The organism is Bacillus cereus group sp. MYBK227-1 (genome assembly GCF_051916325.1).
GTDB classification, from domain to species: Bacteria; Bacillota; Bacilli; order Bacillales; family Bacillaceae_G; genus Bacillus_A; species Bacillus_A cereus.
Genome location: NZ_JBQAGK010000007.1, coordinates 57,672 through 115,342 on the forward strand (window position 1 = coordinate 57,672; position 57,671 = coordinate 115,342).

A 57,671-nucleotide genomic window follows, 5' to 3' on the forward strand; every position below is an offset into this window, starting at 1 on the left:
ACAATAGAATAAATCCAGCTATAGCATACGCATGTAGAATATCTCCATACCATAGAAAGGTGAAGTGGAGTAAACCGAAGACTAGTAAAATACATAGTCTCCGGGTAAATAGCTTGTACATATGATATCCTTTTGCTTCTGTATTTTTCATAAAGATATAAAATCCTACTCCAAATAAGAATGCGAAAATAGTGTAGAACTTAGCTTGTATAAACAAATCTACTAAAAAACGAATCGTTTTATCTGTACCGGTGTAACCTGCCTGATTAAAGGGATCTAGTCCTGTCATAGTGGGTAGATTCGCAAATAGGATACATAGTATGGCGATACCTCTTATTATGTCTAACGAATGAATCCGGACGTTTTGTTGCATGTTAATTCTCCTTTCTTACAAAGAAAAACGAGCACTATACTAGCTAGCGCTCGAATTACGTCTTGCAAAGAATCCATCATAGGTAGCAGATGAAACAGCTCCTTCTAAACGTTCAACTTCTTCACCTCTGTTATAAGCTACAACAACTGGAGTACCTGGAATGTCGAACTCTTGAAAGGCACTTTGATTTTCTGGTGTAGAGATATCAATACGATAAATGGTTCTATCATGCTTTTTTGACATACGATTGATATCTGGTGCAGCTTTTTTACAAAAATGACAGGTTGGTTGATAGTAATACGCAATGAACTCTTCATGGGATTGTATTTTTTCCTTTAATTCTTCTTTTGAAATATCTTTTATATTCTCAGGTGATCCTTTTACATCTGCAGCAGATACAATTGTTTTTTCTGGTGTTATAGTTTCTGTTTTGACTGATTCATTCTTAGTTAAAGTAAAGATCGCGATACATGCAACGCATAAAGTTGTGATAACTGCTCCAATTTTGTAGACTTTTTTCATAGTAAATTCCTCCTTAAAATAAAAAAAAGGACAAACCTCGCCCGAGTTAACAGGGCGTAAGGTTTGTCCTTCACGCTACGTACAATAGAGTATAAACAATGGAAACAAATTTTCTATCTCTATAATACCATAAGATTTATATAGAATGCTATAAGAATTTTAAAAGAAAAATATAGTAACAACTTAATTGTAAAATTTCATGTACCAGATTAAATATTAAAAACAATAAACAGTACAACAAGGGGATTCTCTGTGATGTATCCAACTGAAAGGGACACTGTCCTCCTCCAATAAGCATAAAATCATTTAACAAACACATCTCAAAAAGTGTGTGTACTTATGAAGTGTGTCTTAATTACATTTTGATACCTTTTGAAGTAAAGAATTTACTATATCTAAAGGTGTACCTTTTGGAACTGAAAGAAAGTCTATATTATGGGGTACTATATTTTTTTTGGGAATTATTTCTCAACTCAGAGTTGTATTAATAATTTACATTTTCTGTTATTATCAAATGGCATTATTGATTTTAAACAATTCAATTAAAGAGGAGTGGGTAAATCAATGACATTCAAAGTTGGTACGAAGTATATGTTTAAAAATAAAAACAGTAGAAAATATCTAGACATAGAGGGAAACCAAACAGGTAATAATGCTAACGTTCAACAATATGAATATCTCGCAGATGCACCTTCTGAAAGATTTTTTCTTCATCCATTAGATAACAATTATTATGCAATGATTAATCTAAACAGCGGTAAAGTTATAGATATAGCAGGAAATCAAACAGGTAATAATGCTAATATTCAACAATTTGAGTGGCTTGGCGATGCACCTTCTGAATACTGGTACTTTCATCGTGAAGCGGATGGACATTATGTTATTGAATCAAAGCATAGTGGAAAGGTTTTAGACATAGCAGGAAACCAAACGGGTAATAATGCTAACGTTCAACAATATGAATACCTCACAGATGCACCTTCTGAAAGATTTGCTGCTGAAGAAGATGGGAGCGTCTCTCTCCCATCAATAAATACACAACCATTACCACTTGTACCAGAATATGAAACGATTAATGATCAACTTCCAAAAGAAACCGAACGTGTAGTAACAGCCTTTACAATAGTTCCGTCTATCTCAGTAAAAGATCCACATTATGGCGAAGATACAGCTAGACAAATAAAAGAAAATCCATATTACATGGTTGTGAAAAAACAATGGTGGAAAAAACAAGAATCATATGTTTTAGCTCCTAGTGAAAGATATGATTTTGTATCAACAACTGGTATAAGAGTAACTGATCAAGAAACAGCAACAAAGACAGTAAGTTGGAGTATTGGTGCTGACATGGGCTTTAGTTTTAAAGGATTCTCAATGGGAATGTCTTCTCAATATTCACAGGAGTTACAGACCTCAATAAGTCATACAACAGAACAATTAAAAGAAGAAACACATGAGCACCACGTAACAAATCCATTTTCAGAGTGAATGGCATATTCTAGATATATATTAACGACAGAATATTGTGTCCAAAGAAAAAATGGTACAATCGTAAATTCTCCTTGGACAATGACTGACAAGACAAATGCGCATGCTGTAACTTTCCCAAAATCTACAGGGAATTTATTGAATGAAAGTACAAAGCAAATATCAAAAACTAAAAGTTTAAACTAAATAGGTATTTTGAAAAACACCTGATTCTATACATTGAATCAGGTGTTTTTTCGGATGCAATACCTTTTAATTACATATTTGCAGTGAAATAGTAGGGACATGAGGAATTAAAAGTCATATGAAATTCTTGTGCATGGGGAAGCGCCCAATATCTATAGAACATGATTTGTTTTCAAACTTTTCTAGAATGTATTTCTATCATTTTTAACTTGCTGTTCCATAGTCCAAGGTATAGGGACGTTCTAGTGCAGGCTAAACATGATAAGTGTGAATTTTACGGGTATGAACTGCTTATTATATTTAGACATTCAAATAATGTTCAAAAAATATGTGGGGTGATTACAATGAGAAAGAAAAAAACTAGCAAACCAAGTAAGAATTTTAGCAGAATGAGAGAAAGGAAGGTAAAGAACAAGAGGGATGATCTAAATAAATCTAGGATTTCACTCAAGCTTGGAAACAATAGCTCACTTGAGTGGGAAAAATGGACAAGATTTAGTCTGAAGGCTTGTTTATTCAATGCTTCAGTACATATTGTCATGCAAGTAGTAATTACGTTAATGAAATATTTTCTATTAAGTTAAAAAAAGAACCCTATATAGGGTTTTTCTATATTCACTAATTTGTTGGGGATTTTATATAATAAAAGAAATTATAAATTTTAATGGGGAAGGTGAACATTTATGTTTGTAGAAGATAGAATAGTTGATTCAAATATAGAAAATGATGCTAAGTTGTGGCGTTTTATGGATTTTACTAAGTTAGTTAGTATATTAAATACCAATTCATTATATTTTCGTAGATCTGATAAATTTAAAGATGTATTTGAAGGGCGTATATTCGGTTTAGAAGAGAAACATAGACGTTTAGAGAGCATGGAAATTAGTGGAGAAAGAGATAAAATAATAAAAGCAAGTGAAAATTACTTGAAAGATACACATAAGTTTTCGGATTTTGAAAGAGAACATGTTTTTATAAATTGTTGGCACTTGAATGAATATGAATCAGCTGCAATGTGGGATTTATATTCAGAGAGTGGTCAAGGGGTAGCGATTCAAACTACTTTTGGAAGAATGAAACAGAGCTTATTGAATTGTGAGAAGGATATACATATTGGAAAAGTGAAATACATAGACCATAAATTGGAAAGGAATTTTTATGGAAATACGCTTCGTCCATTCTATACAAAGAGACTATCATTTAAACACGAAGAGGAAGTTAGGTTAGTCTATAATGCTCTTGATGATAGAGAAATGTCATTGGATATATTAAAATATCGTAATGTTTTTGGAGTAAATATGAAAGTGAATCTTTTTGATTTAATTGAACGTGTTTATGTTTCTCCTGATGCAGAACCTTGGTTTGTAGATATAGTGAAAGCAATACTTGAAAAGTTCAATGTAGATGTAGAGGTAATTCATTCAGATTTGTATGAAATAAATTAGAGTATTCATAAGGATGACTATGACATCTGTAATACTAAAAGGAGCAAACTAATTTGCTCCTTTTTACATGAATTCCACATAAAATTTTGTGTCTATAATTCCAAAAGCAACTTTGCATGGAAACGGGTTTTTTCCTGCTGAAGCAGAACTCATACATGAAAGTACCCAATATTCCAGTTCTAACGGTAAGCGGTATATTTGAAGACTACCATCATGGTTTTTTACTGTTACAATCGGTGCATTTACCCTGGTTGTAGCAAAACCATCCGTTGTTATCATTGGTACTGCATCATTAGCTTGAAAACCAGCACTTAATACCTCGTAAATTACTCCGTCTTTCTCATTAATAATCATAGGTATATTTAGAAAGGGATAGCTATTAATATTATTATGAATAATTGCTCCTGCGGCGTTCTTTCTTATCTGATTCCCTTGCATTTTTACACTCCTTTAAATGATCTAAACTTAATAACATCAATTTATGCTATTTAACATCTATTATATTAGAGAATTGCAGTTTCATCTTGTTATAAAAAGCATCGGTACATACAACAGCGCTATTTGAAGGGGCAATATCAACAACGGTCATATAACTAGAGAGCAAATAGCCATCCTCATAATATGTGATCATTATTTCTTCTTCAGATACTAAGGAACATAATAACATATTTTCAATTCGTTCTTTTTCTTCAGTTGTTAAAATCGGACGGGTAACTTTGTGTTGTTCCCTAATGATTTCACGTATCCCATCAAATTGGGGTGTTAATGCTGCGAACGGAGCCCATTTCACCATTCCGCGCCCCTTTGGCATATTAGCGTTGCTCATTTTTTGTGTCCTCCTATCAGTGTGTTTCTATATCTAGCTGTGGCGCTATGCGTGTAGGAAACTCCCCGCAATATGCTGTTCTTTCCAAACCTTGTGCGTATTTCATCCATTACTTTTGTTAATTTTACTTCTTGTTCTCGCTGCGTTATGTTATCAAAAAGAGAAATTTGTTCTTCTCCTTCTTGAAGGAGGTTTGTTAAGGATATGTTTATGCTGCGAATGGGTTCGCCAGTATATTGTTGATGTAAAAAGTATGTACAGATCTTATAAATATCCATTGTTAGGTTAGTTGGACGACTTAAAGTATGTGTTTTTCTAATACCACCGTTATAAGTCTTGCTATAACCGACTGAAAAATGAACGGTTTGAGCAAGTTTATTTTGTCTTCTAAGCCGATAACAAACTTCTTCAATATGTTCCAGTAAAATAATCGGAAATTCTTCTATTGTGTAATCGCGCATGAGTATTTGGCTTTTCCCAACAGAAGTTGTGGCAGGAACATATTTTTCTGAAATGCGACTAAAGTCAATTCCGTAGCTATGTAAGTGTAATTCTTCTCCAATCTTACCGAAGCTCTGTTTTAAATATTTAAGAGGGTAATTGGCTAAATCTCCTATAGAATGTATTCCTTTTCGATTCAACTTTTCTTCCGTTTTGTACGAGATGCCCCAAAATGTATTAAGCGGTCGTATGCTCCATAATTTTGTTGGGACATCTTCATATTTCCAATAAGCAATGCCATTTTGATTCTTCTTTGCTTCAATATCTAAAGCTACTTTGCTCATTAAAGGGTTAGGGCCAATCCCTATTGTGCATTCGATTCGTGTTTTCGCATATATTTCACGTTTAAATTTCAATGCGAATTCATAGGGATCGTTAGCAAACAAATGAATACTATCCGTAATATCCATGAAGAACTCATCGATGGAATATTGGTGAAAATCCTCAATAGGAACGTACTGCAAAGCTAATTTTGTTATGTAATTAGAGCATTTAATATATGTTCCCATAATCGGATTTACAACAAGAATGTCTTTTCTGCGAGGAATCTCGTATAATCTGGCCATCTTCTTTACACCCAATGCTTTTAATGGTGGAGTGGCAGCTAGAACGATTGAACCGTTTCTATTTACATCACCGACTACTGCCAATTTTGTATACATAGGATCTAACCCCATTTTGATGCAACTTACTGAAGCATAAAAGCTACGTAAATCAACACATAAGATGATTCTATTCGGTAAGATAGAATAGTCATACACTGTTATTCCTCCCTAAATCAAAAGAACGTTTGTTCTTATTATATACGAACTTGCGTTCTTTTATAAGAGTTTTTGTATAAAAATAATTTTTTGCATAAAGAAAAGACACTCTTATATGAGTGTCTTTCAGATATTCTGCTTGTGGGAGCAGCAATTCTAACACCAATCAGCAATAAGAGGGCATAGATATATATCCTCTTACTATTGATTAAAGGTGCGAAACATAAAAGAAGAGACACTAAACAGTGTCTTTTCTTGTTGATATTAATTTAAGGAAAATGTAGTGATTAATCAAAGAATCTTGGATGCTTCTTGGTTAATCTTAGTATAACATTAATTTCAGTGTTTATATATTAAACTTTACATATATTCAGATATAAGTTTATATTGATGCTTTTTATTTTATGAGTAAAAAGGCTATTAAAAAAAAGGGGGGATATAAATATCTAACCCTTTTCACTATTTGAAATTATTTCACTGCATCTTTTAATTCTTTTCCAGCTTTAAAAGCAGGTGCCTTTGAAGCTGCGATTTGCATTTCTTCACCTGTTTGTGGGTTACGTCCTGTACGTGCAGATCTTTCACGTATTTCAAATGTACCAAAACCAAGAATCTGTACTTTTTCTCCATTCGCTAACGCATTTGTTATTGTATCTAATACAGCTTGTGTTGCTGCAGCTGCAGCTTTTTGTGTAAGTTCTGTTTTTTCCGCTACTACTTTTGTTAATTCTGTCTTATTCATTTTTGCACCTCTTCATATGTAATTAGGTGACTATTATAACTTGTGTATACTTATGATGCAATTAATACTGTATACAAAAGTTGTCCCCTAGCAAGAGCCAGGGGGGAATTTTGTGTGGTAGTAAGAAAGAAAATTATGTTCATCGTACAATTTATATTGTAACATCTCCATTAAATGATAAAAATTGTTTATTCTAAAATGAAAAATATCCCTCTGATTCATTTCATCTTAGAAGGATATTTCCAATCTTTTTCTTTTCTATTATTTAAAGCGGGTTTAGATAAATTTGTTGGAAGTGTTTGCTTTTCTATTTTAGCTATTCTCTCATCAAGTTTTTCAATAGCTTCTTTTGTTTCTTTCAGTTCTAATTTAATTTCTGTCAGTAAGCGAAGTATTGCATCTCCTTTTGTCATTTTCAACAGTAATCGCTCCTTTACTTAATAAAACGGAAATAACGTATTCATAGATATATAATAGCATTACTATTGAATCCCTAACAATTTAATTATAAAAAGGAATATATATACAGGAAGAAAAAACGTTATACCACAGATTATAATGCGTACAAAGTGAGCTAGAAAAAATAATGACTTACGCTAAATTCTAAAGAAAGAGAAAACAAGATAAAAGACGACAAAGCAATTTAGAGATATAATTGTAGTATTGCATGCAGAGGATACCAGAAAAACATCATTGAATTCGCTTGTTCATATGTAATTATTAGTTAGAAAAAAGAAAAGGTGGTATAAACATGAAATCAACGGGTGTTACACGAAAAATAGATGAATTAGGGCGAATTGTTCTTCCGAAAGAGTTAAGAAGAACGTTAGGAATTGCAGAAAAAGATCCTATGGAAATATTTGTAGAAGAAGAAAAGATTATTTTACAGAAATACAAAACTTATGATGCTTGTGCAATAACTGGTGATATTTCAGAAAAAAATATATCATTGGCAAATGGTCAAATCGTTTTAAGTCCTAAAGGGGCTGAAATTTTAATTAAGCAAATCCAAAAACAATTAGTTAAGTAAGTTCATTCTTCCTATTGCATATAATTAAGAAAAGCCATCTATATTGATGGCTTTTCTTTGTGACATTGAATAGTACATTTTACAAACAAAGTGTATTGCATATTAAAAAAAGAGCACCTACGCATAAGAGTATGCGAGATTATATATAGTTTTTTGGCTAATTCAGTAACAAACGAGAAACCTAAAACCGCGCCATAATAGAGATGTATAAAAAATGTATAGGTCCATAGAACGAAAAAATGAAGTAGTGTAAATTATCAAGACCTAAATGCAAAAAACACTTAAAATATCAAGCTCCTAATATACTATATATGACTAATATGTTAGGAGCTTTTATTTTTGATAATGAGTTTCGAAGCTGAGTTTGAATATTATTTATCTAATGCCTATATCCTTGTGTCCATTCTGCTGAAAATGTGGCTTTTAAATAAAGTTATGATGTTTATAAAAAAGACGCGATGTTTTGAATAATGTCACGATGTTTCAAAGAAAATTTCTTTTTTATGGTTTAAATGTATTTTAATTTTATTATAAAAGAGCCTAAATCATAGCCGGTTTTTATTATAGCTATAGCTGAAATTAGGGCTAATGGATATTTAATAAATGGATTCCCTAGGCATTTCTGTATATTCCTCATGTTGTAAACCTCCATTCTCGCTTTATTCAACACCATTTATTGTAGTCTCATTTTGTAAAATCATAACTTTTAAATGTTCTGTTATAACCTTCATGTTATCAATAGCATATCTAATTAGACTCAATATGTCTTTTTCTATATTAAGTCCTTTGTGAAATGTTTCGCCTAAGTTATCAATATTTTCAATATTACTATTTTCAAAATCAAAATTAATTCTCGTAAACGTCATAACATAATCAGCCGTTTCAATATTTTCTATCATTTTTTTCATTAAAGTTTTATGAAATTTTTTTGTCTTTTGAATATCCTCAAATACTACATTTTCACCAAATCCAAATCTTAAGAATTCTTTATGTGTTGTTTCTAGAGGATGAGCAATTATATATGATCTAATCGCTTTGAAATAATCATATTTATCCCTATTTATACTTTTAACTTTAACACCATAAAACTCGTCTTTGTCGTTCTTTTTGTCATAGACTGTTAATTTTTTTAACAAATATTCTATTGATGTTAATATCTTGTCTGAAACTGATATTAATTCATATACATTAATATCATCATTTTTATTGTTTATATCTTGCAAAGCATAATTTATAACTGCTCTAGCTGACATAATTTTAGTGTTTATTTCAAAATGTTTATTTGCGTCTTTTTCAAAGTAATCATTACACACTTGATTAAATTCATCGAATGCTTCTCTATTAATTTTCACTAATAATCAAATCCTTATATTAAATTATTTTTATAATATATATTATTTACTTTTTTAACAAAAATATTTTTGTAATGTATTGCGCTTACCAAACTTCTACTGAAATTTTAAATTACGCTGTTTTCCTCTTTTAATTAAAGAATTCTAAGTGAATTTTAATAAAACATTTTTATAAAAAAGCATGTTATTTGACTAGAAAAGACTTCGTTTTGATTAATCTTTTTTCAAAACGGAGTTTTCTTATCTACCATATAATATGGGTTTGTGGAGCTTTTTTAATTAAATTTTATTTCAAATTAACAGAAAAAAACCATTTTTAATTTGTCTTTAAATTGATATTTAATAAAAAAATGCCTGTCCAATCGTTAGATCTGTGTCTGACAATTGAATAGGCAGTTCATCATTGAATGCTTTATTCCAACATGGTAATTTCGTAGTCTTTTTCGCCATTTGGTGAACCATTATCAATTCTAATTAGAGACGTTTTTTGTTGAAATAGGTTGTTAACGTAGTTATTTGTTACCGTTTCTTGATTGCCAATCTCAAGAATTACATCTCCATCATCATTAGGTATACTATTTATTTTGAATACCTTATTTTGGGATATTATGTCAGATATAAAAATATTACTTTTTGTTTTTTTTGAAGTACGTATCATATCAAATAACCCTCTAAATATCATTCCATTATTTGAATCTGTGGAGAATTGCATTGATTGTTTATCACTATTAATATGTAAACAAATATATATTACTTCGTTATCCTTTAATAGTTTAAAGATTATAGAATAGTCTGTTATAGAAACTTTTTGATTGTATTCTAGAATAATTTGATCTCTTGTGTTAATGGATATCCTCAGTGTAGGACGAATTAAATTTTTTATAGTGTCATTTTTGGTTAGTATATTGTTGAATCGAAAAAAGTTTAATAATTCATTATAGCTACATTTATTATTCTTAGTTATTATTAATGATTTATTTTTATTGAACATCTTAATAATTTTTGGTATAAACAAAAATACTGCTATGAGTATAAAAGAAGCAACCATAATTAATATTCTTTCGGTCCAAGTTTTCGCATTTAGAGCATAACCTAAAGATCCAAAAAACCAAAGTGCTACTAGAACATACAGTATAACTTCAAAAAAGATTAAAGTAATATTATAAACACGGTTATTCGATAGAACTTGTATTATTTTATTAAACTTATTGCTCAACTCACTATATGGTAAGTCTTGTTTATTATCTTTATTTTCCTGAAGAATTGATTGAATTTCTTCTACGATGTCATTAGATTTTTCTATTGAGCGTTCGTTATAATGTGTGAAAATTATTGTTGTTAATGCTATTATTCCTCCAACAATTGCAGTTATCCACCCAAGATATTCTACTGAATAACTGTCAAGGCTTTTTATTATTTCACAAACTTTACACATGTTTAAAACTCATCACCAACTTTTAGTAACTTAATTATTTTTAATGCAATACCAATAATTTTTTCAATAATAACTTGATCATTAGTCATGCTGTAAGTAATTAATCCATTCGAATAGATTTTTAACAAACTATATTTTCCATCAATATTCAAAATGACACTTATACCAAAGGTATTCTGAGATTCTATACTAACAATTTCTTTAATTTCATGCTCATCGAATTGATACTCTAATGGAATTTTAACTATCTCAGTTTTTAAATTGCTACTGAATAATTGCTCTAATATATAACCCAATACTTTATAATTTTGAACAGACGAGGTAAAAAGAATAAATGTGTTATTTTTTCTCATAAAATTTATCAAGTTCATTTTACCGTAATGAAAAGATTCAGACCAATGAATTTCACCAATTGTCTTTTCTGGATTATAAAAGTTAATTGAATAAAAAGCATAATCATCTAGCCCTTTTTTGGGTTGAGTAAAATGACTATTCCTCAAAAATTCATCAATAGGTGTCACACCATTAGCTTTTACAATAATACATGAACTCGATAAAAACATATTTTTCTCCCCTTTGTAGTATTAATCGGAGACATTATAGGTACTTTGAAAAAAGCGCTTAACCTCCTCGGATTTATCTGGAAGTAAATCCGTTAACTCATTCTTTAACGTATACATAAATAAATTAAATTGTGGTCTATTATCAAATGCTACACGTTGCATTTTTTCTTTTAATAACGTTTGACCTATCTCTATAGTATGTTCGTCATCCATTAATTCGTTGATACCATTAAAAAGATCGACGCATGCTTGAGAGACTGTAAAGGTTCTTTCATCCTGATTATCAAAAATGAACTTTATCATTCCTCTAAAATCAATAGTTAAATTCGTAAGGAGTGCAGCATTGCTACCAATCATTTTCATAATGTTTACAGTGAACTTGGTTATTTTGTCTGTACTATATATTCTTTCTACAACGTCGGGGTCTTTAAACAGGTCAGTACCGGTTAATTTAGCATTTTTAATTCTTGGTGCGTTTTCATTGTTAAATGATAATGAATCCACACTTTGTACAATATATCCCATGTCATTAAACTTCTTAAAGATTAAGTTAATTACTAGTAATGTTAATGAAGCAAAATCGCTAGTTGCAGCATTTTTAATATATTTTATGTTTTGCTGTAAATAATATGGTTTAATGTTTATCTGGGGATGATAATTATGTTTAATTAAATTAATTAATTTATTGATTATTTTGTTATATCCGACCATTGATGTTATATATAGCTTGTTTTTCAAGTCAAATATTACACGAGTCGTACCACTTTGAATCTCACGTCCTAGTTCATCTGTTTTCGGATCAACATAAAATTCTCTATATCTACATTTGAATTCGACGATTTCATTAATATTATCAATAGTTACTTCATGACAATCAGAGAAAATAAGATTTTCATATTCACATTCTTTATTTAATAAAAGTTCTTCTAATAAATTTTTGATTTGTTCTAAATTTAATCCGGTTTCTAATTCTGACACTGCGTAGGGCTGACCTACTGAATATCTTTCCATTATTATATCTGCGATATCTCCTAAGATGACATCACTATTGTCTGGTTCTTCTCTAATCATCTGTAAAATGAATGCTGAACATTTTTCAGTATCATTTTCAAATGTTATGTCAATGTCATGGCTAAAAGCTAGATATTCTTCGATTGCTAATAGTCTTTTATCTTTATTAGATCTCATTTTTTGTCCAAATAATGCTTCAAATTTTTGAATATCCATATTTAATTCCTTTCATTAATTAGTATATTCTATTAAGTATAAAAGATATCTAATGTTACATGTGTCGAAAACTGTCGAAAAAAAGGCGGAATATAATTAATTAATATACAGGTGTTGTTCAACAAACTAGCCAGATAGTTGAAGAAGAAGAACAGCGTTCCCTTATTGACTACAACTTTCTATAAACATCTGCGTAAGCTATTTTCAGTTGTTCTCTTAATTTCTTGTTTTCATCTTCTAATTTCTTATTTTTCCTTTTTAGGGATGCAATCAGGGCATCCTTGTTACTTTCATTCATTTCTCGCTTTACTTGTTTCGATGTAGGAACTTGTAATTGTTAATTTATTTTTTATTGTTTTGCTCTGTTTTTATATCAAATGTTTATAATTTATGATAAAATGTTATTAACGGATAACAAAAAGTGTTATCCTTGAATAAATTATTGTATGACTGAGAACACTAGTCTTAATATTGGATGTGGTTTTATTGGCAGCATTCAACGGAGCTACACAGGCCCAGGTTGAAGATATTTTAAAGAAGATTGTTGATTGCATTAATCGGGGAAATGACCATTTTATCCTTTTAGCACAAAGAGATAAGAATGAAGCTACTTTGTTGGAATTAGGATTTAGACCCGCAGATGTAAGACGGATTGTTGAAGAAGAACTAACTTATGAAGATTATTACAGAGGACCAAATCCAAATGGTAGCAGTAATGTTCCCCCACGATTGCGAAGTAGTGATATGTGGGAATTTGGAAAGGTTGTTACTGGAAATAAAACGATGGAAGTTTATATTAAGTTTAGTTTTATTGAAGACAATGATGGTCCTTTTACCTGTTGTGTTTCTTTTCATGAACCAGATCGTACAATCACATACCCCCTCAAGGAATCATGAGGGGGCATGAAAAACAGGAGGAAAAAGATATGACGTTACAATTAAAATTCTGTGTTCATTGTTTTGAACGAACTCCGGTTGAACATAAAATTGTTAAAGATAAAGTTGAATTGCATGGCGAAACTATCATATATGATGCTGAACGTTATGAGTGTACTAAATGTGGACAGTACACAGATAACGATGAATTAACAGATAGAAACTATAATAAGATTTATCGTAAATATCAGGAAAAGAAAGATATGCTAAAAGCAGAAGATTTTTATTATGTTCGTAAGGAACTTTATCAGGTTAGTACGCGTGTAATGGCTAAATTAATTGGATGGAGCCCGGCTACTATCTCTCGATATGAACATGGAAGTTTACAGACGAAAAAACATGATACTCATTTTAAAACATATTTAGATCCACGCGCGATGAAACGAGCATTTGATAATTATCGTGATGAACTTGAAGATAAACCTAAAAAAGCACTTGAAGAAAGGTTATCTTTTTTATTAGATACAGTAAAATCGGGTGAGTTATTAAAGGGATTAGATGATAGGCTTACTTTATTAAATATAGAAAATATAGATGATGAATGGCAAATGACTTCTATAGAATCAGTAGAGAAGTTTTTTATTATAAAAGGGCAAGAATTTAATGAGAAAGATGAAGACGATTTAAGAGTTTCTCCTTTAAAACTACAGAAATTAATGTATTTTGCTCAGGGATGGAGCCACGCTTTCACTGGACACGATTTATTTGAAGATAATTTCCAAGCATGGCAACATGGTCCGGTAATACCTGATTTATACCATCGCTATAAATCATATGGTTCGAAGAGAATTGATAAGGATTTTAATGTATCTATCCATGATTTAGGTTTAACATCTGATCAGTTGAGTATATTACATTGGATATGGGATAAATATAGTAAATTTGAAGCGAAATTTTTAGAAGACTTAACACATATGGAGTACCCTTGGCGAAAAACGCGCGCAGATTTAACTGATGATGCGAGTTGCGATTGGGTAATTGAAAAAGAAGATATTCATCATTTCTTTGATTCAATGTATAGAACATTAAAATTGCTACAGAGAAATTAATCTAAAGTTTATGTAGTCTGTGATAGATAAAAATCGATAATTATGTAAATGAGCTGTCCAAATGGATAGCTTATTTTATTTTATTTTTTGTTTAGCGTGTTTTTTCCGAAATGCTAGCGGTACACCTAATTTTAAAAAATATAATCAGGCTATTTTTTAATAGAATGATACTTAATTTAAAATAAATTTTAGTGATTGACATAATAATCTCTAGAATGCTACGGTTTTAATGGTAAAGTAATAAGAGGTTTAATGTTTAGATATTACGTATATGATACTAAAGACGCCTGAATACTATTAGAGAAAGAGACTCTATATCCGTATAGTCCATAAAGTTCAATATATAGATAATTTGATTAATTAAACCGTAAATATGGAGAGGAAGAAAGTAAGATGCTTAAAAAAGTTACATCGATTGTAGCTTCTATTATAGGAGCCAGTCTGCTACTAACAGCTTGTAGTAGTGAAGATAAAGAAGCAAAAAATAATGCAAAAGCAATTGACAAGAATGAAACAAAACAGTCCATTAGTTTACCGTATATAGCGGAGATCCCAACAATGGATGTAACGAAGGCAACGGATAGTGAATCAATGAATGTAATGCGGAATGTGTTTGAAGGTCTGTACATACTAGGAGAAGATAACAAATTAATTCCTGGTGTGGCAAAATCTTATGAAGTGAGTGAAGATAAAAAAACATACACATTCCATCTTAGAAATTCAAAATGGTCGGATGGAACACCTGTAACAGCTGCAGACTTTGTATTCTCTTGGAAACGTGCTGTGAACCCTAATACAGCCTCGGAATATGCATTTCTATTCTTTGATATAAAAAATGCAAAGCGAATTAATAGTAAAGAGCTACCTGTAGATCAGCTAGGGGTAAAAGCAATTGATGATATAACATTTGAGGTGCAATTAGAGCAGCCTGTCCCTTATTTCATTGATTTGACAACGTTTGCAACATTTTTACCTATTAACGAGAAATACTTTGAATCACAAGGAAAGCAGTATGGCTTAGAAGCAAATCAATTGGTTTATAACGGAGCGTTTACTCTGGACAATTGGAAGCATGAACAAGGTTTTCAGTTGAAAAAGAATCCGAATTATTGGGATGCTAAAGCTGTAAAATTAGACAAAATTAACTTTGATATTGTTAAAGATAAATCAACAGAGATAAATTTATATGAGTCAGGTCAAATTGACCGTGTAGGACTAACAGGTGAGTTTGTAGATAAATATAAAAATAGTTCTGATTTCAAAGAGCGACCTGAAGTAACTATGCAGTTTTTACGTATGAATCAAAAAAATGAGGTACTAAAAAATAAACATGCTCGTTTGGCAATTAGTCAAGCAATGAATAAGAAAGCTTTTGTAGATACAGTGTTAAACAATGGTTCCCTTCCTGCAGTTGGTTTTATACCAGCTAATTTTGCTAAAGGATCTGACGGAAAAGACTTCCGGAAAGAAAATGGGGATTTAGTAAAAGATGATGTAAATGCAGCGAAAGAGAGCTGGAAAAAAGCAAGACAAGAACTAAAAAAAGAACAGATAACACTAGAAATGCTAACAAGTGATAATGCAATAGCCAAGAAAAATGCGGAGTATTTCAAAGGTGAACTAGAAAAGAATTTAGAGGGATTAACGGTCCATGTTAAACCACAGCCACGCAAACAGCAAATTCAGTTGCTTTTAAATAGTGATTATGATTTAGGTGTTGATGTATGGGGACCCGATATTCCTGATCCGATTACATTTTTAGATTTGTTTACTACAGATAGTACATATAACTTTGATAAGTATTCAAATAAACAATATGATGAACTAATTCAGCAAGTGAAAACAGACTTAGCTGGTGATGAAAATGCACGTTGGGAGACATTGAAACGAGCAGAGAAAATATTATTAGAAGACGGGGCAGTAGCGCCTTTATTCCAGCAAGGAAGATCGTATTTACAGCGCTCTTCTATAAAAGGTATTGTGACAAATGATTTTGGTGGAGAATTTAACTATAAATGGGCTGAAGTTAAGAAATAGAGAAAAAAGGATTCGATTTATTCGAGTCCTTTTAGTTTGTATTGCCTTACAATTATGCACAATTGCATAATTAATTATCTTCTTATATCGACAAAAAACGACATTTTTTTCGATATGCTTATATTAGAATCGGATATAATGATATTGGGTTTTATAAATATACTGAGGGATATTGAGGAATTCTTGTTTTTTTAGAAGGGAGAATTTTATGAATGAAACACTTAAGAGAGAAGATAAAATTTCAGAACAAACATTAAACAAATTCTTGAGTAAAATTATTGATGAGATTGATTTCCAAAGGAAAAATCAAGAGGATATCGCTAAAATAATTGGAATTTCTTCAGGAACGCTTTCGAAGAATTTAACAGGGAAAAATCAATTTGGATTTTGGAATATAATTAAATTATTGAAGCTATTGTATGCGGGTGATATTAATAAACAACGAAAGATGTTACACACCTTCTGTTCTGTCACAACAAGCAAGAAGAACTTAAGAATTGCTATGGAATACGCCAATGCAAAAGGTGATTTATCACTTCTTAAGCTATTAGTAGAACAGGAAAGAAAGTCTTCACTTGCAATGAATAGGGAATGGGCTTATGTATATGAATTGGTATTACTTAGAAGTAATGGGACAATTAAAAAGCAGGAATTATTATCTAAGCTTGAAGATCATAAAGGTAGTAAGATAATTAAGACAAACGAGATGAAGGTCTTATGTGGTATATTAACTTACTACACTATGTATGATTTAGAAAACTATAATTCTCTGTTCAAATATGCTGAAATGTTACTTCCAGATGTAGATGCAATTACTGATAGTTTTATTAGGTCATCTTATCTAGGTAGGATTAAAGAAGGGTTAGCATATGCCTATTTAGTACAAGATAATCTTGAAATGTGTAGGAGTTTGTGTCAGGAGATTTTAGCAATAGATGACTCTAAAGATTGTTTCCATCTTTTAAGGGCATCCGCACTTGCATATATAGCAGAGTCATATACTTTCGATTGCTATGATAGTGCATCTTGGTATATGAAAAAGGCACTGAAGCAGTTGGGAGCATGTAATTTTGAAAGGGAAAAGCATAGAAAGCTATCAATTCTTAACACATATGCTTTCATTAAGTTAGTAAATAAGCAAGAATTAGAGAATATAGTTATATATCATTCTGCAGAAAAGTCTTTTTTAGAAATCATTAAGGGGAATTACAAAAATGCAGTTGAGATCCTGAGTGATTTAGAAAAGAAAAATGGGATGCTAACTCCGATGCAATATTGTTATTTAGGAATAGCAAAGAATGATATTTCATTAATTGAAAAGTCGATTGTGTTACTAGAGTGTGCTGGTAATAGGTTCTATTGTAGGTTCCCTAAAAAAATAGTGGTAGAATTTAATAAAAATGGTATAATGTACGAGGGTGGTGCTATATGAAGAAATTATTATTTGTAGTAACAAGTATTGTATTAGCAGCAGGAATTGTTTACACTGTTGTTGGTAGTAAAGAGCAACCAAACAATTTAGTAAAAAAAGATTCAGAACAATTATTAGCTAGAATGGGTGACCCTGGAAGTGGGATGGGTTAACCTTTAAATAATTAGAATGCGATTGTCTCATAGGAGGCAATCGCATTTGTTGTTTTTAGGGATATTTCCTAAATATCAAATTCGAAATACAAGAAAAGTTTGTGAAACATTCACAAACTGATAGCTGATACGAAATCAAAATTTTAAACTATATTGTTAGTAAAGTTGCAAAAACCCCTGTGTTATCAAATCTACTGATAACACAAGGGTTTCCAAAGATTATTCCGCGAGGGCGGGGCATTGAAAATGTGTAGCCCCTTTTTACAGGCTAATATTAAACAAGTGCATTTAACTCACGTATCATATAAAATATGCTGAAAAATAATTTTACATTCATTTGGCAAAATGCTTTTTTATGAAGTAGGTGTAGTCAATAAGAACCTCTAACACTTCTTGCTGTTTTTGTGGAGGCAAATCGGATATTGCTACTTTAATTAATTCTAATTTACTTTCGAGGGGTGCATTTCGCCCGAATAGTTCATCTATGGAGACATTATGTATTTCAGCAAGCTTCATGATGGAATCTGCATCAGGATCAGCTTTCCCATATTCCCAATTTGCATAAGTAGTGCGGGCAATGTTTAGGCGATGTGATATATCGGATTGGGTATATCCTTGTTTTTTTCTCAATTCAGCAAGTCGTTTGCTTAGATGGGACATATCATCACCTTTTCCTTTCTGATTTATAAAGTTAGTGTAAAACAGAAAAGGTAAATTGTGTCCTAATGACTAATAATAAGTCATAATTTAAATTAATTTGTAATAATTAGTTTAAATGTTATGATGATAGAGAAATATTTAGAGTTCTATGAGCAAAAAAAACAGGAAGAAATCGAAACATTAAATCGAGTTTCTTCCTATTATATATACTTACTAAAATAATGAATTTCCTATATCTATTGTGGCCAAGTTTTGACGTCTTGTACGCTCTCTTAAATAACGTTCTGTAGTCATGATAGATTCATGCCCTAAATAGTCCCTTATTTTTTTTAGTTCAACACCCTTTTCCATTAAGTAATTAGCCATGAAATGCCTACAAGTGTGAGGAGTGATTCTATCCTGCCGGTAACGCAGAAAATCTAAATTTATTTCTTCTATTTTTTTGGCCACAAGAGAAGAGAGATAGTCCGCTCGATAATTTGATCCATCAGCTTTAGGGAGAAAAGCGGAGGTACTCGATGCATCTAGTTCTGTTGTTTGTTTACGTAAACTTCGAACATGGCATAAAGCATCCAATGTATCTTCAAAGATGCGAACTTCCCTACTTTTATTCCCTTTACCAACTACACGAAGTAGATAGGCATTTAAAGATGAATGAAAGACCAAATCTGCCCATTTTGCAGTTGCGATTTCTTCAATTCGTAGTCCTGTTGTAGTTAACAGGAAAAATGCAGTGTAAACAAAATAGTTGGATTTTTTCAGTTCATCTAAGATCTGGTTAACTTCTTCTGGGTAAAGGTCACGATTGACCAGCTCTTCTTTTTTTACGGATACTTTTTTAAGGCGACTACTAAAGTTGTCTGAGAGTCCGTTGTTATCATACACATATTTTAAAAACTGCTGAACTACTGTTTTCTTTTTACGTAATGTAGTGGCAGCATATTTCTTACTTAATTCATAGAAATAGATTTCCATATCATTATGGGATAAATCCTGAATGGTTCCGATTGTTTCTTTTATGTAACGAAGAAAATGAGAAAGATCGTGAAGATACTGTTTTCTTGTTCGCTCACTTCTTTTTTTCGTTAAAGAAGGCTCATCGTGTAAAAATAAATAAACTAATGATTCTTCACTTAATTGGGAGTAGTCAATATTACGGATACCCAAACCCATAATTTTTTCAAAATGACTGCTATCAAAAAAATCTGATTTTGATTTTACAATTTGGTTATTATGTCCGTAATTTATAATATTCAAATTTAAACACAACCTTTAATAGAATGAAATATAAAACAAATATTTTTATATCAATTTTTATGATTCTAATTATACCACAATAAACTCGTAATTTATCGTGGTATAAAATGAAATGATTAAAATAATATTTTTACCTTAAAATTTAACGTTTCTTTTTAGATGATATATAATGGAAATGTTAAATTCGTTTTTTTTGTACATTTCAATCCAAATACGGTAGGAGGAGATTTTTTTGACTCATCTTCGTCGAAAAATTTTACAAGAAATCCATAATTTAGAAGATACACATTGTTCAATTTGCCCTCTGAACAACCTATCAGTGAATTGTACAGATGAGCAAGAACAGGCAAAACAAAGAAACTACAAACATTGTAAAGGGTGTCCCATTTTTGATTCCATCCGAGAGAAAGGAGATCAATTGAATTCTTTGTCGAAAAAGAGTACATTTAATAAGGTACGAGAACGTTATATGGAAAATCCATTTAAATATCTGCAGTATAAGGAGTACTCAATCAAAGATGTAGTAAAAGAAACAGGTTTAACAAAGTATCAACTAAGAAAATTTAAACAACAGCTAGAATGAAAGTTTCGGATGAGGTGAGATATGAGCTATTTATCTTTAGAAGAGGTATGCGATCGGGTAGGTTTAACAAAAAATCAATTAGGTTATTTAATTAAGTATAAACACATCGAACCTATCAATCTAGATACCTGGAAAGCAGATGGAGGATATTGCTTTGAAAAAGAGGATGTAAAAAAGCTAGAGGAATTATACAAAGATTGTTTAACATTAAAAGAAGCTGCTGAATTTCTAAACAAATCTAAGACATACGTTCATAATGCAGCTAAAGATGGGATATTGCCTTTTAAAGAGATCGCTAAAGGGAAATCTACTGAACGATTATACTTAAAATCCGATTTAGAAATTTTCAAAGAAAGAATTGAAAATAGATCAAAAGAGGAGTCGAAAGAAAAAAAGCAGCATTTAAGTCTATACCTTGATGAAAAGGTATTGGAAGCAATAAAGAAAAAGGCTGAAAAGAAAGGGTATAATGGCTACAAGAAGTTTGCTGAAGACATTTTAACCGCTGAAGTAGAAGAAGACATAGAAGAATAGAAGTTCCAGAAAGAATAGACCCTTTAAAAACCGAAAAACGTTATAAGGGGTCTGTTTTTGTTTTTAAGGAGTTTTTCAACTATCAAGTCTAATTGTATTGAACAAAGTATTAATGCCGTTTAAAAACGAATTTGAGAGTCCGATTTTCGAGTATGCCCGTAAAAAATCCTCTTAAATTACAAAAAAAGGGTATATATATAAAATATAGAAAAACAGATAAAAGGATAAAGAATAATTTTAAGGGCATATTATTTAAGATGAAAAAAGTTTAAAGAAAGATATGAGAGGTAAGGATACAAGGATTATAAATATAAAGATTTCATTTGGAACTTAGTAGATCTATGAGTATGCTAAAGATTTTAGGTAAATATACATCGCGGATACATCAAAAGAGATACCAGCTTTATTTGAAATTTATATTAGCTAAGAATAGAGTATAAAAATAAGGTTAATTATGAAGAATCCTAGAAATACAGTTTACATATTCTAATTATAGTAAACTAAAGTCTTATAAAACTCCTAAACTAAAAGATTATGAACAGACTGACATTGGGCAAATTTTCTATTCTAGAGTGTAGAAGTATGGTAAAATTGAAGTATAACTGCATATCGTGTGAAGGTGGGCTTGTTATTATCCCTTCTTTCCATTTGGAAGGAAAGGGGGTGATATAACATGGAATTTTTGTTTGAACTTTTAAAAGAAATTGCAAGAGCAGTTGTGCGTGAGGTTTCAGCATATGCACTGAGAAAGCAATTCGAAAAAAAAGACAACAAAAAACCCGCGCTTCACCGACCAAAGTACAAGCGTGGGTCTAAAAGAAAAAGATAATGCATAATAACAACCACCTTGACAGTAGCAGTTATGAGACGGGATGTTGACAGCATCTCGTCATTTTTAGTTTATGCAATTCAGTTAAGTACTATACTTACTATATATTGGATATGCATTCAATATATATCTAATCTACAGTAAACATACCATATTTTTATTTACGGGTCAATATTGGAAGGAATCGGAGGTTGTATAAAAATTATGAACCTAGATATTAATCAAACAGGGCCCACTTGTGGAATATACGGTCTTGCAAATGGATTACTTAACATGAACAAAGTAAGTGGCCACAATAAAGAAAAGATTGATCAAGAAATCTATGAACTACTAAAAGAATTCAAGTTTGGAATCAAAGATAATAAATTCACTGGATACACTTTAGTAGGCGAATTTTTTAAATTCAATATATATAAAAGGTTCATTGAAAATGCAATTCATGAACTGCATAAAAACATAATTTCAGGTGAAATTAACCCTGTAGATGATAACTTTAAGTATGTAATAGAAATAGCGAACGTTAGTGATTTGACACAACATTCTCTTATCCAGCAATTGAACAACAATGAAGCCTTTATTCTTTTTAGCATTCTTAAACAATATTATATATTGGGGTTAGTAGATGATATAAAAGCTCTCCTCGGTTTTAACAGGATACAAAAACATGTAATATCACATTGGATATGCATACACGGTTACTGTAATAATTTTAAAAAGTTCATTGTTACCGATAGTTATAAAGGAGAAAGAGTGAATTTTACATATGAAAAATTAAAGAAAAAAAACGCACGCTTGGAAAATAAAATCTTCAAATGGGAGAAATACACTGGTCAACAGTATTTTCAAAAAAAGAACACAGTGACTTCTACGAGCAAACAAATTATAGATTTAGTAACAGAGCAGTTAAAAAATAAGGAAGGGTATCTTAAAGAAAATAAGTTTAAAAGTGTGATAGAGCACACAGCTGGTAAAATGATAGTAATTAGAAAAGTAAAAAAGGAAAACAGCCAGGTAAGCGTTAAATAAAAAGTAAAATAATTTTAAAAAAACTATTGGGAAATGAGAAAAAATAACATTTGAAAGGGAAATACAGCAGTTACACCCACAAAGAAACAATCTAGTTAACGCAATATTCTGTAATCAATTGATAAATATAGAAAAATTAACCAATACTTAAGTAAATATGATAATGTTTATATAAATAAATAGAAAGGGGATAAATTTATGAAACATTATGTGAAAGTTTTAATGGGATTGAGTTTTATGTTTGGTTGTATTTTCGTTACATCTGGAAATGCTGAAGCTGCATCGGGGGGATGGTATAAAGTTACAGCTGCAGGTAACAATTGTAAAGCTAGAGTAAATACTGATCAAACAGAGTATAAGTCCAATAATAAAACAGTGGGTATTCAATTAGAGGCAGAAGGAAAGTGTAGTACAATGTATTATATTGCAGATTTAACATATAAAGGCCTAGAGTCTGTAGCACATGATGGAACTGTTGGAAGCTTTTCTTCGAAAACTCCAATAAAACAACTAAAAATAGGTAGTGTTCGTGAAAAAGAAACTACAGTTGTTATGGTTCAATTATACAAAGATGCTGCTCATACACAGCCTATAGGAAAACTGATTTCAAATGAAATTATACTTTATCCTAGGTAACCAATACCTATAACTATATAAATTGGCTACTGGGAAATTGAAAATAGGTAACTATATAATCAAAACAAGGGAATCCCTTATAATAAGGGATTCCTTTGTTTTGATTATAATATTAAATTTATTATAGGGCTTCTTTACCCATCGGAATTTAAGTAAAGAGAAATTGTAATCCTAAAATAATGTTACCCTTTCCGATAATTCTACAGAAATTTTTTACAAAATACATGTGATATCACGAATAATTAAAAGTACTGTTCCTCAATTAATTAAAGGGCTGTAATTTTCTATTATGATTTACTAATTTTCCAACCTTCGTCAGTCTTCTCTAATTCAATTACAATTACTTTTTTATAATCGTTTTTAGAATCTTTTTTATACACAGCATCAACAGTTACTGTAGCGATTTCGTTTTTCTCTTCAACTTTTCTAATCTTATAGCTTTTAAGATCTTCATTAATTGATTTCATTAATTCTGCATTTCCGCCAATAAAACCAACTATTTTTTTTGCTTCTGGTGTAAATAACTCTCCAAAATCTTTTGCATTTCCGTCTTTTGCATCTTCAAAATATGCTGTAGCAACTTCTTCAGGGTTACGATTATTTCCACATGCTGCAAGTGCTGAAATTGATACTATCATTACCAGCATTAACATGATCATACGCATAAATTTGTTTTTCATTCAAACCACTCCTTATATAACGTAATTTCAACTCTTAGAAAGAGCTAAATCACTTGTATAAGTATATAATAATTAAAACTATAAAACTATATATATTTAAATATAATTTTAGTGATGTAATTGTTATTAAAAAAGAAGGGCAGCAGGGGAATCTACCTATTACTATAATATTGATTTCCTCTATATACATTTGTATAATAATAAAGTCAGCGTTATAGGGGTATAACAGACGACGTTCATTTTTAAAATCATAAAATCGGATTCACTTATATGAAAGATAAAAGCCTTCCTATTCACAGGAGGGCTTTTATCTTTCATATAGTACGTTTTTATTATTGCAACCTTACAGTACATACCATAAAATGAAAGTATATTACAAATCAATATAATATTTCATGTATTTTATTCATAAAAGGTCTGCAAAAAGGGAGCAGACCTTTTTACGTGCTTGAAAAAAGAATATTATATTATTTAAAACGAAAATATTATTGGAGGAAACGCGCCATGCAAAAAAGAAGTGAATTTAAAATTTCCAAGAAACAAAAAATCATGCTCGCCTGCGTTTTTGGAGTACCCTTTATTATTAGTCTATTTATCGGCTATATGATTTTTGGTAATTATTCAGAGGCTCTATCAAAAATGTGGGCGTACAAAGGGAAACCAAATGCTACAGCTAGTTCTATAACATCTTTATCTTATATATTTACAATTCTACTTGCATTTTATACTTTTGTTACTACATCCATATTCAGCTATTTTGTATGGAAAGTCAGTAAAAGGAGCTTAAAAGTTTCTGAGAAATTACAAAGTTTAGAATTCCAACGAGAAGAAGAAGTTTCCCGAGAAAATGCACTAATTGTATACTATGACCTTCAACGAGGCATTTCAAACTTACAAGAGCTCTACATAAATTACGAACTAAAAGGAATAGGGGCTAAGCCGAGTAAAATCTATTTCAGTACAGATTGGATAAAGAATGTAGCAAATCTAAGAGATCAACTTACAGAACAAGAATTAAATAAAGTGTACAAATTATATGAACAATTACATGCTTTACAAAACCTCTTGGAAAAACATGATCCTAACAAATCTGACGAAGCATTAAAAACACAATTAAAAATACTATCTGAAGAGGTTTTTGCTAATTTTATACCTCTTCAAGTACTTGAAAGGCATAATGTTTCCTCAGCAAATGAATTAGTAAATATTGATTTATATGTTATTTTGAAAAAGATATATTATTTAACGTTCCCCCCGTCCAAACGGCCGCCAGCATATAAAAATGAATCTACTGGGCTTTATGAAACAACTTTGGACGGAAATCTTTTCTTCTCAGGAGATAATCCAGAACCATTTATAGGTACCGGAAAACTTTATAATACTAATAAAGAAGTGAAATGCTTCGGTGAGTTTAAAGCAAAACAATTTGATAATGGACAATTCTATGGGTATTATTCTCCTGGACATGATTTTTACACTGTTAAGTATTCAAAAACACTTGCACCTGATGAATTGGAACATGTTACAGTATATCAACTGAATAACGATAGAACAGAAAATTATTATTACAAAGGCCAATATAAGCATGGTAAGATTTACGATGGATTTTCAACCTTATTTGATAATTATAAGAACGATATTATATATCAAGGAGAAATTAAAGGCGGTTATAAGGAAGGCGAAGGGACATCATATTATTCTAATGGTGAAATAGAATTTAAAGGTAGCTGGAATCAAGATTACATCGATAATGGGATTCAATATTCAAATGGCAAAAAAACCTTTGAAGGGAAATTTAAATTAACCAAGGACTCAAGCACTTTTAGCGGTATAATAGCTAAACCATGGACTGGAATAGTTACAAACTATGATATTTCATTTGAAATTAAAGACTTCACAGGGGAAATATATAATGGAAAACCGATTACAGGGCACGGCGATTTTCTATATCTAGATTCTCAAGGAAGAGATTTTAAAGAGTACCAACATGACGAAATGCAGGCATTGGAACGAGCTGAATATGAAGATACAAATCCAGTAGAAATAAATGCAATAGATATCGAGCAACAGCTAGAAGATGAAGCAAAAGAAAATAATGATCGTGACCGTCAAACTTATTTTATGGGATATAATGAGTACATAAAAGCTAATTGGAGTAATGGGAACGTAATTATGAGAGAAAAAAATGAGAGAAATATAAAAATTTATGATGCAAGAGGATAAAAGTAGAAGTAAGATTATATTTATAATAACCTAGTAGTTAAATATCTATTAATATAATAAGGGAAAATAACATTCTATATTTTTCATAGAATGTTATTTTTTTTAAATCACTTATATGTTCGTTAAATAAAAATTTAACGAATAGTTGATGAAAGAAAAACTACTTTGCTATACTATTTTCAGAAACAGTTAATATTCACCATATAAAGCTACTATAAAAAAGGGTGATTATTTTGAAATCTGTAACTTTAGCATTAGCACCAACTACTTTTGTTGTAATAGGAGAAACAAAGGAAGAAATGCTTGCGAACGCAAAGAAAGCATTCATAGATCAAGTGTCAAAAAATCTTTTTCCTCACATTAGTTATTCTATTAATGATGCAGATGCTTTAACTTTAGAAACAAGTTTCCCAGGATTAATTGTAGAAACAGAAGATGGCTTGAAAGGGGATTGTTACAGCCGTTAAAAGAAAGACCATAGATGGCATGTTAGCGGGTCATTTAGACGCAAATGGCAAGCCACAAGCGTTTAAAAAATCAAACGCAACCTTTTGAAGAGGCTAGAAGTATTCGATGTGAATCTTCAAAGTTAAATTGGGAAGAAGGCGACAGTGGATATTTGAAAACCGGAGAGGGATTCAAACCCGTAGTTATTGGAAAAACATACAAAAAAAACAACATTACATATTATTGGAGTAAATAAATCTGTAACACTAACACCGATAGAATTAATGCTTTATCTTAAGGATAATAAGGAGTAAATAAAATATAAATAAAGGTGTTTACTTAACACCCTTATTTTGTATTATTATTATATAGAGAAGTAATATTATCGACAAAGGTTAGGAGCAATGAGATATGGGGACTAAGAGACAAAATCTGAAGTTACTGGAGATTCTAGCATTATGACACCACTTATTCTAAGTGTGATAGCTATAATTGTATATGTACTTCTCGCATTTGAACCAACTGACCAAACCGGAAAAAGGTTTATAAAGTTATTAATCTCTGTAATTAAGCGTATTATAGGATTTTTTATATTTATCTGGAAGTGGATTGATAAATGGATAATACCCAATACTGCGTATTATGCAGTTCTAGGAGGAAATCTATTATATTTAGTCCATCTTTATTTCTTGTATCAAAAAAATGAAGAAAAGTTTAACAACATCTTTTCCAGTGAATTCATAAATCGATTACTTGGTTCAACTACGTTTTTTACTGAAGCTGCTACCTTTGCTACTTTATTAGGATTTTTAGGATTTTTAGAGCAACTGCGAGCTGAGCGTAAAAAGGAAGCGAAAAAAATTAATCATTTGTAAAGCCTAAAATGGATGCTTTTTTAAAGAGCATCCATTTTAGGCTTTACAAATGTGAAATGAAAATAAATTTATTTAAACAACACACATACATGCAATAACAGGTATATGATTTTTGTATGTAAATTCTCGTGTAAAAACTTCCTAATAAATATATAGTATGTTCATACAAAACACATATATTGTATATATAATATATGTATCGATACTAATATACGAACAATACGTTAGTGTCAATAATACATTAGGTATTCTATTCCTATTCATCAATAATATATTAGAGTGGAAATTAAAGTTACTGTACACTTTTCTCTTTGTAAAAAATAATTGTGTTGGTGAATAAAAAATGTTTATCTAAACATCTACTAAACGAGGAGTTGTGAAGCACAATGGTCAATAGGAATGATAGTTGTACATGCGGAAGTGGAAAAAAATACAAGAAATGCTGTTTAGATTGGCGCAAAAACTGGTCACTAGGTATTGAAAAAATTGTATGCAAGAAAGAGATTAGAGACATTATTAGAAGTACCTTTGATTTCATAGTAGTTCATGATTATCAAGGCGGCTGTCATTTAATTTCTGCAATTGTTCATATACTGCTGACAGAGAAAGGCTATAATTCTGTTATAAAATTAGGTGAAGTTCAAATAAATAATATTATTTTTGACCACTCATGGATTGAAATAGATGGTGAAGTAATAGATATTTCAATCATGAACACACTACAAGATGGCTTTAGATATCCACCAGTACTTTACGGGAAATCAGTGGCGACAGGACTGCAAGTCGAATATAAATACGGTGTATCACATGATATAGATGCTACTGCTCAATTAGTTATTAGTCAATCAATCGGCCAATATATTATGGACGGAGTATCACATGGATCACTCCAAATAATGAGGATAATTGCCAAAAACGCAGGTATTGAGTTTGATAATATTGATGAAGTTATTGGAAAATATAAAGATACATACAGAGTGAAATCTGTTAATCAGCCAGTATAAATTTATAAATCAGCTCATTGGAGGTATTACTTACACCAAATTAAACTGTAAAACAATTGGAGGCATCTATATGATGAATAATTTCATAGAACAAACGATTGATTTGCTAAAGCGTTCAGATATTTTCATAAGACAAACTGAAATACGTCCGGTCGAATTTAATTATTCAGAAGGAACTAAGACTAAAAAAATCTATATGTCTTGTAATGATAGTTATGGTGGTGCAAATTTATCAAATAATTTCATATTACAAACAATGATTATATTTACAATATTAGATGCTACAATTGATGTACAGTATCCAGAATTACAAGGAGCCTCGTATCGTAAGAAATACCAAAGTTTACCTAACGTTACAGATGATGAAATTATATTAAAGGAAATATTCAGGGTATTTAAGTTGTTCAGGAATGCTTCGGTTCACTCAATGAGTTCAATAAATTATGCTGCTGATAAAGTTTCAGTTTCATATGTTTACCGGCAAATAAGTTACAATATAGAAATATCAAAATATGGGTTCGAATTATTGTTTACATATATTATAGACATCTTAAATCCTTTAAAACAGTTAACTTCTCATCATCACACTAGTTTAAATCGAAAGATCTATGACGAAATAAAAGAAGAAATAGCTATTTTTAATGATGAATTTGGTTCAAATCTAATAGATATTTCTAATGCCATAAGACTTAAAAGAACTGTTCGTTACCGGATCGAAAATCCAAAATTCCTAAAAGTAGCGGAAAATATTCAAATTACTAGTATCTATGAAGTTGAGCCACAGGCAGAAGATTATTATGGTGTTGACTATTTCATTAAGGTAAATTCATGTCAGTATCTTATTCCAGCTGAGATGCTAAATGATAATAAAATATCTTTGAATGAAATGCAACAATGGATATTAAAAGAACTGTAGTATATTATAAAATACCCATGACATAAACAAAGGGGTTCTCAGTTATATAAATATATTATCTTTTGTATTATAGGATATATATCTTTATTGTACAAAGACATGAAAGTAGGAACTTATTTTATAGTGAAAAATGCTGAATTATCTACTGATACATTTCATTGAGTACCCAATTTCCTGTCCATATATCCAGACAAGAAATTGGGTACTTTTTTAAACAAAGACACCAAAGTGGAAACTTTGTAAAAATAGCAAATACTAAATAGATGTGAAGTTAAAACCCAGTTCTATATTAGTAACAAAAATATTCATGAAGGATTTACTTTCTTATCTCATTAGCAGGTCATGAGAGTCTAAACTTCTTTTAATTTTTTCCATTCTTATGTTGATGGGTATAGGAAAGGATACCACAAACACCAAACAAGCTTGACAACAAGAGATTACAAGTGTAATATTCAGTTACAGATTACAAATGTAATACGAGGGGTGTAATATAAACTAATGAAAGAATTACCTAAAATTTCAGAAGCTGAGTTAGAAGTAATGAAAGTACTGTGGTCAAAATCTCCACAAACGGCAAATGAAGTGATTGAAGAGTTGGAGAAGAATATGGATTGGAAACCCAAAACGATTCGAACACTAATTAATCGATTAGTTCACAAAGAAGCAGTTGCTTATCATCAAGATAAAGGGCGAATGTACGCTTATTATCCTTTGGTTTCGCAAGATAGTTATTTACAAGTAGAAACAAAATCTTTGCTAAAACGTTTCTATGGTGCAGCATTTAAACCTTTACTTGTAAATTTCTTAAAAGAAGAAAAGCTGTCTTCAGAAGATATTAACGAACTTAAACGTATTCTGGATGAGAAAACTGAGGAAAATCAGAGGAAGGATAGATTATAGTGATAGAAAAATTTATAAATATCTATCTACCTGCTTTTTTTGATTGGATGATTGAGACCACTATTATGGCTAGTATATTAGTGGGCCTAATCTTATGTATTAAGGTCTTGTTTAGAAATAAGTTAACTCCACGTTGGCAATATATGCTGTGGATCATATTAATTATAAGACTTGTATTACCTTGGTCGCCAGATAGTTCCTATAGTATCTATTCTATTCTTACTTACAAGAGTGATGATGCATTCATTTCTAGCCAAAACCCTGTAGCTAGTTTTCTTTCAAAAGAACGCATGCAAGAATTGAAAGGTATAGACGATACAAGGATTCTCACAAAAGAAGGTACTTATACCTCAAGTTCAACAAAAACTAATCAGGCAAACAAGACACAAACACACAATAATGAAAAGCATGCTGATGAGACGATTTCGTTTTATACAGTCTTTATATGCATTTGGCTTACTGGCGTTATCCTTCTAAGTGTTGCTACTTTTATAATGAACAGGCGTTTATTACTTTACATAAAAAAACAACCTGTTATTACAGATGAGAAGATTGTCCAGATTTTTGAAAAGTGTAAGCAATCTATGTCTATTCAACGGAATATCCCTCTATTTGTATCTGGAAAGGTTTCCAGTCCAACGGTGTTCGGATTTATTCGCCCCAAGTTGTTGTTATCCAGTGTACATATGAAGATTTTAGATGAACAACAATTACGATATATTTTTTATCATGAATTAGCTCATATCAAGCGAAGAGATGTTGGTGTGAATTGGCTTATGCATGGGTTACTCATTTTAAATTGGTTTAATCCCATTCTATGGTATGCCTACTCATGTATGCGGGAAGATCAAGAACTAGCATGCGATGCATTAGCTCTTACATGTATAGATTCAGAGGAACAAATTGCGTATGGACATACTATTATTAGTCTATTGGAACACTACTCAAGTTATTATCAAGTACCAAGTATAGCAAATTTTAGTAAAAACAAGAGAGCGTTAAAAAGGAGAATTCTAATGATTAAAAAATTCCAAAAAAAATCATATCGTTGGTCTGCGATAGGGGCTGTGGCAGTGATTGCAGTATCATCTGTATCCTTATTAAACGCCCATGCTGATCAGCCGACTAACCCTGAGAAACAACAATTAGAAGTGAAAAATAATATGAAAGAATTAAAAACACGAACAGATGCTCCTATACAGCGAATTGTAGAAAAAATGATTGGTACAAAAGAACAAGCAGAAGCAGAATTTTTTGTTTCCGAAGGAGACTATAATACTTTACTTACAGAGATTGGAGTGGCGAGGAATCTGTTTACGAAAGAAGAATTTGATCGATTCATTACATTGGAAACAGAAGCACATATTTTAGATAAAAAAGTAAGGCAAGTAGGAAGTCCTGAAAAGTTAGACCCAGAAGAGGAAAAAAAATATGAGAAAAACAGTGAAGAAATTGGACCATTTAGAGAGAAAATTCATTCGCATTTTAGATTAACTAAAAAGGAAGCACAGAAATATGTTGATTTTCCAATTAACACCCCAAGTTATGTGGTAAAAGGGTTTAAATTAACTGGAGAAGGTGTTAATACACCGATGACTACTGGAAAAATGAATCCCGATTTTATTTATGAATATCAAAATGAAAGTAAAGATAATGTATATATTGTGCACCAATCTGCAGTTACTGCTGAGGGAATAGAATTCTCGAATAAAAAAGCGGATTATAATGAAAAGGTAACAAATTATGAATTAGAAGGTACAAAAATAACCTTAGTTGAAAGTCTTGATACAGAAGAAACCTATAAAGTAATGCAAATGATTGTTCCTGCAAAAGGAAAGAATAGCGCTTTTCAAGTCTTTATTATTGCAGGTGATTTAAGTAAAGAAGAAACAGAGAAAGTTATGCTGTCCTTTCTAAAATAAAAATAGAGTCTCAGGATCCCTTTCTTGAGGCTATATTTTTTAGCTTAAACGAAACCTATAAGTGGGAAGAGAAATTAGTATAGTCTATATAATAAAAAAGTAAAATGATATTTAGTTTTGCTAGCTTGATTGAGGTGGATAAAAAATAACAATTTAAAACATAAATTGAATCTAGGTAGGTATATTGTATGGAGAACAGGAGGGAGTATAATTCAAAAAGAAGTAATGGAAGAATACTAGCAAATGGTGATGTATTTTACCGCTATCACCTGGATCTCTAGTATTACCTCATCATTTAGATATAGTTTTACTTGAGATGAAGTGGTTTGAGGTAGCAGATTCATATTAAAGCCAATTCCAGTGATCCATCTAAATTAGGAGAGAATAACTCATACTGTCAACTGATGCGAAAACGTGGAAAAAGAAGCTACTTAGAAGTAAAGAGATTACTGTTATTGAATATACAACAGACTATAGTAAAGCGGTAGAAAAAGAAGAATACAAGCTAATAATGTATTCTTAAGTTTTTAAAGGACGTGAAATGAATATGAAACCGGTTTTAAAATATATAATTATTTCCCTTGTTTTTTCAATAGTAGGGGTGTGTTGGGCGCTGTTTGACATCTTTATGTTAGATGCAGACTGGCTATTGATTTGGATAGGTGTATTAATGGCATATCTATCGTTGTATATCGTGATAGGTCTATATAGTAGAAAATCGTACGACTCAAAATTGGCTAAAGTGCTTCTAAAAACAATAATTACAACCTTTAGTTTTGGAGCATTAGGAATATCATTCGGAGTTGTACACATGATATTAGGACCATTGAGCCTTACTTTAATGACATGGTATTGGTTTATAATGCTATTTTTATATTTAATACCCATAATATTATTAGTGATTTTAGTATTGGTAAATTGTAAAAATCATAATTTTCCTGGGGTATATAGTATACTTATACTTGTAAATATACTTCTTACGTTATGGCCGTTATTATGGCCGTTATTTATTACTTTTATGGGTTCTGGTATGAATGCAAGTGCAGGATGGTAGCAGCTCCACAGATTATAAAAGGGTTAAAAGAAAAAGGTTATGAACTTGAAGCTTATAACCAGAATAATCATTTTCCAATAAACTTCTGGCATGATAACCGAATATAAAAAATTATTTATTAGTTAAATGAATGGAATAAGAAATTAATGCAGGGTTTAAATATTTGTAAGAGCGTGTTTAGCAAAACATATAACAACACACTATTTTAACTGGCTATTTTTTATTATATAAATTTTAAAAATAGTATTGATTAAATGAAAAAGAGAGTTTTGCTCTCTTTTTTTGCATTTCAGCAAAACCTAATTAAATGTGAACTGAAAATTCATTTGGAATTTATATTAGTAGCGAAAGATATTCAGGAAGTATCTACTTTCGTGTCTACAAAGTATCCACTTTCATGTCTTTCTACATTTATGAAGTAAGAGGGGAGGTCTACTTCCCATCTCATCAAGTGTTCGTTAAATCCTTATTTAACGAACACTTCGAGAGATGGGTGTGGTATAATATTCGTATACTATAAATAAGGAGCTGTACTTAATGCAATTAACTCAACAACAGTTTTTTGAAACATATAACATAGATGCACAAGAGTTTGAAAATGCAGAAATCAGTTGGGATAGTTTATTAGAAATACATACTGATTACTTATCATATAAGGAATCACTAAATGCCACAGCAGAATACTTATCAAATAGGTTACGCACACATCCAGAAGCTCATACTGTTAGATCTAGAGTTAAAGATCCTGAACATTTAATAGATAAAATTATTAGAAAGATTATAAGAGAAAAAAAGCGTGAAACCAATTATAAAATTGATATTAACAACTATAAAACTGAAATAACTGATTTAATAGGAATTCGAGTTCTTCATCTCTATAAGGATCAAGCTGCCCCTATTGATAAATTCATTCGAGATAATTGGAATTTACAAGAAACTTGTACTATTTACTACCGTGAAGGCGATTACTCGAAACAAGAAGAACATGAAAATAATGAATTATTTAATTTTAAGGTACACCCTTGCGGCTATCGCTCATGGCATTATTTAATAAGCTCACAAGCGACAAAAGACGTCCATATTGCTGAAATTCAAGTAAGAACCATTTTTGAAGAAGGTTGGAGTGAAATCGATCATCAACTAAGATACCCTAACCATATCAACGACGAATCTCTAACAAAACAACTTTTGGTTCTAAATAGAGTTGCTGGAAGTGCTGACGAAATGGCAACTGTAATAAGAGAAATAGTTGCTGAAAATAAAATAAAACAAAAATCAATCGATGAATTAAAAACACAGCTTGACAAACTGATGAAGGAAAATAATATTGAAAAAGCTGTTAAAGAAGAATTCCGGAAAAAAGTTGAAGAGCTTCAAGATCAACTGGCACTTAAATTACCAAATAACAGATGGTTTAATAGTCCTATAACTATTGGAGAAGCACCAACTCCTGCTTCATCCTCCCTATTTAAAGGCAGCGAACAAATAGTTATTGATTTTAAAGCAGGTGAAACATATGACATTAAGCAATATTTAAATGGTTATACACATCCTGCACTCGTTAAAAAAGCAGAGAAATAACTGTTCGTTAAAAGTGTATTTAACGAACAGATGTTCTTGATTCATAGGATTATGTATAATCTATAAGTTTATAAAAATATAATTTAAATTTATATATTTTATAGAAATCCCCCACCTTCACTTCGTTTAGAAGTAAATGTGGGGGATTTCAACACTGTTAATTAATCATTTTTATATTTTTCAATATACAATTTAAAGTATTAAGAAATTTCCTTTATCCATATCCAGTTACCTCAAATATATCTAGACTATGATCAATCAAGTATTATCTTAACTAAAACTTATCATAATGTGAATTTGCTTTTATTATTCCTTCATTCTCCAATATTATTTCTTTAAAAACTTGCTGTTTATCTTGAATACGTTCTGAAACTTTTATAATTATAGGCAAAATCTTTTCTATTACTTTTTGTTTTTTCTCTTCCTCCAAAGATATAAGCCAACAATTAAATTTATCTTGTTTCTTTTCAAATATTTCTTCTGATAATCTCAAGTCACCAAGTTCATAAATAGCACTTACAAACTCTTCATAGACTTTCTCATTCATTTTTAATCACTTCCTTACAATAAAAACCTAATATTATTACATTTAGTAAATAGGATTATTTTTTCTTTATCTAATCATTGATCTCATCATGTTCATCTGATTATTAAGCAATGAAGATGCAACTTTTAACCTTTGATATTTATCTACATTTCCATCCTGTTTTTCTTTATTATAAAAATCAATATAGCCAATTTTTTTATCTAAATCATTTACGCGAGAATTTATATTTTTGATTCGATCACTAATAATACTATTATCACCAAAGATTTCCTCAAATGATTTCCCCATCATTTTCCCTAATCCTTGAGAGCTAAAGAAGAATTGTTTTGCAGCCTCTGAATGCTCCTCCAAAGCTTTTGTTAGTTTTGCATCATCTACTTTCATTATTCCTTCCTCTGTAAGTTGAATGCCAAAAGTAGATAAGTAATTACCACCTTGTGAAAATCTAACTACATTATTCATTTCACGGTAGATATCTGCAATTACCGCATGACCATGTAAACTTCCCATCGGACTAGCATACTCTTCATAGGACAAAACAATATTATTATAATCTACAACCATTTTTTTGATTAGTTTAGTTGCATCTGACACACCAGAATTACTTACTGTAAACTTTAATTCTTTATTTTTTCCGTTGGTATTTTCTGTAGTTACTTTTAGTAATTCAATCTCTACATCAGGAAGTGGTTTTAATGTGTTACTATCACTTGTTCCTTCAATACCATTAAGAATATATTTCGCATCTTTCGCTGTATTAATGGTATTAAGTACAAAGTTTTGTGTAGTATTATCAGGTGCATCTATTTGACCAGTTTCCACTGGGGTATAAAACATCTTTTTAAATAAATCTGATGTACCATCCTTTAATTCAATTTTACTTGATTCACCAACTTTTTTAGCATGCATAAAAATTTTATCGCCCTGTGTGTAAGCAGTTACTCCATAATCCCCATTATTAATTAGGTGAATTAAATCCTTGTATGTCATATCACTATTTATCTTTAAATCTTTATCGCTAATTTGTAATACATCATTTATCTTCAACTTCTCATCGACATTAATAACATTTGAAACAATTTGATGATGCTCTGCAAGTTGTGTAACTATCATATGAAATGTTCCCTCAATAGCATCACCGTTTGCCTTCACTTTAATATGTCCCTCTTGTGATGTTGTTACTTTTTTCTCTTCCCCTTTAAAAGTAGCCATTTCTTTAAGCGTTTGTGAAAAAGAATTAAATTCTGATTTTAAATTCATGTATACTTGTTTATCTTTTAAAAGTTCATCTTTTTCATTTGTATAAGTTTTATTTTTGATTTCAAACTCGCTTTTTTCTGTACTTCGCATTTTAGAGGTTCCCATTACATCACTAGATACATTCCAAACACGTGGTCTACCCATAAAACTTGTAAATTTTGTGCCTAACATTTTTAATTCATTCCTTTTCAATGTATTTTTAGGGAAACTTGTAATCAGCTATATCTCAAATCTCCCTAAAAATACACCTAAAATTCTAGATGAGGAATAATATTTTGGTTTTTATTAAATGGAAATTAAAATTAATTTAAACAACTTATCCTTTACTTTTTTGCACGTTATAATTGGGAAAAAGCATTAATAATACTTTCAATAATTTCTTCGGACTTTTAATATGTATACACTATGTATATACATAGTGTATACTCCTCTATCAGCAAAAAAACACTTAATAGGGTGTTTTTAATTTTACAGATACTTAGTGTTAAGAAAAGCCTTCATTCTAAATTCTGACTTAACTTGATTTTTTCATTCCATACGTCATAAGTCGCCATACCTTCTCTAGTGGTCCCATTTTAAAGAATTTAAACCAAATAAAAGTATAGATAACTTGGATGACAAATATGAGAACCGCAATCCAGACAGTTTGTGTTGGTAATACAAACTTAATATTCATAAAGGATATGATAATTGCTCCAATTAAACTTTGTGCCACATAATTCGTAAGAGCCATCCTTCCTACATAGGCTACAGGTGTAAGCATAGTAGAAACTGTTTTATTTTCTAATAGTAAAAACATTGTACTTAAGTAGAAAATAACCGTTGGGATGGTACTTAATGAGATGATTAGAGATAATTGTTTGCTTTCAGAGTAAGACGCGTACCAAATCCAAGCGAAACCTCCAATAACCAAAGGTATTGTTCCGAATTGAATCCGTTGAATATGTTTTTCTAGTTTCCCTACATTTTGAATCCAATTCGCCTTTGCTACTCCAAAACCAGCTAAAAACATAATGAAAATCAAAGTAATTTCTGATGCTATAGGCTGCGCAATCGATACAAGTTGTTGTTGTTCAGGAAACAGAATTTGTACTATTATCGCCATTAAGTAAATGAATGAAATACCACCTAACCATTTAAATATTGTTGAAAGAGTGGCATTGTAAAATGGAAGAAGTAAAAAACCAAGCAGTGCATAGAGAGGTAAAATTGTTTCCCAAAAAATAAACATATGCACAAATCCTATGAGAAAAAGCGAAAGTAGGCGACGTGTGAATCTTCTCCTAGGATTATCACCTCGTGCTTCAACACGTGAAGTGAAAATAAAAAACCCTATCCCAAATAAAAATGAAAAGATAGAAAAGAATTTCTTAGTAATGAACATATAAATCAAAGTACGAACTAATGCATCTATACCACTATACTTCTTAGGAATAGCTTCATCCATTACCCCTTGAAATGCTTGTATATTAATAAATAAGATACCTAATAATGCAAATCCGCGAATAGTATCTAATGATACTATCCTCCTGTTTGCAGATAAAGTTGTATTCATATTTTCCTCCTGTTATAACTTATTTGAGTAGCATCCATTAACTGAACTAATTTTTTCTTCTTTTTGAAAGTTTTTTACTTCCATTTTCATCTCCAAACCGGACGGTTCGGTTCGAAGATGATGTAATAAATATTTTTATACCTTTCTCATCAAATCCAATTAATTCATACTGTTAATTTGTAAATCCATCACCTAATTTGTCTTTCGGTTTTCCACATAGTATTTATTTGTTCCAACACGGCTAAAGTTACAAGCTGTTAACACTGTTGGAAATACGAGTAAAATACTGATATTTACTATGTTTCGTTTTCCTTCATTCATCTCATTTCTATTACTATTATTAATACAAACCCTTCACTAAAAAAATTCAATAACATGACATTAATATTACACTTTTGTAAGGTAATAAAACATTCAACAGATACTGTAAGGTCAACCAATACATAATATAAGGGATCAGATACGTCCGCAGTTCTTGTTTAACATAATATTTTTTCCCATAAATAAATGTATTTCATTTAGATAGTATTAATTTTTTGTAATAGAATCTATTGATTCACTGAAAACATATACTTCTTATAAGTTTTCCGAACCGATAAAATAAGTCCTAGCATTATCATATTTGAAAATAAAGAACTTCCTCCATAAGAAAGAAATGGAAGTGCAATCCCTTTTACAGGCATTAACCCAATAATCATACCTATATTTTGAAAAATTTGTAATGTTAAAATCCCAATTGTTCCTGCACAGATTAATGTTCCAAATAGATTATCGGCTGAATAGGCAATGATAGTTGTACGATAAAGAAGCAGCAATAATATAAAAACAACAGAAGCTGCAATGATAAATCCACCTTCTTCAGCAATAGTAGCAAAAATGAAATCGGTATGTTTCTCTGGTATATAGACATTCCCATATCCAAGACCTTTACCTTCCATTCCCCCACTTCCCACAGCTAAAAGGGATTGTTGTGTTTGATAACCTTGATCGGTATGTTCAAATGGATTTAACCAACCTAAAATACGTGATTGTTGATGGGGTTTTAACAAAGGAATCAATTTATTGAAAATAATATCTGGATAATAAAAATATATAAATATTAAAGACGATAATATAGTTACTGGTATGGAAATGCATATCGCCACTAATTTTTTTTGAACCCCAGACATAAATAAAACACATGCAATTGAAGCAGCATATAAGAAAACCATACCTGTATCTGGTTGTTTATATACAACTACTATTGGTGGAATCGATACTAACATAATTTTCCCCACTAAGATTAAATCGCTTTGAAATGTACGTACAATATATTGTGTATTATGTTTTACCGCTAGACTTGCTACCAGTAGAAGCAAGGAAATTTTAAAAAACTCTGAAGGCTGTATTTGACCAATACCAGGAAAAATAAACCATCTTTTGGCTCCTAATCTTTCAGGAGTGAAACTAGATACTGGTAGTCTATTTAGTAATATAAGGGAAGCAAAACCAACAATATAAATTGGCCAAGATAATTTTTGTAATTGATCCACATCCAAGTTTGCAACTAGTATTAATAACACAGCACCTATCACATAATTAAGAGCTTGTTTCATAGCAAAGTTTGACTCGCCATATTGTCCTGTTTGCTGACTACTATATATAGCAGTTATACTCGTAATGCATAATACACATAATATTAAAATTATTATTAAATCTAAACTTTTAAGAAAATCAGTATATCTCTTCATAATGTACTCCTGTCTGCTTATTTATGATATATATATTTTATTTAAACATTTCATTCACCTCCCAAGATTGATTCGCATTACATATAAGTATTACATTTAATTAGTATCCAATCTATTTAATAACCTTACATTAAGATGACAGTGTTGTAAGGTTGTCTATGCAAGTAAATAATTAACAACTTTACAAAATGTCATCTGTAAAAGTCCCCCTTTACTAATACATAATCATCATTGTTTTTGAATCTAAATTTTCACCTTTATCTACCCCTGAAGAACAATTCAAAACAATTAAAAGACTACCTTATTTAAGATATCTTTCATTTAATCACTATGCCGAATGCCTGGCTGGTTAGATAATTCCTAGGGTTAACCATTACGTGAGTGGAATATTCCCTTCTTCTTAGTACGCTGACTCGCCCTAGCTTATTGTAGTTGAAACCACAATAGCTGTTTGATAATCTTCTAATGATTTCTTCCTTACAAATCTTGCTTTTATTCACATTCTATTTAGTATCTTTAAAACAACACTTGCCAATATAGTAGTTCCTGTATAAATGTGATTTACATTCTTCATGTTTTTTGATAAAAATTCAGACCTTTTTAAAGAAAGATTGGGTAGATTGGCATGATTCACATTCTCCATAAGGATACAGCGGAGATACATGTAATTTCGAGCAAATGCTTACTTTTACTTCTAAACCAACTTAAAATCAGGGTTTTCTCTAATCGACGGTCCAACACAATGTAACAAAAATATTAGTTTTAAAAAATCCATCCTTTCGAAAGGATGGATTTTTTAGCATACATTAATTAAACCAAAAGCTAATCACAGACAAGAAGACGCAGAATCCTAAAATAACTCCTACTACTTTCATATGACGCTTACGGCCCATTACAACAATTGCAATATATTCCCGAATCATAGCATTTGGCCAGTAATAAAAAGCGGTTTTTGAACCGATTCCTTGGCTATTGAGCCCAGCTTGTCTTGCATATAAACCAGCACGGAATAGATGGAAATTATTCGTTGTAAAGATGCTCTTATAGTTATTTTTTAATGAATCCATAATTCGTTTTGAAAAGAGCATGTTTTGGTACGTATTATCGGACTGATTTTCTTGAACTGTATGCTCAATCGGAATTCCTTTTTCAACAGCGTATTTTTGCATCGCTTCCGCTTCAGGAATGTTTTCATCGGGTCCTTGTCCACCAGAGAAAATGATTGTAGGTGGAGTAGTGACAGCAGCCTGTTTCCAGTAAAAATTAATCGCTTTATTAATACGACTCGCTAAAAGTGGTGGTACTTTATCGTTAATTAATCCACTGCCAAGAACGATAATAAAATCTTGATTGCGCCGTGGTCTATTAAATTGATAGAGAAAATACGCTGTTAAGAAAATTGATATGTGTAAAAGAAAATAAACCATAATCAAAATAACTCCTGCAAAAATCGGTTGGAAATGAGGAGAGAAAAATCGATTTGGCTCAAATATTAGGGCCAGTATAGTGAGTAATATTCCCAATCCAGCAATTAATGTTAAGCAGTTCGATAAACGCCGTCCTTCTTTTCTCATTAAGATTCTTGCGTTAAGAAATAGTCCAATCATTAATGCAAATACACCAAAGGTTAACATTAAGAAAATGATAATAAACGGTATAATTGAAATAATTCTCAATATCGGTTCATTTGATCTGAAACCCAAACCAATGAAAAGGATAAGCGTTGAGCAAAAAAATAAGTTAAATAAAAATCCGATTATTAAACTTCTGGGATCCCTTACATAAAAGAATAGAAAAATAAGGAATAAAATAAGTGTAACATTTCCAAAAAACATCAATTTTTTAAACACCTCAATTTTTTTATAAACATGCTATCTTTTTAGACCCTCTTCATAAACTTATACACCAAGCAACGCTAAAATATACAGTAAAAGGTAATTTTAGCGCTATTTTTCATTTACTTCATTTTTTTCGGCACTCTACATATAGATGGTAAACCTGTTGACCACAGCAAGACTTTATCAATTTCCCTTGTATTATTTAAATCGATGTTGGGAATCTTTTTAAACAAATAAAAAACATAATGATAAGGACTTAAATTGTTCTCTTTTGTAGTTTCAATTTCACTATACATGATGGCGCTTCCTCTAGTAACTCGAGGTGTATTTGAGAACATCCAACTTCATTTTAAAACATTTGTAATATAAAGTTTACTTCTGTAGTTATCGGTTTCTAAACGACTGTCTAATAAGAAAACCTCAAGATAATTTTATCGGTTCAAACAACAGGAGCTGGCCTTTCCTAGCCTACTTTTATCTAGAACACGATTTTTCTGTTTACGAAGCTATGGTAAAAAAAGTCCAAAATGGGCATGATTCTTTTAACTCTCTTATATTGTTCTTTAGGACTGACATTGTAGTTAGTAATTATTGAAATTCATTCCCTATATAAACAAAGGAGCTGATTCAAAAATCAACTCCCTCTATATTATTTCACACCTAATTTTTCTCTTACCTTAGCAGGAAGCTCATCTTTTTTCACTTCTTCCCAAGCTGTTACACCTTTTTTATCAGAATAGTATACACGTAGGAACGCTTCTTTACGAAGGTTTTTCATAGCGTTAAATTCCATTTCTTTTTCGTTACCATCTTTATTAAATGCAGGTAACTTGTACTCAAATGATTTGAAAGGCTCACCATCATCAAATTTTTTATTCTTCTCCGTTCCGTCAACTGTAATTTGAACATAGTACTCATCTTTTCCCATACGGTTCAAGTCACAGCCAACTAACATTGTAGCAAATACAACTAAAATACTAAAAAATACAATATATCTTTTCACGTCATTCACCTCATGTGTTTTTTATTACGTCGTTATCATAACCTCTTCTCTCTTGAGGAGAAATTCAAAAACATTACATACGCATTACACTTTTGTAAGATAATAAAAAATAAAACTTTTTATATTTCCTCTTATAGATTTAAATGGACATTTAATTTGATTTATGGTGAAAGTTGTATTATTTATGTTAAGAAAACTTTATTGGGTTCTCCTTTAGGATTATTTTCACCTCTCTGGTCATAATTTGTAGGACAACTAAAATGAATCATTTTCATTCATTTTAGTTGTCTGTTAAATTACACTAAAGAAACAACACCATGTACTCTTCATCATAGTATCCATAGAAATCCTTTAATGATTTTTTTTCTACCGCATATGTTTTGAAACCAACAGATTGATAAAGTTGCTTTGCAGCTTTATTATTTGAAACGAAACTTAAATGTAATTGTTCAATATTCAGCTCCTTTGCTTTAGCAATTACCGCTTGTAATAATTTTAATGCATGCCCTTTCCTCCTATACTCGAGATCAACATACATTCCAGTGATATATGCCTTATGTCGAATAAGTAATTTTTCTTTTAACAATAACGTCACTACTCCAAGTAGTTTTTCTCTTTCATTATAGATTCCAAATGTATACCTAGAAGGTGACCTAAGATCCTCTATAATACCTTCAATAGGGTTTTGCTTTCTCCTAGTTTCTTTATGGATTGTCACAAATGCTTCAGAGTTTATTTGAATTGCCTGCAGTTGCAAGTTCCAGTATTTTAATGCATCCTGTTCAGCTAATGTGTTAATCATTTTCTCCTCTCCTTTATTATTATGTTCATTTCTATCATACGAGTATAGATGTATATACATCTATTTATATTCCTTACAAAATCATTACATTTTTGTAAGGTTTTCTTGTGAAGTCTCTTTCTCCATTAAATATTTCATATTTAATGGTATAAACTTAGCCCATTATAGAACCTTTTAAATAAGTTTAGACTAGCAAAATCTCCACGATTGCTGACAGTAAAAAAACAAAAATTATTCCTATTGCTAGACTATGATGCTTATGATACTTTACAACAATAGAAATGTATTCACGAACCATTACATTAATCCAATAATAAAATGCCGTTTTTGAACCAATTCCATGGCTTCTTAACTCTACTTATCTGGCATATAAGCTAGCACGAAATAGATAGATATTATTATTTGTAAAGATCCTATTATATTTTTTAACTTTAAGTAAATCGATTATTTTTGTTGGAAAAGTAAATTCTATTATGTATTTACAGAATGATTTTCTCTTAATGTATGCGCTACAGACAAACCTTTGCATTACTTCGGATTCCGGAAGATTGCCATATTCACGAACCCATCGCATGATGCTTGCTGGGTAATATAAAATACTAGGTTCTTTCAGAATTTCAGAGTCATCGAGAGAATTAAAAAAAAAACGGTAATAGTAGCCGCCAGCTACAAAAACAATATCTTCCTTAAATTGTTATCCTTTAAAATATCTCATTCCTGATTCTCCTAGATCCTGTTTTTTCTAGGGTGTAGCCTCATGTAGAAAACTTTAAAGAAATATCACTTCTAAATGTAGTATTTATTTAAAAATATTTAATATTTCAGGGGATTTTATACATTTATATGCATGTATTCTTCTTATTCTTAAATATTTTTTATTAATATAATTTGATATTAAAAATACAATAAAGAAACTGAAGGATAATCCTTCTCTAAGTACTAAATTAAAGTATAAAAAGGCAGAATTAATCTTATCAGATTCTCATTATTAGCCAAATGGTACAATGAATAATAAGTTGAAATTGCATTTCACTATTTAAAACTATTTGTTAAAGATATATTTAACGAACAGTTTGAACATTTTCATAGTATTAAGTATATTAGAGGTATCAATATAATCTATAAGTTTATTAAAATATAATTCTGACTTAAATATTCTAGTAGTTAGTTTGAATGCTAGTTTACTTTATTCGATTTGAGGTGCACAACATGAGTAATCAAGAAAAAGAAAAGTTTAAAATACTAGTAGATAAACATAAAAATAAAATGCCCTGGTATATCATAGAATATGCAGAAATGAAAACAGCCCTCTCCCCCGCTACATTGTATGCTTACATTACTGAGTTTGAAAAGTTTCTAAAATGGCTTATAAGTAATCGACTAGCCGTTGAAAACGGTAAGGTGGTCACAAATATATGTGATGTACCAATTACAACACTCGAAAATCTACCATTAAATGAAGCTAGAACTTTTCAAAGATATCTCCAGGGAGAAGGTATTGAGACAAGAGCTATAAACAGAACTTTCTCTGCTTTAAAATCCCTATTCAAGTACTTAGCTCAAAATACAGAGAATGAACAAGGGGAAAATTACATCTCACGTAATGTAATGGAGAAAATTGAACTGCATAAGGAGAAAGTAGATGCAGCAGCAAGAGCAGATGACGTTGCAAACATGATATTTAATGAAAAAGATGATGTTGCTTTTCTTCAATTTCTAGCAAATGATTATGGTGAAATGTTGAAAGATATATCACCAAAGAAATATAGTTTTTTTCAGCGTGATAAAGAAAGAGACATAGCCATCATAAGCCTTATTTTAGGTACTGGTCTTCGAGTTTCTGAGGTAGCTAGTCTTACTATATCTAGTATAAACTTCCGTCAGGGGAAAGTAAAAGTGACGCGTAAAGGTAATAAGAGATCTTCCGTATTAGCTACTCGCTCTTGCTTAGATGATATTCAGGAGTACATTAAGGTTCGTCCTAGTAAATATAACTGCCCTCAAGATGAAGACTTACTTTTCGTAACAAATTATAAGGGGAAATATACACAGTTAACTGTTAGAGCTATACAGAAGTTATGTGATAAATATTCAAGTGCATTTGATGAGAAGCGTAGCCCTCATAAACTACGACACACATATGCTACTAATCACTATAAAGAAAACAAGGATCTTGTATTGTTACGTGATCAACTTGGTCATACTTCTGTCGAGGTGACCAGTATCTATACGAACATCAATAATGAGAAGAAACGTGAAGCTATTGATCGATTAGAGAAAAGACAGTTTGAATAAAGAAAAAGCATCCGATTTAGGATGCTTTTTCTTTATTTATTACACACGTCACAACATTTAATCCAGTAATGAAAAATCGGAATTTAAAATAAGATCTTTTAATGATATCTCATTTATTGAACAATATTTATAAATTGTTCCTATAAGTTCAATACTATCTGAGTCATGGAAACAAATTCTCAGCTTGCCCTCATCTTCTGCTTCATCCTCATCAAAGAGATTAAAATTCTTTAATACTTCTATTTCTGAGTTAAACTGATATTCGTCCATACCTAAAATTCTTTTTATTGCATTCGGATAAACAGAAATATAATCTGAATCAGGTGAATTTTCACTGTGGTTTAATAGGATACCGTACAAAAAACTTCTGCTGTTTTTATCCATTTTATTAATCTTATTAGCCAAATCTTGTACATCCTTACAAAATATTTTCTGCTTAGTAAGGGTTTCTACATCACAATAATTCATAAATGATTTGGCAGTGAATGGTTTTAACTCATTAGGTTCAATACTATATGCTTTATTTTTCAACATTCCTACTGGCTCACTGATATGATTTTCTATGTAATCATGTATTTTTGAAAATTTTTCTCCAACTAGTTGGTCAATAAACTCTATTAAATCCATAAGGTCTATAATGTGAATACTGTACTCATAGTCATCAATAATTCTCTGTGCTATATAAGTACCATAGTTATCTTTCTGGAATTTTACCATATCATTCCCTTTAGGTTGATAATCTTTTTCTCCTACTACAAAATGAATTAATTCATCATAATGCATATACAATTTGTTATCTTCGAATTTTTCTATCGTATCCAATAATTTTTGTTTGGTTCCACTAGTAGTGATTTGTACAGAAGATTTGTTTATTTTATCCCCTAAATCAATCGCTGGATAATTTTTCTTTTCACTTTCTAACCTTTGATACTCTTTGTCCCATAAAATATTAAATAGTTCACAAAAGAAAGGTTCACACATTTTATTAATATCTTGTAATCCTAGTTTGTTAGAACTATATCTTAAATAAAACTGTAGCGTCGACAATCCTTTGATAACTTCATCCATTTCGTCTTTTCTTTTTATCATGCCTTTCTCCCACCTTACATTTGAAAAATTTTCTGTTTATTTAGCTCTAGTTATCCAATTAAATCTTTGAAAATTAATATATATATGGATCTTTTTTAAAGTTTCCCTCTTTATCGTAATTAGGTGACCTAACAACCCCACAATTATTCCAAAGATAATCAAAACTTGGTTTCAAGGCATTACCGATATCCGTTTCCCATGAATTAATTGTTGCAGGTGTTAACTGTAACGTTTCATCTGTAATTTTCCCTAGAGGTCTCTTTGGATCCAGTGAAATATAATGGTCTTTTGCATCAATTAAAGTTATATAAATTACATATGGCAATTTAATTTCTAGCTTTTGAAGAGCATTTTTATAGTATTTTTCAATAGCTATGATTATTTTTTGTTCAAAGGCAACACCTGGAATATATTTTTCTCTTCCTATTAGTATTCCTGTATCCACTGCTTCAATAATTCCATTTCTATGTATCTGCACATAGGAATGGGGTAAAGCATTACCTGGAAATTGTGCATAGCTGCAGAATCCATGTTTGTTTATTTGTGGCCCCCATGTCGTTCCATATAACGGACGCAAACTGAGCTGTTCTAATTCCTCTATACCATATATTTGTGAAGATGAAATTGCTTCAATGGGTATCAAATGTACAACTAATTTCGCGCCCTCCATAATTTCAAGGTATGGACCTGTAATTTGAATTTCCTTGAGACGAGATTCTATCCATGGTTTATACCACTCACCCTTCACAAAAATGTTTTGAGCTTCAGTTTTTTTTTTGATAACCCCAGGGAAAGGTGGTGGAGTAGTAGGCTTTTTCCTTTTAGTTTGTATTCCCTCTAAAATAGCTGCAGTAGCTTGTTCTTGGTCCTTTTCTACTAAATCAATATATAAAATAGACTTTAATAGTCCTTCTAATTTAATATCCTCAATTCTTACAGGGATCAATTTTTGTCGTTCCCCTGTAGGATCATCAGTAAAAGCTGCAATCCACTCTGGTAGTGTAAATTGTGAACCTAAATAATTATCAGATACTAAAGCTAATGTGTGTCTTGATTTTGAGGCAGCTTGATGCATTAGTATTGCAAAATTATTACCTGATTTAAAATCCCAAGCTTGTACAATAGTAGTATAACCTGCATCCTCAAGAATCCATGATATCCATTCAGCATACTCTTCATCTTTGTGATTATAACTAATAAAAAAATCTACTGTATCACTATTTGTTTTTATTTCACTCATAATATAGCTCCTCTTGTGATAATTCATATTATCTTTAAGTATTATTCTCTTTATAAAACCATCATAACTTTATATACGATGGTTTTTAAAATCCAAATATATTTTATTTGAAATAATAAGTTAACGATGGTCTATGTAATATGTATCCTTTAAAACAATTATCTTTTAATTTCTGATTATATTTAAATACCTCTTCTTTCTTTAAATATACAACGGAATAATTATTCCCATCATATGATTTTCCTTTTCTCACAGCACATGCCACTTGAGGTGTAATTGGGAAAATATATTCAAATAGACCATCCCCATTGATAAATCTACATACTGGATTATCTGATGTAATAAACTCACTACTATTCTCTGCAACTAATAATTCTATATTCATTTTTTGTATTATTTCTTGTGCCTCTTGATATATTGGACCATTGTCATTTAAGAATTGATGGTAGTATTTTAATAACATATTATGCAAAAACTCTTCTTTTGGTGTTTCAAGGAAAGGATACATTCTCTCATCTTCTGGAATAATTTCGTTCATAACTGATTTTAATAATAGTTTTGCAACTACTGATTCAAACAATTCTTCTAATTTAGGGTGTGTTGGCTTTGTACGCCATTCCAATGAAACCATAAAATTAATGAATTCATCTTTTCGTACGCTCGGTATCCTTGTTGCCTTTGGATTAGAAGAAATTACATTTAAGATATCACTTCTTATACTCGGCCAGTTACTCTCATGTTGTCGGCTCCACCCTACCTCAATGTCTCTTATGTGTATATCTTTTATAATATTTTTTAACCGTTTTTTATCAGATATAGAAATCTCCTTAAAATTCGAATCATAAATTTTCCACTCATCATAAAGATTAAAGTGTTTATTAAGTTCAGTTGGATTTATTAGAGTTTTATCCTTATATTTAACCGTATAATTTTTTAATGGCTTAAAAAACTTTTGACAATCAGTAAGATTTGCGCTTAAAGCACCAGCCCTTCTTGAAAAAAAGTTTTCTATTCCAGCAAGTCTTCTTGTATTACGAGTCCAATTCCCATTTATATTCACATCATTTTTTTCGATATAATAAACTGAAGAATCACCATGTTTCCAACCTTTTAAATAGGTTTGTGATGCAAGATGATGATATACAGCATCTGTATTCCAATTCGGATCAAATTTCATTTTTACTTCCCCCTTGTAAATTTTTAACTAAATTCTTCAATATTATATATATCCCGTTATCAAAACATATAGTATTTGATATATTAATATGACAATTCATCTTTCAACTCTTCAAGATATACATCCCTAACTAATTTAAAGAAACCTATATATTCTCCGAAATAATCGCTAAATTGCTTTATAAACCCTTCTCTTTCTTCAATATGATGAGACCATATAAACATACTCCCCATCAATTCACCTATCTTCCTTTCAATTCCTTTTAATTCATCTGGTGATATACCTTGCGGGTAATCATTAAACCACTCCAACCAATCCGCAAGTAGCTCCTCCACAGAGGATAGTCCGGATTCTGAGCAGAAATTAAACTGCCTTTTTCCTGCTGTAATAAATGTGTCTAAATCATTTAAAATTAGACGGATTATATATGAAGTACTAACATTACCGATACTATGTTTCATATTTTCTCCTCCTTATTATTTTTTTCTTCTAATGAAATGTGTTTGTTATACCATTTATTTATTTTTCCTTTGTAATACTTTTCGACTTCGTAATCCGGAATCCAAATTTCACGATCATAGATTTTACTCATAACACTTTCTAAAACATCCTCATGTTCTCTCGGTTTCAATCTACGGTTATGAATCTTAATCTTCTCTATATAAGCCTCTCTCAGCCAATTTGATAGGGTTTCACGCTGCTTTTGCTTTAGGTGAGACCATTTCTTATTAGTTTGTAATAATTGCCCCTTAGAATTCCTTGTGTGATTCTTCATCGAACGCTACCCCCTCTACTTTATTTTTACTTATTTCTTATTCGAACCGAAAACACAGTGCATTCCAAATCGAGTCACAGCATATGTCGTGCCAATATTACGGATTGAGCCTTTTGGAAGTCATTTATTCTTTTACATAATGTCGATGATCCAATTCCCCAATCTTTTATTGCATCCGTACTACTCATAATTTCGTTATCCAATAAATTAAGGTCTCCCCAATCAACATCTTCAAAATTAAATCCGTCCATCTCTAACTGCTGCAGCATGTCTCTTTTGTCCTCTTTCACCTCAAATAAATTATGATCCTCTCCCTTATGGACTTCCTCTAATACTCCTACATTTAGCTAATCATGTTCATTTACCTCAATTGTACTATTCTCAGATATATAATAATAGATATCTTCTTTTAAAATATAAGTAGGATGTAATAATTAACTTATTTTTCTGAATTTTGTTGAAAAATCAATATAAAATAGTTAAATACAAAGGGGGTTTTGCTACAATGGTAATATATAACATTATCATACTTCTATAGGATGGGGGAATATATAATGATTGCTTCAGTAAAGGGGAACGAGCAAGTTACCAAAATGTTAAATGACTGGTATATAGAGATACGCGCTAGACATGTAGGAAAGGCACATAATTTAAAACTTGCGATTGATCAAAAAATACATAACATCGAAGAAGATCAAAACCTACTTTTATACTATGCTCTTTTAGACTTTCGTCATCAATATATGCTTGATAGTTTAAGTATTGGAAAAGATAGTTTTGATAAAGTGGATTCATTGGGTGTACCTGCAGATCAGTTTCTACAATACTACTACCACTTCTTTAAAGCTATTCATTCAAATATTACAGGTGATTTCACATGTGCAAAAGAACATTATAATCAAGCTGAATTACTCTTAAAACACATTCCCGATGAAATAGAGCATGCTGAATTCTATTTTAAATTATCAACTTTCCATTATCATATTTATAAACCGCTTGCTGCAATTAAAGAAGCTACCAAAGCAAAGGATATCTTTAAAAAGCATGCAGGATATGAAACTAATATTGGGTTATGTGATAATTTAATTGGATTAGCTTGTACTCATTTAAAACAATTTGAGGAAGCTGAAGAACATTTCATTACAGCTATTAATACATTCAAAAAATCTGGTGAAGAAAAGAATATCACGTTTGTACGCCATAACCTAGGTTTAATGTATTCAGGACAAAATTTATCTGAATTAGCAATACGATACCTCTCTGAAGTAATACAAGAACTCCCTAAAGATTATAAAGCAATCTTTATTAAAGCTAGAGAGCATATGAAAATTGGTGAGTCCAAAGAAACTTCTAATCTTATAGTGAAAGGCTTAGAGATTTGTAAAGAGCTAAAGAATGAGGAATACAAACATCACTTTTTAATTTTAGAAAAATTAAATCAAAAGGTCTCTGCTGACGAATTAGAGAAGACAATTAAAACAGGAATCTCTTATTTTGAAAGAGAAAACCTACATGAGTACGTACAGGAATACGCTAAAAAATTAGCAGTTTTATTCCACCAAGAAAATAACCGTTCAAAAGCAAGCGATTATTTTTATCTTAGCCATCAAGCAGAAGAACAAAACTTTGAAATGGAGGCTTTAAAATGAAAAAAGTAATGTCTAGCTTAATTGGATTAACAGCCGTATTCACGTTTATGTTTAACGCTAGCAATGTAACTGATACACAAAAAGCTCTTAGCGAGGATAAAATCGTACAATATGCTCACGGCCATACTGGTGGATGATAAAAAACAAAGGTCTTCACTTCATTGTGAGGGCTTTTATTTTTATATGGGATCTCTGTGTAAGAAAAACAATATATTAAAATCCTAAAATTTTAATATATCAAAAATGTTATAATTATACCGTTCTTTTTGCATCCATAAGAAGAATCTAAAAAGATTAGAACATTTAAAGAGAGGAAGAAACTATTAATGCATACACAAGAAAGTTTTTATAAAAAATTAATAGAGAAACAAAGAGTAGTAACGATATTTCTACTAAACGGAGTAAGAGTACCTGGAATCATTATCGCTGTTGATAAATTTTCAGTGCTAGTTTCCAGTCATGGAAAGCAACAATTCATTTATAAACATGCTATTTCAACAGTTTCTTTATGAATAGCAGTTTAAAATTCAATTTGAATTATGTTTATTTATGAATTATTTAAAAATAAAAAAGGAATCCTCAGCAAAAGGATTCCCCCCAGGAAATATGCATAAATAAAAAGAACTAAGTTTATTATAATATAAAATTAAACGAAACATATTGAGAAAAAATAAGATTGAAGTTTGATAGGAAAGAAAAATGTTTGTTATACTAAATGTGCAAAAATATATGCAAAATCACAAATAAAATAAGGGCAGCCTAATATGGCTGCCCTTATTTTATTTTTAATCTTATAATCTGCTATTTAGTTTGAACTAATTATAAACCTAGTACACTAACAATCTCGCATGCTTTGGAGTTTGCAACATGATAGTACATCTCTAACCCTCTTCTCTCCGCGCGGAGAATCTTACCACGCATCTTGGATAAATGTTGAGATACGGTTGATTGCGGTACTTTTAATAGGTCTGTTAACTCTGTTACATTACAAACTTTGCGATGTTCTAGCTCCTTCACAATTTGTAACCTAACTGGATGGGCCATAATCTTTAATAATTCTACATCCGCCTCTGGGATTTTGTACATTTCATTACTTACTTGAATAGTTGTCATTTTAATTTCTCCTTTTTAGTTTCTTTTTTTATTTTTAAGTTATAAGTATTTTGTGTTTGTATGAGTATATCGATCATAATCGCTGTGTTATTTGTTCTTTTGTCTCTTTATCAGGTTTAATATATAAAAGTATTATAATGGCTAAAAATCCAACAAAAGATAGCATAGGTATCGATATGAAACCAAATAAATTCAGGTAATCTTCCGTGCAAGAAACTCCTACTGAACATATCTTCATCTCGCTAGCAGGAAACGTTTGAATTGTAATTTGATATACAGATAACATTAAGCCGATACACGCAAATGGAAATGCATACACACTTACATTAGGATCTTTTCTATACATTCCTATCCCCAATATTAATACTAATGGATACATGGCCATTCTTTGATACCAGCACAAATCACATGGAGGCAGCTTCATCCATTCGCTAAAAAACAAACTAATTAACATTGCACTAGTAGCTATCGTCCAAGCAATTGCAATGTGATACTTTTGAATGATCGACATCTAATTTTCGCCTCACCTGTTTTTTTTAATGCAAAACATTTGCTAATATATGACTAGTTTATTTCCGTGTTTCGAGTACCCTGTTTCAATAGAAAGTATCCATTCATTGATATCTTCCCAGTCGTATCCTCTCTCTTTTAATTCTAGAGGGAAAAGTTTTTCAAAATCATCACGCATTTCGTACATGGTTTCTAATGCTTTTTCAAGCGGACCAAATCCATATACAATGTGTGTATGTACTTTTTTGTTTTTCTTTTCTGCTACAACTAAATATACATACCGTCTTTCTTTCGCTAAAACAAACTTCAAAAATCCAGGTACTTGACTCACCTTTCACACTCCCTTACGGTTTTCCTTACCAATCTTAAAAAGATATAAGTAAGGAAAACTACTAAGTTTTAATTCACTAATTTAATAAATGTCCCGTTTTTTTGCTTTGAAAATATAAGAAAACGCTCATCATCACAATGTTTATTACACCAGCTGCAGCACCAATTTTGGAGATAACATACACATATTCATTATTACTAAATGGCAATAGGCTCGCGAAAATAAATAAAATTGAAATGATAAAGGATAAGAGCATATTTCTTTTGTTTTCATCCATTCAAAAAACCTCCATTTTGCACAAATATTTGTATTGCAATGGATTAGGATGCTAAGCCGCATCATTACGGTTATAATGATGTTTCTCTTCATCCACGTACCCTTTTATGTTCCAAACGCCAGTCTTTGATGCTTTTGCTTCTTTTTCGCTTTCTAACATTTGTGGTAGCAAAGTAGTGTTAGGTTTTGAAATGTAAGCTACAATACCATATCCTAATTTGATCATTAACTCGTTTATATGTATCCCTTCACAAAATACATATGCTAATTTCCTGCCATACTTGTCCTCTTTGGGTCCACGATCATAGACTATTGTTACATTTTTTTCTTTTAACTGTTTCTTTAAAAATGAAGAAGCTTTTTTTCCCATCTTTTGTGGTGGGATTTTTTGTGATACAGACTCAGGGGTATCCAATAACAGTAATCTTACCGTCTGTTTCTGCCCATTTACATTCACGTCTATCGTGTCTCCATCCTTTATATGTATTACCTTCCCTTTAACGGTCTCTAAGCCTTTTAATTTCCCTTTATAAGCTTCTGGAATATCAACAATACCTTTCCCTTCTACGTTCTGTTGTATTCCGTTTTGTACTGCTTGGGCAGGTCTCGAATCATTTTTTGTTTGCACGGAACTGCTACATGCTGACATTTGAATTACGAATGATGTTATACAAATAGCTTTAATCCATATTTTCATATCGAAATTTCTTCCTCCTACTTAAAATACGTAAATAGCTGCATCTAATAAACAAACGGACTATTCATAGTATTTACTTCTCGATAATTGCAACATAGGCAAAACTTTATCCATTTTGGATGATCATTATAAAGTGCTGTATATGACCGTTCCTTACACTGCGGGCATATTGACACCATACTTTCTTCATTCTCTTCCTGACTTTTCAATTTTTCAAAAGATACATTAGCAGATGCTATATTACTGGTACACAATATATATCCCCCTTTTGAGTCTTGAAATCTTAAAAATACATAAAAAAGGACACACCTATGGCATATGTATGCGTAGGTGTGTCCTTTTGCAAGATAGTTTTAGAAGTATTTTCTTACTTTTATCATATCATATTTCTTATTAATTTTATATATGAAATTTAAGATTTTGCGATATTATTTCTTTTTATTCGTTATAAACGTAATACGTTGTTTTTGTACATCATAGGTTAATTTTGCATCGAATTTTTCTCCGGTTTTCTTACTTTCAAATCCTGAGATTGTATCGGTCATATTCTTCTCTAATAACTTTTTTACTTGCCCGTTAGTTATTTTCTTTTTCAAAATGGTTCCAGAAACAATGAATTCGCAAGGATTTTTATAATGTTCACATAAATAAGTGGTTTTCCCTACAATTACCCTTCCTTGGCACAAAGGACATTTCCCTATAGTACGATCATCCGTTGTTGGACGTTCAAAACAAATGCTAAGATCTTCTTTTAATCGGATAGCTGCAGTGAATTCTCCGTACTCTCCTTTAAAACCATGAATAAAGTCTGTAACACGATTCTTCAATAATTTCTTAATCTGGCTATCAGATAATTTCTTTTCTTTAATTTTAGCGGATATCGCAAAATTACATCCACTTTTATATTCTGAACACCCAAAAAACGTATCACGTTTTAAAATGTGTCCAAATTGACACTTCGGACACTGACCTAGCGATAATTCTTCAATTGAAGGTAAATTAAAGCTGACTACAGCGTTAACGAATGCTAGATAAGCAGGAAATTCTTTTCCATTAGATTTAAATCCTTTCATAAGGTCCGTTTTATTCTCTTCAAATAGTTTTTTTACTTGTACTGCAGGGATTGTTTTGTCTTTAATTTTCTTAGGTAATCCAATACTACAGTTCGGATGATTGCTGCACCCGAAAAACTTTCCTCTATCTAAAATTATTCCATTTCCACAAGGGCATTGGCATACTTCTATTTGTTTCTTCCAGGTCTCTATTAGATTATACGAAACTGTATCAGGAATTCTTATAATCTCTTGTGTTATTTTTTGTACAAACGCATTTGTTTGTGCAATAAATTCTTTATAACTCATTTCATTCTTTTCAATACGATATATCATCCCTTCCATTTCTGCTGTGTACAGTGGATCTTTAATTTGCTGAACAGGAAATTGTTCAATAAAGGCACGGCCAATTGGAGTTGTTATAATTTTTCCCTTTTCAATGTTTATAAAATTCTTCTCGTGTAAAGCTGGAATAAAAGCCGCTTCTGTTGCTACGGTTCCAATTCGTTTTCCTTTCATCAGCTCTTTTAAATGTTCATCATCAATTTTACGACCAGCCGTTTCCATAAAAGTAAGAATTGAGCTTTCTGTGTGTAGAGCAGGTTTCTTTGTTTTGGATTCCAGCAACTCAAAATCACAGATTTGAAGTTTATGCCCTTTTTGCAGAATAGGAATTTCAAATGCTTCCACGCTTCCTTCTTCTACTTCCTCTTGAAACACTTCTAGAAACCCTTTTTCTCGAAGCACACTTTCTTTTGTTTGATACGTATTTCCCATTGCATCAATAAGGGATACATCTCTTACCAGGTACACTGCAGGACGCATGAAATTGCCCACAAAACGTTTTACCACGAGACTGTATAGTTGTTGTTCAATCTCTGGACGACCTTCCTCTTGATATTGTTTAGTCGTCGGTATAATGGCAAAATGGCTTGATACAAGATCATCATCAAATGTTTTGTGTTTTATATCAATGGCGTTAATATCGACGGATTGTACCAGTAAAGAATAACGACCCTTAGCTAACGCCTGCATAACACCTTTTACCCGATTCACTTGTTCTGTAGGTAAATGCCTAGACGAAGAGCGCGGATAGGTTATGAAACCTTCTTCATACAAGTTCTGAATGTGTTTTTTTGCAGTTTCAGCATTAATTTGTAATTGTGCATGGGCATCTTTGTACAAGTCTGTTAAGTTGTATAGCAATTTAGGATATTGCTTCCTAGTGCCCTCTTTAAATTCCTCAACCGTGAGATATTGACCTTTTAGCTTCTCCCCTAAACTCCTTAATGGCGATGGGTTTAACACCTGATCTTCTGTTTTCATAACTGGAGTGAGTCCTAAATTTGTTACTAGCTGCAGATGATAATAAGACTGTTCCTTATAGTTTTCAATTGCTAACTCACGTTGACGGATCTCATGTAGCAAACACATTTGTACACGGCCAGATGCCAATAGGAATTTATTTTGTGCTAATTTTGTGGTGCATCCCCTGGTTATATTCATCCCTAATAGATAATCTAAATACTGCCTTGCTTTAGCAGAATA

58 protein-coding genes and 4 pseudogenes (2 of these 62 cut by a window edge) are annotated in these 57,671 nt (G+C 31.0%); 27 read left to right on the forward strand and 35 right to left on the reverse strand.

Annotated features, from left to right (window positions below):
- Positions 1-373, reverse strand: the 5' end (the start) of a protein-coding gene (locus ACTFRM_RS24560; protein ID WP_440043653.1) for a DUF418 domain-containing protein. Its footprint begins 773 nt before the window's first position; only the first 373 of its 1,146 coding nucleotides appear in the window; it begins with the start codon at positions 371-373; its stop codon lies off the left edge, out of view.
- Between the two features lie 39 nt (positions 374-412).
- A complete protein-coding gene (locus tag ACTFRM_RS24565) occupies positions 413-895 on the reverse strand; it encodes a thioredoxin family protein (protein WP_440043654.1) in 483 nt (160 codons plus the stop codon).
- A 564-nt stretch (positions 896-1,459) separates the two neighbouring features.
- Between ACTFRM_RS24565 and ACTFRM_RS24570 the strand changes: the two genes are divergently transcribed.
- Both ACTFRM_RS24570 and ACTFRM_RS24575 read left to right on the forward strand, forming a co-directional pair.
- On the forward strand, positions 1,460-2,383 hold the full coding sequence (locus ACTFRM_RS24570) for an RICIN domain-containing protein (RefSeq protein ID WP_440043655.1): 924 nt from the start codon (positions 1,460-1,462) through the stop codon (positions 2,381-2,383).
- An 869-nt stretch (positions 2,384-3,252) separates the two neighbouring features.
- The gene (locus ACTFRM_RS24575; RefSeq protein WP_440043656.1) at positions 3,253-4,014 is read left to right on the forward strand and encodes a DUF2971 domain-containing protein; all 762 of its coding nucleotides are present in this window, start codon (positions 3,253-3,255) and stop codon (positions 4,012-4,014) included.
- Positions 4,015-4,077: 63 nt separating this feature from the next.
- Here the strand turns inward: ACTFRM_RS24575 and ACTFRM_RS24580 are convergent, their stop codons facing one another.
- The 5 genes from ACTFRM_RS24580 to ACTFRM_RS24600 form a co-directional block, all read right to left on the reverse strand.
- Positions 4,078-4,452, reverse strand: coding sequence for a hypothetical protein (locus ACTFRM_RS24580; RefSeq protein ID WP_440043657.1), 375 nt, complete (start codon positions 4,450-4,452; stop codon positions 4,078-4,080).
- A gap of 46 nt (positions 4,453-4,498) precedes the next feature.
- Positions 4,499-4,840 (reverse strand): YolD-like family protein, encoded by a 342-nt coding sequence (locus ACTFRM_RS24585; protein WP_440043659.1) that lies wholly within the window; start codon positions 4,838-4,840, stop codon positions 4,499-4,501.
- Entirely contained in the window at positions 4,837-6,102 is a 1,266-nt protein-coding gene (locus ACTFRM_RS24590; RefSeq protein ID WP_440043660.1) for a Y-family DNA polymerase, read from the reverse strand. The genes ACTFRM_RS24585 and ACTFRM_RS24590 overlap by 4 nt, the downstream gene beginning before the upstream one ends.
- A gap of 469 nt (positions 6,103-6,571) precedes the next feature.
- A complete protein-coding gene (locus ACTFRM_RS24595; protein WP_440043661.1) occupies positions 6,572-6,844 on the reverse strand; it encodes an HU family DNA-binding protein in 273 nt (90 codons plus the stop codon).
- Between the two features lie 218 nt (positions 6,845-7,062).
- Positions 7,063-7,257, reverse strand: a complete 195-nt coding sequence (locus tag ACTFRM_RS24600; protein WP_002083794.1) for a hypothetical protein — start codon at positions 7,255-7,257, stop codon at positions 7,063-7,065.
- 338 nt (positions 7,258-7,595) lie between these two features.
- Between ACTFRM_RS24600 and ACTFRM_RS24605 the strand changes: the two genes are divergently transcribed.
- Positions 7,596-7,874 (forward strand): AbrB/MazE/SpoVT family DNA-binding domain-containing protein, encoded by a 279-nt coding sequence (locus tag ACTFRM_RS24605; RefSeq protein WP_440043662.1) that lies wholly within the window; start codon positions 7,596-7,598, stop codon positions 7,872-7,874.
- Between the two features lie 659 nt (positions 7,875-8,533).
- On the opposite strand, the gene ACTFRM_RS24610 is transcribed toward ACTFRM_RS24605, so the two are convergent.
- The 5 genes and pseudogenes from ACTFRM_RS24610 to ACTFRM_RS24630 all read right to left on the reverse strand — a co-directional run.
- On the reverse strand, positions 8,534-9,226 hold the full coding sequence (locus ACTFRM_RS24610) for a hypothetical protein (RefSeq protein WP_440043664.1): 693 nt from the start codon (positions 9,224-9,226) through the stop codon (positions 8,534-8,536).
- A 412-nt stretch (positions 9,227-9,638) separates the two neighbouring features.
- Complete coding sequence (locus ACTFRM_RS24615; RefSeq protein ID WP_440043666.1) at positions 9,639-10,661, reverse strand: hypothetical protein; 1,023 nt, start codon at positions 10,659-10,661, stop codon at positions 9,639-9,641.
- A 2-nt stretch (positions 10,662-10,663) separates the two neighbouring features.
- Complete coding sequence (locus ACTFRM_RS24620; RefSeq protein WP_417053175.1) at positions 10,664-11,224, reverse strand: hypothetical protein; 561 nt, start codon at positions 11,222-11,224, stop codon at positions 10,664-10,666.
- 21 nt (positions 11,225-11,245) lie between these two features.
- A complete protein-coding gene (locus ACTFRM_RS24625; protein WP_440043668.1) occupies positions 11,246-12,451 on the reverse strand; it encodes a hypothetical protein in 1,206 nt (401 codons plus the stop codon).
- A 169-nt stretch (positions 12,452-12,620) separates the two neighbouring features.
- Positions 12,621-12,788, reverse strand: a pseudogene (locus tag ACTFRM_RS24630) (DUF6262 family protein); the annotation flags it as partial.
- A 140-nt stretch (positions 12,789-12,928) separates the two neighbouring features.
- Here ACTFRM_RS24630 and ACTFRM_RS24635 point away from each other — a divergent pair.
- The 5 genes from ACTFRM_RS24635 (at position 12,929) to ACTFRM_RS24655 (ending at position 18,057) form a co-directional block, all read left to right on the forward strand.
- The gene (locus tag ACTFRM_RS24635; RefSeq protein ID WP_002061732.1) at positions 12,929-13,348 is read left to right on the forward strand and encodes a type II toxin-antitoxin system MqsR family toxin; all 420 of its coding nucleotides are present in this window, start codon (positions 12,929-12,931) and stop codon (positions 13,346-13,348) included.
- 29 nt (positions 13,349-13,377) lie between these two features.
- Complete coding sequence (locus ACTFRM_RS24640; RefSeq protein WP_000174967.1) at positions 13,378-14,436, forward strand: type II toxin-antitoxin system antitoxin SocA domain-containing protein; 1,059 nt, start codon at positions 13,378-13,380, stop codon at positions 14,434-14,436.
- A gap of 393 nt (positions 14,437-14,829) precedes the next feature.
- Positions 14,830-16,473, forward strand: coding sequence for a peptide ABC transporter substrate-binding protein (locus ACTFRM_RS24645; protein WP_440043671.1), 1,644 nt, complete (start codon positions 14,830-14,832; stop codon positions 16,471-16,473).
- A gap of 208 nt (positions 16,474-16,681) precedes the next feature.
- Positions 16,682-17,905, forward strand: coding sequence for an AimR family lysis-lysogeny pheromone receptor (locus tag ACTFRM_RS24650; protein WP_440043673.1), 1,224 nt, complete (start codon positions 16,682-16,684; stop codon positions 17,903-17,905).
- Positions 17,902-18,057 carry a hypothetical protein gene (locus ACTFRM_RS24655; protein WP_000734602.1) on the forward strand — a complete coding sequence of 52 codons (156 nt, stop codon included), beginning with the start codon at positions 17,902-17,904 and terminating at the stop codon, positions 18,055-18,057. The genes ACTFRM_RS24650 and ACTFRM_RS24655 overlap by 4 nt, the downstream gene beginning before the upstream one ends.
- A 333-nt stretch (positions 18,058-18,390) precedes the next feature.
- Here ACTFRM_RS24655 and ACTFRM_RS24660 read toward each other — a convergent pair whose 3' ends face one another.
- Positions 18,391-18,717 carry a helix-turn-helix domain-containing protein gene (locus ACTFRM_RS24660; RefSeq protein WP_076775908.1) on the reverse strand — a complete coding sequence of 109 codons (327 nt, stop codon included), beginning with the start codon at positions 18,715-18,717 and terminating at the stop codon, positions 18,391-18,393.
- A 213-nt stretch (positions 18,718-18,930) separates the two neighbouring features.
- Entirely contained in the window at positions 18,931-19,974 is a 1,044-nt protein-coding gene (locus tag ACTFRM_RS24665; protein ID WP_440043675.1) for a tyrosine-type recombinase/integrase, read from the reverse strand.
- A gap of 232 nt (positions 19,975-20,206) precedes the next feature.
- Between ACTFRM_RS24665 and ACTFRM_RS24670 the strand changes: the two genes are divergently transcribed.
- The 5 genes from ACTFRM_RS24670 (at position 20,207) to ACTFRM_RS24690 (ending at position 23,582) form a co-directional block, all read left to right on the forward strand.
- Positions 20,207-20,557 (forward strand): zinc-finger domain-containing protein, encoded by a 351-nt coding sequence (locus ACTFRM_RS24670; RefSeq protein WP_440043677.1) that lies wholly within the window; start codon positions 20,207-20,209, stop codon positions 20,555-20,557.
- A gap of 21 nt (positions 20,558-20,578) precedes the next feature.
- Positions 20,579-21,091, forward strand: coding sequence for a helix-turn-helix domain-containing protein (locus ACTFRM_RS24675; RefSeq protein ID WP_086403052.1), 513 nt, complete (start codon positions 20,579-20,581; stop codon positions 21,089-21,091).
- Between the two features lie 673 nt (positions 21,092-21,764).
- The gene (locus ACTFRM_RS24680; protein WP_000394778.1) at positions 21,765-21,920 is read left to right on the forward strand and encodes a hypothetical protein; all 156 of its coding nucleotides are present in this window, start codon (positions 21,765-21,767) and stop codon (positions 21,918-21,920) included.
- A gap of 204 nt (positions 21,921-22,124) precedes the next feature.
- Positions 22,125-22,946, forward strand: a complete 822-nt coding sequence (locus ACTFRM_RS24685) for a hypothetical protein (protein WP_440043680.1) — start codon at positions 22,125-22,127, stop codon at positions 22,944-22,946.
- Between the two features lie 198 nt (positions 22,947-23,144).
- Positions 23,145-23,582 carry a hypothetical protein gene (locus tag ACTFRM_RS24690; RefSeq protein WP_440043681.1) on the forward strand — a complete coding sequence of 146 codons (438 nt, stop codon included), beginning with the start codon at positions 23,145-23,147 and terminating at the stop codon, positions 23,580-23,582.
- Between the two features lie 287 nt (positions 23,583-23,869).
- On the opposite strand, the gene ACTFRM_RS24695 is transcribed toward ACTFRM_RS24690, so the two are convergent.
- A complete protein-coding gene (locus tag ACTFRM_RS24695; protein WP_440043683.1) occupies positions 23,870-24,262 on the reverse strand; it encodes a DUF4878 domain-containing protein in 393 nt (130 codons plus the stop codon).
- A 504-nt stretch (positions 24,263-24,766) separates the two neighbouring features.
- On the opposite strand from ACTFRM_RS24695, the gene ACTFRM_RS24700 reads away from it, so the two are divergent.
- The 10 genes and pseudogenes from ACTFRM_RS24700 to ACTFRM_RS24745 all read left to right on the forward strand — a co-directional run bounded on the left by ACTFRM_RS24700 (position 24,767) and on the right by ACTFRM_RS24745 (position 35,184).
- A complete protein-coding gene (locus tag ACTFRM_RS24700; protein WP_440043685.1) occupies positions 24,767-26,485 on the forward strand; it encodes a hypothetical protein in 1,719 nt (572 codons plus the stop codon).
- 233 nt (positions 26,486-26,718) lie between these two features.
- Positions 26,719-26,952, forward strand: a complete 234-nt coding sequence (locus tag ACTFRM_RS24705; protein ID WP_440043686.1) for a hypothetical protein — start codon at positions 26,719-26,721, stop codon at positions 26,950-26,952.
- Between the two features lie 438 nt (positions 26,953-27,390).
- The gene (locus tag ACTFRM_RS24710) at positions 27,391-27,807 is read left to right on the forward strand and encodes a hypothetical protein (RefSeq protein ID WP_440043687.1); all 417 of its coding nucleotides are present in this window, start codon (positions 27,391-27,393) and stop codon (positions 27,805-27,807) included.
- A gap of 386 nt (positions 27,808-28,193) precedes the next feature.
- Positions 28,194-28,811: an SEC-C metal-binding domain-containing protein gene (locus tag ACTFRM_RS24715; RefSeq protein WP_440043689.1), complete on the forward strand. Its 618-nt coding sequence runs from the start codon at positions 28,194-28,196 to the stop codon at positions 28,809-28,811.
- 70 nt (positions 28,812-28,881) lie between these two features.
- On the forward strand, positions 28,882-29,727 hold the full coding sequence (locus tag ACTFRM_RS24720) for a hypothetical protein (RefSeq protein ID WP_440043690.1): 846 nt from the start codon (positions 28,882-28,884) through the stop codon (positions 29,725-29,727).
- A gap of 498 nt (positions 29,728-30,225) precedes the next feature.
- A complete protein-coding gene (locus ACTFRM_RS24725) occupies positions 30,226-30,627 on the forward strand; it encodes a BlaI/MecI/CopY family transcriptional regulator (protein ID WP_088021374.1) in 402 nt (133 codons plus the stop codon).
- Positions 30,627-32,549, forward strand: coding sequence for a M56 family metallopeptidase (locus tag ACTFRM_RS24730; protein ID WP_440043692.1), 1,923 nt, complete (start codon positions 30,627-30,629; stop codon positions 32,547-32,549). The genes ACTFRM_RS24725 and ACTFRM_RS24730 overlap by 1 nt, the downstream gene beginning before the upstream one ends.
- A gap of 547 nt (positions 32,550-33,096) precedes the next feature.
- Positions 33,097-33,603 carry a DUF3902 family protein gene (locus ACTFRM_RS24735; protein ID WP_000805757.1) on the forward strand — a complete coding sequence of 169 codons (507 nt, stop codon included), beginning with the start codon at positions 33,097-33,099 and terminating at the stop codon, positions 33,601-33,603.
- Positions 33,603-33,710: pseudogene (locus ACTFRM_RS24740) on the forward strand (polysaccharide deacetylase); the annotation flags it as partial. The gene ACTFRM_RS24735 and the pseudogene ACTFRM_RS24740, both read left to right, overlap by 1 nt.
- A 430-nt stretch (positions 33,711-34,140) precedes the next feature.
- Complete coding sequence (locus tag ACTFRM_RS24745; RefSeq protein WP_440043694.1) at positions 34,141-35,184, forward strand: RelA/SpoT domain-containing protein; 1,044 nt, start codon at positions 34,141-34,143, stop codon at positions 35,182-35,184.
- Positions 35,185-35,458: 274 nt separating this feature from the next.
- Here ACTFRM_RS24745 and ACTFRM_RS24750 read toward each other — a convergent pair whose 3' ends face one another.
- The 8 genes and pseudogenes from ACTFRM_RS24750 to ACTFRM_RS24785 form a co-directional block, all read right to left on the reverse strand.
- Positions 35,459-35,731: a flagellar biosynthesis protein FlgG gene (locus tag ACTFRM_RS24750; protein WP_087952102.1), complete on the reverse strand. Its 273-nt coding sequence runs from the start codon at positions 35,729-35,731 to the stop codon at positions 35,459-35,461.
- Between the two features lie 66 nt (positions 35,732-35,797).
- A complete protein-coding gene (locus ACTFRM_RS24755; RefSeq protein WP_440043696.1) occupies positions 35,798-37,162 on the reverse strand; it encodes a flagellar hook-associated protein 2 in 1,365 nt (454 codons plus the stop codon).
- Between the two features lie 343 nt (positions 37,163-37,505).
- Positions 37,506-38,546 carry a DUF418 domain-containing protein gene (locus tag ACTFRM_RS24760; protein ID WP_087952100.1) on the reverse strand — a complete coding sequence of 347 codons (1,041 nt, stop codon included), beginning with the start codon at positions 38,544-38,546 and terminating at the stop codon, positions 37,506-37,508.
- A gap of 548 nt (positions 38,547-39,094) precedes the next feature.
- Entirely contained in the window at positions 39,095-40,276 is a 1,182-nt protein-coding gene (locus ACTFRM_RS24765; protein WP_000833378.1) for an FtsW/RodA/SpoVE family cell cycle protein, read from the reverse strand.
- 806 nt (positions 40,277-41,082) lie between these two features.
- Entirely contained in the window at positions 41,083-42,111 is a 1,029-nt protein-coding gene (locus tag ACTFRM_RS24770; protein ID WP_002183167.1) for a YdcF family protein, read from the reverse strand.
- Between the two features lie 652 nt (positions 42,112-42,763).
- Positions 42,764-43,117: a YxeA family protein gene (locus tag ACTFRM_RS24775; protein ID WP_000833213.1), complete on the reverse strand. Its 354-nt coding sequence runs from the start codon at positions 43,115-43,117 to the stop codon at positions 42,764-42,766.
- Positions 43,118-43,418: 301 nt separating this feature from the next.
- Complete coding sequence (locus tag ACTFRM_RS24780) at positions 43,419-43,919, reverse strand: GNAT family N-acetyltransferase (protein WP_000611126.1); 501 nt, start codon at positions 43,917-43,919, stop codon at positions 43,419-43,421.
- A gap of 544 nt (positions 43,920-44,463) precedes the next feature.
- Positions 44,464-44,598: pseudogene (locus tag ACTFRM_RS24785) on the reverse strand (IS6 family transposase); the annotation flags it as partial.
- A gap of 530 nt (positions 44,599-45,128) precedes the next feature.
- On the opposite strand from ACTFRM_RS24785, the gene xerS reads away from it, so the two are divergent.
- Complete coding sequence (xerS, locus tag ACTFRM_RS24790; protein ID WP_440043697.1) at positions 45,129-46,214, forward strand: tyrosine recombinase XerS; 1,086 nt, start codon at positions 45,129-45,131, stop codon at positions 46,212-46,214.
- A 57-nt stretch (positions 46,215-46,271) separates the two neighbouring features.
- Here the strand turns inward: xerS and ACTFRM_RS24795 are convergent, their stop codons facing one another.
- From ACTFRM_RS24795 to ACTFRM_RS24820, 6 genes and pseudogenes are all read right to left on the reverse strand, one after another.
- Positions 46,272-47,303, reverse strand: a complete 1,032-nt coding sequence (locus tag ACTFRM_RS24795) for an SMEK domain-containing protein (protein WP_440043699.1) — start codon at positions 47,301-47,303, stop codon at positions 46,272-46,274.
- 73 nt (positions 47,304-47,376) lie between these two features.
- Complete coding sequence (locus ACTFRM_RS24800; protein ID WP_086790656.1) at positions 47,377-48,543, reverse strand: toll/interleukin-1 receptor domain-containing protein; 1,167 nt, start codon at positions 48,541-48,543, stop codon at positions 47,377-47,379.
- Between the two features lie 103 nt (positions 48,544-48,646).
- Positions 48,647-49,720, reverse strand: coding sequence for a DUF4238 domain-containing protein (locus ACTFRM_RS24805; RefSeq protein WP_440043701.1), 1,074 nt, complete (start codon positions 49,718-49,720; stop codon positions 48,647-48,649).
- 83 nt (positions 49,721-49,803) lie between these two features.
- Complete coding sequence (locus ACTFRM_RS24810) at positions 49,804-50,181, reverse strand: hypothetical protein (RefSeq protein WP_086406642.1); 378 nt, start codon at positions 50,179-50,181, stop codon at positions 49,804-49,806.
- Positions 50,178-50,495: a transposase gene (locus ACTFRM_RS24815; RefSeq protein WP_086406641.1), complete on the reverse strand. Its 318-nt coding sequence runs from the start codon at positions 50,493-50,495 to the stop codon at positions 50,178-50,180. The genes ACTFRM_RS24810 and ACTFRM_RS24815 overlap by 4 nt, the downstream gene beginning before the upstream one ends.
- 30 nt (positions 50,496-50,525) lie before the next feature.
- Positions 50,526-50,908: pseudogene (locus ACTFRM_RS24820) on the reverse strand (helix-turn-helix domain-containing protein); the annotation flags it as partial.
- Between the two features lie 141 nt (positions 50,909-51,049).
- Here ACTFRM_RS24820 and ACTFRM_RS24825 point away from each other — a divergent pair.
- The 3 genes from ACTFRM_RS24825 (at position 51,050) to hfq (ending at position 52,656) form a co-directional block, all read left to right on the forward strand.
- Positions 51,050-52,144 carry a tetratricopeptide repeat protein gene (locus tag ACTFRM_RS24825; RefSeq protein WP_440043704.1) on the forward strand — a complete coding sequence of 365 codons (1,095 nt, stop codon included), beginning with the start codon at positions 51,050-51,052 and terminating at the stop codon, positions 52,142-52,144.
- On the forward strand, positions 52,141-52,281 hold the full coding sequence (locus ACTFRM_RS24830) for a hypothetical protein (protein WP_000757474.1): 141 nt from the start codon (positions 52,141-52,143) through the stop codon (positions 52,279-52,281). The genes ACTFRM_RS24825 and ACTFRM_RS24830 overlap by 4 nt, the downstream gene beginning before the upstream one ends.
- A gap of 189 nt (positions 52,282-52,470) precedes the next feature.
- Entirely contained in the window at positions 52,471-52,656 is a 186-nt protein-coding gene (gene hfq / locus ACTFRM_RS24835; RefSeq protein WP_086406639.1) for an RNA chaperone Hfq, read from the forward strand.
- Positions 52,657-52,963: 307 nt separating this feature from the next.
- Here hfq and ACTFRM_RS24840 read toward each other — a convergent pair whose 3' ends face one another.
- The 6 genes from ACTFRM_RS24840 to ACTFRM_RS24865 all read right to left on the reverse strand — a co-directional run.
- Positions 52,964-53,257, reverse strand: a complete 294-nt coding sequence (locus ACTFRM_RS24840; RefSeq protein ID WP_017762461.1) for an ArsR/SmtB family transcription factor — start codon at positions 53,255-53,257, stop codon at positions 52,964-52,966.
- Positions 53,258-53,330: 73 nt separating this feature from the next.
- Positions 53,331-53,768 (reverse strand): disulfide oxidoreductase, encoded by a 438-nt coding sequence (locus ACTFRM_RS24845; RefSeq protein ID WP_440043706.1) that lies wholly within the window; start codon positions 53,766-53,768, stop codon positions 53,331-53,333.
- A gap of 42 nt (positions 53,769-53,810) precedes the next feature.
- On the reverse strand, positions 53,811-54,098 hold the full coding sequence (locus ACTFRM_RS24850; protein WP_440043707.1) for a hypothetical protein: 288 nt from the start codon (positions 54,096-54,098) through the stop codon (positions 53,811-53,813).
- Positions 54,099-54,174: 76 nt separating this feature from the next.
- A complete protein-coding gene (locus ACTFRM_RS24855; protein ID WP_088021417.1) occupies positions 54,175-54,375 on the reverse strand; it encodes a hypothetical protein in 201 nt (66 codons plus the stop codon).
- A gap of 51 nt (positions 54,376-54,426) precedes the next feature.
- Complete coding sequence (locus tag ACTFRM_RS24860) at positions 54,427-55,071, reverse strand: thermonuclease family protein (RefSeq protein WP_440043709.1); 645 nt, start codon at positions 55,069-55,071, stop codon at positions 54,427-54,429.
- A gap of 428 nt (positions 55,072-55,499) precedes the next feature.
- Positions 55,500-57,671, reverse strand: partial view of a DNA topoisomerase gene (locus ACTFRM_RS24865; protein ID WP_440043711.1) — the 3' portion only. The gene runs 492 nt beyond the window's last position; the window shows 2,172 of its 2,664 coding nt (coding positions 493-2,664); its start codon lies off the right edge, out of view — the gene reads right to left on this strand; its stop codon occupies positions 55,500-55,502.

Excerpts from the sequence above, each read along its gene's own strand:
- ACTFRM_RS24735 (WP_000805757.1), top strand. The coding sequence starts at position 33,097 with ATGAAACCGGTTTTAAAATATATAATTATTTCCCTTGTTTTTTCAATA.
- ACTFRM_RS24680 (WP_000394778.1), top strand. The coding sequence starts at position 21,765 with ATGGAATTTTTGTTTGAACTTTTAAAAGAAATTGCAAGAGCAGTTGTG.
- ACTFRM_RS24580 (WP_440043657.1), bottom strand. The coding sequence starts at position 4,452 with ATGCAAGGGAATCAGATAAGAAAGAACGCCGCAGGAGCAATTATTCAT.
- ACTFRM_RS24650 (WP_440043673.1), top strand. The coding sequence starts at position 16,682 with ATGAATGAAACACTTAAGAGAGAAGATAAAATTTCAGAACAAACATTA.
- ACTFRM_RS24815 (WP_086406641.1), bottom strand. The coding sequence starts at position 50,495 with ATGAAGAATCACACAAGGAATTCTAAGGGGCAATTATTACAAACTAAT.
- ACTFRM_RS24810 (WP_086406642.1), bottom strand. The coding sequence starts at position 50,181 with ATGAAACATAGTATCGGTAATGTTAGTACTTCATATATAATCCGTCTA.
- ACTFRM_RS24655 (WP_000734602.1), top strand. The coding sequence starts at position 17,902 with ATGAAGAAATTATTATTTGTAGTAACAAGTATTGTATTAGCAGCAGGA.
- ACTFRM_RS24595 (WP_440043661.1), bottom strand. The coding sequence starts at position 6,844 with ATGAATAAGACAGAATTAACAAAAGTAGTAGCGGAAAAAACAGAACTT.
- ACTFRM_RS24725 (WP_088021374.1), top strand. The coding sequence starts at position 30,226 with ATGAAAGAATTACCTAAAATTTCAGAAGCTGAGTTAGAAGTAATGAAA.
- ACTFRM_RS24585 (WP_440043659.1), bottom strand. The coding sequence starts at position 4,840 with ATGAGCAACGCTAATATGCCAAAGGGGCGCGGAATGGTGAAATGGGCT.
- xerS (WP_440043697.1), top strand. The coding sequence starts at position 45,129 with ATGAGTAATCAAGAAAAAGAAAAGTTTAAAATACTAGTAGATAAACAT.
- ACTFRM_RS24575 (WP_440043656.1), top strand. The coding sequence starts at position 3,253 with ATGTTTGTAGAAGATAGAATAGTTGATTCAAATATAGAAAATGATGCT.
- ACTFRM_RS24795 (WP_440043699.1), bottom strand. The coding sequence starts at position 47,303 with ATGATAAAAAGAAAAGACGAAATGGATGAAGTTATCAAAGGATTGTCG.
- ACTFRM_RS24570 (WP_440043655.1), top strand. The coding sequence starts at position 1,460 with ATGACATTCAAAGTTGGTACGAAGTATATGTTTAAAAATAAAAACAGT.
- ACTFRM_RS24615 (WP_440043666.1), bottom strand. The coding sequence starts at position 10,661 with ATGTGTAAAGTTTGTGAAATAATAAAAAGCCTTGACAGTTATTCAGTA.
- ACTFRM_RS24600 (WP_002083794.1), bottom strand. The coding sequence starts at position 7,257 with ATGACAAAAGGAGATGCAATACTTCGCTTACTGACAGAAATTAAATTA.
- ACTFRM_RS24690 (WP_440043681.1), top strand. The coding sequence starts at position 23,145 with ATGAAACATTATGTGAAAGTTTTAATGGGATTGAGTTTTATGTTTGGT.
- ACTFRM_RS24750 (WP_087952102.1), bottom strand. The coding sequence starts at position 35,731 with ATGAATGAGAAAGTCTATGAAGAGTTTGTAAGTGCTATTTATGAACTT.
- ACTFRM_RS24765 (WP_000833378.1), bottom strand. The coding sequence starts at position 40,276 with ATGAAGAGATATACTGATTTTCTTAAAAGTTTAGATTTAATAATAATT.
- ACTFRM_RS24845 (WP_440043706.1), bottom strand. The coding sequence starts at position 53,768 with ATGTCGATCATTCAAAAGTATCACATTGCAATTGCTTGGACGATAGCT.
- ACTFRM_RS24745 (WP_440043694.1), top strand. The coding sequence starts at position 34,141 with ATGCAATTAACTCAACAACAGTTTTTTGAAACATATAACATAGATGCA.
- ACTFRM_RS24685 (WP_440043680.1), top strand. The coding sequence starts at position 22,125 with ATGAACCTAGATATTAATCAAACAGGGCCCACTTGTGGAATATACGGT.
- ACTFRM_RS24855 (WP_088021417.1), bottom strand. The coding sequence starts at position 54,375 with ATGGATGAAAACAAAAGAAATATGCTCTTATCCTTTATCATTTCAATT.
- ACTFRM_RS24800 (WP_086790656.1), bottom strand. The coding sequence starts at position 48,543 with ATGAGTGAAATAAAAACAAATAGTGATACAGTAGATTTTTTTATTAGT.
- ACTFRM_RS24700 (WP_440043685.1), top strand. The coding sequence starts at position 24,767 with ATGCAAAAAAGAAGTGAATTTAAAATTTCCAAGAAACAAAAAATCATG.
- ACTFRM_RS24830 (WP_000757474.1), top strand. The coding sequence starts at position 52,141 with ATGAAAAAAGTAATGTCTAGCTTAATTGGATTAACAGCCGTATTCACG.
- ACTFRM_RS24780 (WP_000611126.1), bottom strand. The coding sequence starts at position 43,919 with ATGATTAACACATTAGCTGAACAGGATGCATTAAAATACTGGAACTTG.
- ACTFRM_RS24660 (WP_076775908.1), bottom strand. The coding sequence starts at position 18,717 with ATGTCCCATCTAAGCAAACGACTTGCTGAATTGAGAAAAAAACAAGGA.
- ACTFRM_RS24805 (WP_440043701.1), bottom strand. The coding sequence starts at position 49,720 with ATGAAATTTGATCCGAATTGGAATACAGATGCTGTATATCATCATCTT.
- ACTFRM_RS24605 (WP_440043662.1), top strand. The coding sequence starts at position 7,596 with ATGAAATCAACGGGTGTTACACGAAAAATAGATGAATTAGGGCGAATT.
- ACTFRM_RS24715 (WP_440043689.1), top strand. The coding sequence starts at position 28,194 with ATGGTCAATAGGAATGATAGTTGTACATGCGGAAGTGGAAAAAAATAC.
- ACTFRM_RS24825 (WP_440043704.1), top strand. The coding sequence starts at position 51,050 with ATGATTGCTTCAGTAAAGGGGAACGAGCAAGTTACCAAAATGTTAAAT.
- ACTFRM_RS24620 (WP_417053175.1), bottom strand. The coding sequence starts at position 11,224 with ATGTTTTTATCGAGTTCATGTATTATTGTAAAAGCTAATGGTGTGACA.
- ACTFRM_RS24625 (WP_440043668.1), bottom strand. The coding sequence starts at position 12,451 with ATGGATATTCAAAAATTTGAAGCATTATTTGGACAAAAAATGAGATCT.
- ACTFRM_RS24860 (WP_440043709.1), bottom strand. The coding sequence starts at position 55,071 with ATGAAAATATGGATTAAAGCTATTTGTATAACATCATTCGTAATTCAA.
- ACTFRM_RS24710 (WP_440043687.1), top strand. The coding sequence starts at position 27,391 with ATGACACCACTTATTCTAAGTGTGATAGCTATAATTGTATATGTACTT.
- ACTFRM_RS24840 (WP_017762461.1), bottom strand. The coding sequence starts at position 53,257 with ATGACAACTATTCAAGTAAGTAATGAAATGTACAAAATCCCAGAGGCG.
- ACTFRM_RS24565 (WP_440043654.1), bottom strand. The coding sequence starts at position 895 with ATGAAAAAAGTCTACAAAATTGGAGCAGTTATCACAACTTTATGCGTT.
- ACTFRM_RS24695 (WP_440043683.1), bottom strand. The coding sequence starts at position 24,262 with ATGAAAAACAAATTTATGCGTATGATCATGTTAATGCTGGTAATGATA.
- ACTFRM_RS24645 (WP_440043671.1), top strand. The coding sequence starts at position 14,830 with ATGCTTAAAAAAGTTACATCGATTGTAGCTTCTATTATAGGAGCCAGT.
- ACTFRM_RS24640 (WP_000174967.1), top strand. The coding sequence starts at position 13,378 with ATGACGTTACAATTAAAATTCTGTGTTCATTGTTTTGAACGAACTCCG.
- ACTFRM_RS24755 (WP_440043696.1), bottom strand. The coding sequence starts at position 37,162 with ATGTTAGGCACAAAATTTACAAGTTTTATGGGTAGACCACGTGTTTGG.
- hfq (WP_086406639.1), top strand. The coding sequence starts at position 52,471 with ATGCATACACAAGAAAGTTTTTATAAAAAATTAATAGAGAAACAAAGA.
- ACTFRM_RS24770 (WP_002183167.1), bottom strand. The coding sequence starts at position 42,111 with ATGTTTTTTGGAAATGTTACACTTATTTTATTCCTTATTTTTCTATTC.
- ACTFRM_RS24760 (WP_087952100.1), bottom strand. The coding sequence starts at position 38,546 with ATGAATACAACTTTATCTGCAAACAGGAGGATAGTATCATTAGATACT.
- ACTFRM_RS24675 (WP_086403052.1), top strand. The coding sequence starts at position 20,579 with ATGAGCTATTTATCTTTAGAAGAGGTATGCGATCGGGTAGGTTTAACA.
- ACTFRM_RS24720 (WP_440043690.1), top strand. The coding sequence starts at position 28,882 with ATGATGAATAATTTCATAGAACAAACGATTGATTTGCTAAAGCGTTCA.